This window comes from Tropicimonas sp. IMCC6043, from assembly GCF_004146235.1.
Classification (GTDB): Bacteria; Pseudomonadota; Alphaproteobacteria; order Rhodobacterales; family Rhodobacteraceae; genus Tropicimonas.
In genome coordinates this window covers 1-56,161 of the sequence record NZ_SELO01000006.1, presented here as the reverse complement: position 1 = coordinate 56,161, position 56,161 = coordinate 1, and the positions used below count along the sequence as shown (strand labels likewise).

Genomic DNA, 56,161 nt, shown 5'->3' with positions numbered 1-56,161 from the left:
ATTTCCACGTCGAGGGCGCTGCGGTCGTCGACCATCAGCCTGTCGGTCTTTGCAGTAAAATTGCGCTCGAGATCGTCGAGCAGCGCGACATAACTGTCCCGCGCCTCCGCGTCGCGTTTCCGGGCATAGAGATCAGCAAACTTGACCGTCGCCTCGGCGGCGCCCTTGAGATAGACGACGAGGTACTTGCGTGCCGCGGTGAGGTCGCGCGGGTCCTCCTCCACAGTGCGACACATGTGGCGCGCTGTAGCCTGGAACGCCTCGACACGGCGTTCGAGCTTCCGGTCGCCGGCCTTCGAGATGGCCGCGCCCATGCGGTCGAGCTGCGCCTCGGCCTCGCCGATGACCCGCGCCACACGGTCCTGTTGGAAGCTGTCGACACCTGCAAGATTCTTGTCGGCCAGCGGGTCGAGTCCGAAAGCGGCGAGATGAAGCGCCATGGCGATCGCGCCATAGATCAACGGCTGCACGAAGCCAGCGGCGGCCGGTGCGGCGGCGGCGAGAAAGACCCCTAGCCCGGCGAGTGCGGCGGCGATGATCTTGCGTGGAAGCGCCGGCTTGCGGGCAACCTTGCGGGCGTCGAAGGCGGCCTCGGCCTTCAACCCTTCCGAGAGTGTAAAGGCCCCGAGGACGAGCACGGCGGCGGCGGCAAGGTCCATCGCCATGCCGATCGCATCCTGGCCGAAGGCGGTGAAGAGCAGCGGAATGGGGGCGATGAAGAGCAGGTTCACCCGCGCCGCGCCATGCGCGCGGGGCCGCGGTGGAGGGGCGGCCCGCGCGGCCGTGTCGCCGCCGGTCTCGGGAGCGTCGGGCGAGTATTTGCCGCCGAATCTCTGGGCCATTACACGCCTCCGATGAAACCGAGCCCGGTGCCGACGATCAGCGCCAGCAGCAGGACGAAGGCGATCCGTGGTACGAAGCCGCTGCGCATCGGACCTTCCTCGAAGGCCTTCCCGGCCGAATTTGCCACCGCTGCGCCGGCGAGTGTGATGCCCACAACGAGCGCGGACAGAACCGCGACGGTAAGGATCACGGAAATCAGGATTCGCATGAGGGGGCCCCTCTCGCCTCGTTTCGCTGCGTTATACGACATGGAAACGAGCCGGGCCAGCATCAAGGCTTTTCCGTTGGGGCAGGTATCTGTTGCGCCGGCGCTCGCGGCTGGTATGACCATCCGGCCTCTCCGGGCGATCCGCCCGTTCTGGAGGCCCCCGGGGTGCCGCCCCGCGCCAGGATCAGAAGTCGTAGCCGACCCGGAAGCCGACCGAGATGGCGTCGTTGCCGGTAAAGCTGGCGCGGGCGACGTCGGGCGTGCCGGTCTCCGGGTCGGCATCGCCGAGCCAGGTATAGCGCGCGCCGCCGCTGACATTGATCGCGCCGATGTCGTAGGAGGCGCCGACCGCGAGCGCGATCAGGCCATTGGTCGGCGCGAGCGGCGAGACGAGCTTGCCGGTTTCGGCCTCGTAGGAGACCGCGACCGAGCCTGCCCATTTCTCGCTGAAGCGCCGGCCGAGACCGATCTCGTAGGTGGTCGTATCCTTCAGATCGACCAGGCCTTCGCCGGTGATGGCGGTGAAATACTCCGGGTCGATCTTGAACGCACTCCACTCGACCCAGCGGACCGCCCCGTAGAGTAGCGTGTCCTCGGCGACCCCGGTCTGGAATTCCAGGTTGACCGATTGCGGCGTCTTCACCTCGGTGGTCGAGGTCAGCCCGTCGGGCAGGCCGAAGGCGCCCAGGCCATTCTCTGTGGTCTTCATGTCGTGGGTGATCGCCGAGGAATAGGTCAGCGAGACGCGCAGCGCGATCTCGGGGATCTCGTAGGCGGCGCCGGCCACCCAGCCCCAGGCGGGGTCCCGATCGAGTTCGACATCATAGCCGTTGACCGAAGGAATGACGAAATCCGCGGGCAGGCCGGCCATGAGCTTGAAACCGGCGCTTTGCGCCGAGGTGATGCCGTAGGAGAGGCCGCTCAGCGCCATACTGCCCTCGGCCGTCTGGTAGCGCAGGCCGGCATGCACGCTCCAGCGCTCGTCGAACCGGTAGCGCAGCAGCGCCGTGATCTCGTTCGTTTCTGCCCAGGCGCTGGTGCCGCCGAGCTCGGTGGTCGCCGGATCGCCGCCATAGGAGATATCGGCGCCATAGGGCTGATCGAATATGAGTGCCGCCGACAGCCTCTCGCTGAACCGGACCTTTATCGCGGTGCCGACATTCGAGAAATCGGCGCCGACATCGGAATAGCGGGTGCCCGCGGGGATGCCGAAGACATTCATCGGCGGTTCGAAACTGCGCCCGACGCCGGTGCCCGACAGGGACGGCCACGTGCGGGCGAAAGAAAGTTCGAAATAGCCGCCGGTCTCGCCGCCTCCCTCGAAGAGCGCTGTTATCGGCTGACCGGTCCGGTCGAGACCGCCCGCAATCGCAGCGCCCGTGCTTGCCGCGAGGACTGACGCGGTGGCCAGAAATCGTGTCATTCGGTTATTGCCCCAGTTGCTGTCTCGTGCCGGCACGCATTTCCGAGCCGCTGTATCCCCGATATGTTGCGCGCACCCCATGGACATGTCGTAAATCGCCGAAATTAATTTCGAACGGGTTACTATTTTGCACCGCTTCGAGCGGTCTCGACGCCTTGGGGCAGGCGGGCGGGCCGCAGGTTCATCCAGTTGGCAGCAAAGATCACTGCCGCGCCGAGGATGACGAGCGTATCGAGCGGTTCGCCATAGACCAGCAGGCCGATCACAGCGAGGACCGGCAGGCGGAGGAAATCCATCGGCATGACGATTCCGGCCGGCGCCAGCGCGAGCGCCGAGGAGAGGCAGAAATGCGCCGAGAGTCCGGTGAGGCCGATCAGCGCCAGCCAGGGAAGGGCCGCCGCCGAAGGAATCGCAATGTCTCCGTCGATCCCGGCACAGATCAGCCCCATGACGGCCTGCATGAGCGTCAGCCAGAACATGATGCAGGTGATCGTGGCGTCGCGGGTGAGCTTGCGGGTAAAGAGCGCCGAGCCTGCGAAGCCGATGGCCGAGGCCGCCGCCGCCAGCATCGCCGGCGATAGCCCGCCGACCTGCGGCCGCACAACGATGAGCACGCCGGCAAAGCCGACAAGGGCCGCCAGCGCGCTCCGGCGCGTGAGCCGCTCGCCAAGCACCAGCGGCGCCAGCAGCGCCACCCAGATCGGCGAGGTGAATTCGAGCGCAATGACCTGAGCCAGCGGGATCAGGGCAAGGGCGAAGAACCAGAGATTCTGGCCGGTGAAATGGCAGAGGTTGCGCACCAGGTGCAGCCTGAGGTTGCGCGTGCTGACCTGGGAGATCGCGCCGGTGGCGCTGCCGACCGCGAGGACGATCAGGAAGCTGACGATGGAGCGGTAGAACAGGATCTCGAACGTGTCGTGATCGAGCGAAACCGCCCGCCCGGCCACCGCCATCAACGAGAAGGACGAAATGGCGCCTGCCATCCAGGCCGCGGCACGGAGCGGCTGGGCGTCGTTCATGGCCAGAGCGGGTGGCCGAGCAGCGCCTCGGTGGCGGCGCGCTCGGTCTGGAACTCGGCCCAGTAGCGCGCCCGGAGGCGGCGTTCGAGCGGCTTCGTCAGCAGGTGCAGGCGGAATGGCGGGCGTGGTGCCGACCATGGTTTTTCGAAGCCGGTATAATGGATTATCGCCGGATCCTCACGGCTTTCGCGAAACCGCGCACGCAGGTCTGGCGAGACGTAGCGTTTCGCCGTGCGCGGATTGCCCCAGCCGGAATTCCAGGTCGGATCGAGGACCTGAGTCTCGTTGCGGAAGACCATGTTGAGCCAGTCCTGGTCGCGCGAGGTGTAGGCGGCCGTCGCCTCGATATCCATCATCCGTTCGGCGAGACCCTTGGCGTGGATCGCGTCGAGATCCAGAACCATGACACCGGAATTGAAGTAGCGCTGCATGTCGATGCCATCCAGCCTCCTTCCGCGCTCGAGCGTCTTTTCTCCAGCTTTCCTGGCGGGTTGTGATCGAGAGTTCGCGTATCGCTCGAGGATCGCCTGCACACCAGGCGCCAGCGCCGCGCCGATGCATTTGTCCCCGAGGTCGACCCGCCAGAGCGGCGTCAGGTCGCGACGGGCGAGCGCGTCGCCGTCAAGGTAGAGCACCCGGCCGGAATGGATGTCCGGCAGAAGCAATCGCGCGCGCGCGGCGAGCGGGAGGCGGCCGCGTGGCAGATGCCGCCAGGGCGTAAGATCGACCTCGCGCAGCGCGATGTCGCTCTCGGGAAAGGCGTGGGCAAGGCTGGCAACGTCCTGCCGCAGGTTGTCACTCTCGAAGGTCGGATGCAGGCTGACCCGTGCGTCTCCGGCGAGGCGGCTCAACACAGAGCGCAGGGAGACGAGCGTGCAGGGTGCGAAGTCGTCGTCGAAAAAATACACGAAATGAGGAATTTGCGACGCGTCGCTCATCTATCGTCCGTGATTTCGAAATAGTGCCGGATCGCTTCAGCGGTCCGCACCTCCGGAGCGTCCAAAGGGCCGGCGAGGATCACTCCCATTCGATCGTTCCCGGCGGCTTCGAGGTGACGTCGTAGGTGACCCGGTTGATGCCGCGTACTTCGTTGATAATGCGCGTGGCGGTCTCGCCAAGGAAGTCGTGACTGAACGGATAGTAGTCGGCCGTCATGCCGTCCACGCTGGTCACCGCGCGCAGCGCGCAGGCATAGTCATAGGTCCGCCCGTCGCCCATCACGCCGACGGTCCGGACCGGCAGGATGGCGACGAAGGCCTGCCAGATCTCGTCATAGAGGCCGTGCTTGCGGATCTGGTCGATATAGACCGCGTCGGCTTCGCGCAGGATGGCAAGCTTCTCGGCGGTGATCTCGCCGGGGCAGCGGATCGCGAGGCCGGGGCCCGGGAAGGGATGGCGGCCGATGAAACTCTGGGGCAGGCCGAGTTCGCGTCCGAGCGCGCGCACCTCGTCCTTGAAGAGCTCGCGCAGCGGTTCGACCAGCTTGAGGCCCATCTTCTCGGGCAGGCCGCCGACATTGTGGTGCGACTTGATGGTGACCGAGGGACCGCCGGAGAAAGAGACGGATTCGATCACGTCCGGGTAAAGCGTGCCCTGGGCGAGGAACTCGGCGCCCTCGATGGAGTCAGCATGCTTCTGGAAGACGTCGATGAAGAGCCGGCCGATGGTCTTGCGCTTCTGCTCGGGGTCGCTCACGCCCTCGAGCTCGCCGAGGAAGAGGGCGCTTTCGTCGGCGTGGATGAGCTGGATGTTGTAATTGTCGCGGAACATCGAGACGACTTCCTGCGCCTCGTTCTTCCTGAGCAACCCGTGGTCGACGAAGACGCAGGTGAGCTGGTCGCCGATCGCCTCGTGCAGCAGGATCGCGGTCACCGAGCTGTCGACGCCGCCGGAGAGGCCGCAGATCACGCGCCTGTCACCGACCTGTTCGCGGATCCTCTCGATCGCCTCCTCGCGATAGGCGCCCATGGTCCAGTCGCCCTTGAAACCGGCGAGCTTGACGAAATTCTCATAGAGCAGGGCGCCATTCGGCGTGTGGTGCACCTCGGGGTGGAACTGCACCGCGTAGAAATGGCGTTTCGGATCGGCGGTGATGGCGAAGGGGGCGCCGGGGGAGGTGCCGAAGACCTCGAATCCCGGCGCGATCTCGGCGACGTGGTCTCCGTGGGACATCCAGACCTGCTCGCGCCCCTCGGCGAACCAGCCCTCGAGGATGTCGAGCTTCGCTTCCGAAGGCGTGACATAGGCGCGGCCGAACTCGGCGGTGCCGTGGCCCGATTCGACCCGGCCGCCGAGCTGGGTCATCATCGTCTGCTGTCCGTAGCAGATACCGAGCACCGGCAGGCCCATCTCGAAGAGCTCCTGCGGCGCGCGAGGAGAGCCCTCGCGCGTCACGCTGTCCGGGCCGCCGGAGAGGATCACCGCCTTCGGCGCCATCGCGCGCAGGAAAGCGGCGTCGACGTTCTGGTAGGGGTGGATCTCGCAATAGACGTTCAGCTCCCGCAAGCGGCGGGCGATGAGCTGGGTCACCTGGGAGCCGAAATCGACGATCAGGAGGCGGTCATGGGTCTGGCTGGTCATGGCGCCTGAGTAGATAGCTCCGGGGCGCGGCGCAAGTGGGCTGAGAGAGGGAGGCAGGTCCTCGTCTTCCATTGGCTCTCATTGAGGAAATCTTCGGCAGGGGACGCAGAGGGCCTGCAAGATGTCGCTTTCGCCCCGTGCGTGCCGCAAAAGGCTGCGGGCCGTACGTCCCGGCAGGATATTCCTTCGGAACGAAGACGATGCGAGGTGCAAGACATGGCGGAAGCGGGATCGCGACGGCGCGGTGGCGGCGGGGCGGCGCGGCGCGCCGAACGGACGGCGCTCAGGATCGAATGCGCGAAATACATCGAGCGGCGGATTCCCAATCTCGATCTGCTCGATTCCGAGGCGCTGGAGATCATCGAGGCCAATGCCGAGACTGTGCTGGAAGAGATCGGCGTGGCCTTTGTCGAGAACCCGGACGCGCTCGTGCGATGGAAGGAGGCCGGTGCGGATGTCGAAGGCGAGCGGGTGCGGATCCCGCGCGGGCTGGCGCGCAAGCTCTGCGCCACGGCGCCGGCCGAGTTCACCCAGCACGCCCGAAACCCGGAGCGCTCGGTCAGCATCGGCGGCCGCAACCTCGTCTTCGCGCCGGTCTACGGTCCCCCCTTCGTGCAGGATTCCCTGGGCGGACGGCGCTATGCGACGATCGAGGATTTCCGCAAGTTCGTGAAGCTCGGGCAGATGTCGAAATGGCTGCACCATTCCGGCGGAACGGTCTGCGAACCAACGGACGTGCCGGTCAACAAGCGCCATCTGGACATGCTGCACGCCCATATGACGCTCTCGGACAAGCCCTATATGGGCTCGGTGACGGAGCCGTCGCGGGCGCGCGATTCGGTGGCGATGTCGGAGATCCTGTTCGGTGGTCTTGACGGACGCACGGTGATGACCTCGCTCATCAACATCAACTCGCCGCTCACTTTCGACTCGACGATGATGGGCGCGCTCGAGGTCTATGCGGCGGCGAACCAGGCCTGCATCATCTCGCCCTTCATCGTCGGTGGCGCGATGGCGCCGGTCTCCGTCGCCGGCACGCTGACCCAGGTGCTGGCCGAGGTGCTGGCGGGCGTCGCCTATAGCCAGCTCGTGCGGCCGGGCGCGCCGGTGATCTTCGGCGCATTCGTCACCTCGATCGACATGAATTCCGGCGCTCCCACCTTCGGCACACCGGAGGCGGCGCAGATCACCTATGGGGCGGGTCAGCTCGCCCGCCGCCTCGGGCTGCCCTACCGCTCGGCGGGGGCCTTCACCGGCTCGAAGCTGCCGGATGCCCAGGCCGCCTACGAGGCAGCGAATTCGCTGAACATGGGGCTGATGGCGGGGGTGAATTTCATGCTCCACGCCTGCGGCTGGCTCGAGGGCGGGCTGGTCGCCTCCTTCGAGAAATACGTCATGGATGCCGATCAGCTCGGGACGCTGCACAAGCTCGCGGGCGGCGTGGCGGTCGATGCGGAGGCGCAGGCGATGGATGCGATCCGCGAGGTCGGGCCGGGCGGGCATTACCTTGGCTGCGGCCACACTCAGCGGAATTTCAAGGACGCGTTCTGGCGATCCGAGTTGTTCGACTACAAGCCCTTCGAGACCTGGGAAGAGGAGGGCGCGCGGGACACCGTGGCGCTGGCCGCGGTGCGTGTCGACAAGCTTCTCGGCGACTATCAGGCGCCCCAGATGGATCCCGCGTTGCGCGAGGCGCTCGACGCCTTCGTCGCGGAACGCAAGGCAGCCGAGCTGGACGCTTTCATGTGACCGGTCGCCCCTGCGCGGGCCGAGCGGCAACCCGAACTTCGGATTCGGAGGTCGTGTGCTACACTCGAACCGGTTGCGCGAACATGGGAGGGCGGCATGACCGGCGAGAGGACCACGTTTCCCCGCGAAGAGGGGCTGCTTTATCTGGCGGAGGGGGGCGTCGAGACGGAGATCATGTATCGCCATGGTCACGCGCTTCGCGAATTCGCCATGTTCGAACTGATGGACAAGCCGGAGGCCGTCGCCGACCTGAAAGACATGTATCGCCGCTATCTCGATGTCGCCGCGCGCCACGGGTTCGCGGCGCTGCTGTCCGGTTTCGACTATCGCGCAAGTCCGGACTGGGGCGAGAAGCTCGGCTATTCCGCCGCCGGCCTGCGCGAAATGCAGGCCAAGTGCATCGATTTCCTCCGCGACGTCGCGCGCCCTTATGTGGACAGACTGCCCCGAGTGGCATTCGCCGGCTGCGTCGGTCCGCGCGGCGACGCCTATGCGCTTAACCGGGACATAACGGCAGAGGCGGCCGAGGAATACCACGCGACCCAGATGGAGGCGCTGAAGGAATGCGGCGTCGATCTCGTCTGGGCCGCGACGATCAACAACGTCCCCGAGGCCGTCGGCATCAGCCGCGCGGCAGCGGCAGTGGGCCTGCCGGTGAACCTCTCCTTCACGCTCGACAGCACGCACCGCCTAAAGTCAGGGCCAAGCCTCCGGGAGGCGGTGGAGGCCACGGATTCCGAGGCCGGTCCGGCGCGCCCCGATTCCTACGGCATCAACTGCTCGCATCCGGTCGAGTTCGAGCCGGCGCTTGAGCGGGGCGACTGGACCTCCCGCATCCGGTCGCTGCGCCCGAACGCCGCCAAGATGGACAAGGTCTCGCTCTGCCAGCTCGGCCATATCGAAGAGGGCGACCCCGAAGAACTCGGCAGGATGATGGGGGATCTCGCCCGGCGGTATCCACGGATCGACATCTGGGGCGGGTGCTGCGGCACATGGGACAAGCATTTCGACAGCATCGCCCATCATGTCCGTGCGGCGCGGCGCGAGGCCCTGCCGGCCTGAAACGACCGTTCGAGCTCGGAACCATGGCGCGGAGTTATGGCCGTCAGGGCGCCGCTCCGCGGCCGGACACGGGTGCGCCTTCTTCCCCGGCCTCGGTGGTCTGCCGTCCAAGGCAACCATTTTCCGGACCGATCGGCCGAAATCTGCGCCAAGCGGCCACAAATAGGGACAGGCTCAGAAACTCCAGCGGAGTCCAGCCAGCAGCGAGCTTGCGTCCTTATAGCGCGCGACGTCGTCCTCGAAGGAATAGGCGGCATAGCCAACATAGGCTTCCAGGTTCCAGTCGTCGAAATACTGCTCCGCCTGCACGCCCCACTGCGTCGATGTCGATCCGTCGGTGACGAAGTCATTGCCGCCGTAATAGTCGACCGAGAAGGCGGAGGCGCCGCCGGACCAGAGATCGGCGATCCAGCCGGCCTTGCCGTAGACATAGCTGCCGCCGTCGATCTGCGCGCCGGTGGCGAGCGTGCCGTTCAGACCCGTGGGACGGTGCAGCGCGGAGAAGGAGCCGGCCCAGCGTTCCGATGTGTCGCCGCCCCCGCTCGGCTGCGACCATCCATAGCCGAGGCCGGCGGCGTATTCCATGTCGCCGATCTCGGCGCTGTAATACATCGCGACGTCCCAGTAGTCGGTGTCGCCGTAATCCTGCAGGATGTCGGTGCCATAGGATGCGGCAAAGACCAGACCGTTCCAATCCGGCGTGTCGTAGCGGATGCGGCCCTTCCGGCTGCCGTCGAAATTGCTGTAGACGTTTTTGAGCGCGATATCTGACAGCGTGCCATCGCTCAGCCGCCAGAAGTAGGATCCGGCCGTGTCATTGGTGGTGACGCTGCTGGCCATCGTCGTCCCGGACAGGTCGTGCTTGCCGACACCATCGGTGGCCATGCTGCCCTGACCGATATAGATCGTGCCGAAGTTGCCGGAATAGATCATTTCGGCCTTCCGGATGTCGGTCTTGTCCCATTCCCAGATCGGTTCGACATCCTGGCTGAAATTGCTCGACTGCGGCGCGCCGAGAGCAGCTTCGAACTTGAACCGAAGCCGGGAGCCGTTGTTGAACACCTGGTCGAGGTTGAATCCGACCCGACTGTTGGAATGCGCGTTGTCGACGAGGTTGTCGTAGGTCTTCACGCCATCGTCAAAGCTGAGATAGGCCGGGCTGAGCTGGCCGTGGAAGGTAACGGATCCGCCGGTGTCGTTGGCGTATTTCAGTTCTTCCCCCACAGCCGGGACGGCGAGTGCGGCGAGGAGGGAAGAGGCAAGGAGTGTGGTCGAACGCGTCATCGTGGGTCTCCATCGGGGGCCGCGGGATCGCTCCGATAGACCCACCGGAAAGACCCAGGTCTCTCCTTGCCGCCTACCGAACTCGGTCTATCGTAGGTCGCAAGCGGGACATGCGAAAGGTGACCTCCGGGCGCAGGATCGCGCCGGCGCGTCGTCTTGGGGCGTGCTTGGTCCTTGCACATGGGACAACCCGACCATGCATTGCACCCGGCGGCCGTTTCTGGTGTTAGGATGGAGAAACGGCGCCAGAGCATCCGCCGAACAGGAGATTGTCCGATGCGTGACCTGAAGATCCCCGGCGAACGCCACCCCGAGAAGGCCCACCGGCCGGACAACGCCCAGCCGAAGAAGCCCGAGTGGATTCGGGTCCGCGCGCCGGGCGGCGAGGGCTATAACACCACGCACCGGATCATGCGCGAGCATGGGCTGCCGACGGTCTGCGAAGAGGCGGGCTGCCCGAATGTCGGCGAATGCTGGTCGCGCGGGCACGCCACGATGATGATCATGGGCGAGATCTGCACCCGGGGCTGCACCTTCTGCAATGTCGCGACGGGCCGTCCGGACGCGCTCGATGTCTTCGAGCCGGGCCGCGTCGCCGATGCGGTGAACAAACTCGGGCTCAAGCATGTCGTCATCACCTCGGTCGACCGGGACGACCTTGCCGATGGCGGGGCGGAGCATTTCGCCCAGACGATCCGCGCCATCCGCCACCGCGCGCCCGACTCAACCATCGAGATCCTGACCCCCGACTTCCTCAAATGCGCCCCCGAGGTGCTGGAGACCGTGGTTGCGGCAAAACCGGATGTCTTCAACCACAACCTGGAGACCGTCCCCGGCCTCTACCCCACGGTCCGCCCCGGCGCGCGCTATTTCCACTCGCTTAGGTTGCTGCAGCGGGTGAAGGAGATCGACCCGGCGATGTTCACCAAGTCGGGCATCATGGTCGGGCTCGGCGAGGACCGTCAGGGCGTCTTGCAGGTGATGGACGACATGCGCTCGGCCGGCGTCGATTTCCTGACAATCGGCCAGTATCTCCAGCCGACGCCGAAGCATCACGCGGTGGAACGCTTCGTCACGCCGGAGGAGTTCAAGTCCTACGAGAAGGCGGCCTATGGCAAGGGCTTCCTGATGGTCTCGGCCACGCCGCTGACGCGCTCGAGCTACCACGCCGGAGACGATTTCGAACGGCTCCGGGCGGCACGGCTGAAAAAGCTCGGCCGGGCGTGACGCCGGGGCGGGGCGGATCGCGCTCGTTTCGCGAGAACAGACGGACCGGCGACGCCTTTTCTGCTTTAAGAAATCTCAGGAGGAGCGCTCTCAAGAGCGCGGGTGACAGCCCCCCTCTTTTGTCCCGTTCCGAAGGCCCGAAGCACCCGCCGCCGGGCCTCATTCGATCGGCGCCAGCCCCTTGAGATAGGTCGCGATTGCTTCGAGATCCTCGCGCGGAAGCTGGCCGATGCCGGCGACGACCTCCTCCATCTCGCGGCTCGCGGTCTCGCCGCGCGGGCTATGGCCGCTTTCGAGATACCAGACGATCTGGTCGATCTCCCAGTCGAGCGCGGCCGGCGTGATGTTCGGCGCGATCACCTGTCCTGCGGCGTGGGTGCCCGCCATCCAGCGCGTCCGGTCCAGACCGCCGAACCGGTCGCGCGGCGTGTGGCATTCGGCGCAGTGGCCGAGCGCCTCGACGAGGTAGCGGCCGCGCTCGACCATGTCGCTTGGCGCGGCGCCAACGAAACGGTCGTCGAGATAGCGAAGCTTCCAGAGCCCGATGCTGCGGCGGAGCGAATAGGCAAGTGGCAATTCGTGCGGCGCGGTGTCGGCATCCGAGGCCGGCAGCGTGTCGAGGAAGGCGCCGAGGTCGGCGATGTCCTGCAGCTCCATCCGTGCATAGCTCGCATAGGGCATCGCGGGGTAGAGGTGCCGCCCGTCGGGCGTGACCCCGCGGGTCAGCACCGAGGCCAGGCCGGCAAGGTCGTAGGCGCCGATGCCATGCACCGGATCGGTCGAGATATTGGGGGTCACGAAGGTACCGAAAGATGTCTCGATGCGCCGTCCGCCGGCAAGCAGCGGGTGTTCCTGCGCCTCGGCGCCGCCATCGCCGTGGCAGGAAGCACAGCCGGCGGCGAGGAAGATCCGTCGCCCGGCCTCGGCATCGCCGGTGATCTGCGGCAACTCCGAAGGGGACAGCGGTACGGGCCGCGTCAGCCAGAGCGCCAGCCCGACGAGCCCGGCCAGCAGAATGACGAAGAGGGTCAGCACACGCCCCATGGCGGCTCTTCCTTCCAGATCGTGAGCGTCTGTCGGCGCAGACCCTAGACCTTTCCGCGGCGCAGCGCAAAGCGGCAGGGGCCCCCGCCTCGGCAGGCTTCCGCGCGGCTGCCGGCAGGACCCCGCCGGCGCGGCAGCGCGTCCGGACCGGCCGGGTGCCGCTCTCGGAATTGCTGCAATCGCGCGCCGCTGCGGCCAAGCCGCTCGACGGCCATCCAGTTCGGCAGCAGCTCCGCTCGTTCGAGCCCACAGAGCGCCACACAGGCGGCGGTGACGGCGAGCAGAAGTGCCGTGCTCCGCGGCGAGGGTGGGGACTCGACTCAGCGTTTCATGCGCAAGAACCCGTGCGGGCCGCGCGTCCTTCCGGGCTCAGATCGGACCGGTGGTGACGGCGGGTTCGTCGATGAACCGCACCGCACCGATATAGCCGAGGTTGCGGTTGCGCTGTGCAAAATCGATGCCGTAGCCGACGACGAACTTGTCAGGGATCTCGAATCCGGTCCAGTCCGCCCGATAGGCGACCTCGCGGCGCGACGGCTTGTCGAGCAGGCAGATCGTGCGCATACGGGCCGGGTTGCGCGCGGCGAGAAAGGCAGTGACGCGGGTCATCGTGTGGCCGGTGTCGACGATATCCTCGACCACGAGCACGTCGCGACCCTCAATCTGGCTGCGCAGATCCTTCAGGATGCGCACCTCCCGGCTCGATTCCATCGTGTCGCCATAGGACGAGGCCTCGAGGAAATCGACTTCCACCGGCAGGTCGAGCTCGCGCACGAGGTCGGCGATGAAGATGAAGGAGCCGCGCAGCAGGCCAACGACGATGAGCTTGTCCGTGCCGGCAAACTCCGCCTCGATCTCCCGGGCAAGGTCCTCGATGCGGGCCGCGATCGCCTTGGCGGAAATCAACTGGTCGATGACATACGGTCGCAAATGTGGGCCTTCGCTTGAAACTTCGGGCCGAGTCTACGACAAGTTTCGCCGATCCGTCAGACCAAGCCGGGGGCCAATCGCCGCATATGCACAGCTTTTCCGACAAACGCGTGATGCCCTACACGGCGCAGCAGATGTTTGACCTGGTGGCGGACATCGAATCCTATCCCAAGTTCCTGCCCTGGACGGCGGCGGCCCGCATGCGCGACCGGCGCCGGGTCGGCGATGCGGAACTGGCACTCGCGGACATGGTCATCTCGTTCAAAGTGTTTCGGGAGACCTTCCGCACGAAGGTGACGATGAAGGGCGACGGGACGGAAAAGACCATCGTTTCAGAGAATGTGGAGGGGCTGTTCCGGCATCTGGTCTCGACATGGACTTTCCGGGAAATCGAGACCGGCTGCGAGGTGGACTACCACATCGATTTCGAGTTTCGGAACCGCATCCTGCAGAAGACCGCGGGCGTCTTCTTCACGGAGGCGCAGCGGCAGATCATGGGCGCATTCCAGAAGCGCGCCGAAACACTCTACGGCTGATCTTTCCATCATTGCGATGCGACGGAACGCGGGCGATATTGCGTATCAGGGATATCGCAATTCGACTGTTGGAGAATCAGCCATGACCCGTCTTTCACGCATCGCACGTCCCGCACTCGTCCTTCTCCTTCTGGGCGGCACGGCCGCCTCGGCCCAGCAATTTGTCCAGGGTGCCTATGCGCTCGACCGCTGGGACATCAACAGAGACGGCCGGGTGACCCTGACCGAGCTTCGCAGCGGCCGCGACACAGCCTTTGCAGGTTACGATTCAAATGGCGACGGCGTCCTGTCGAACCTTGAGCTCGGAGCTGTGACGCCGCGCGGCGCGGCGCGGAATACCAACCAGGGCGTGCTGCGCTATGGCCTCGACGCGAATGGCGACGGGGTCGTCTCGAAGACTGAATACGTGGCTGGCTCCGCGGCCTGGTTGCAGCGAATGGACAGCGACGGGGACGGCGTGCTGACGAGCGCCGATTTCGGTCGCAATGCCCGTGGCCGGGGGCAGGGGCAGGGCCGCGGCAACGGCCTGCGCTGGAACAACGGCTGAGCCGGTTACGGGCCCGGGGCCATCCCTAGAGAGCGGTGATCAGCCGGTCCAGGGCATGGGCGACCGTCGCCCTTCGCACTTCGCTGCGGCCGAGCGGGCCGAACTCCACCGTCTCGGTCGCCACGGCGCGGCCCAGCAGGGCGAGGCCGAAACAGACCCGCCCCTCGGGCTTCGCGTCGCTGCCGCCTGGCCCGGCGATCCCGGTGACCGCGATGGCCAGCGTTGCCTCCGAGCGGGCCAGTGCGCCCGCGGCCATCTCGCCCGCGACCGCCTCGGAAACCGCGCCATGCGCGGCGAGCGTAGCTTCGGACACGCCCAGCATCGCGACCTTTGCCGCGTTCGAATAGGTGACGAACCCGCGGTCGAAGACATTGGAGGAGCCCGGGATCTCGGTGATCGCCCCGGCAATCAGCCCGCCGGTGCAGCTCTCGGCGGTGGCGATGCGCTCACCGCCTGCGCGGGCGCGGTCGAGCAGGATGCGGGCGCGGCCTTCGATCGTCTCGGTCATGCCGGAATGCCTCCGGGCAATTGCAAGAGAATCAAGAGAATTGCGGCCAGCGTGCCGGCGGTCAGGTCGTCGCCCCAGCCAGTCAGCTCTGGTTTGAGGGAGTGGGCAAAGCGGTAGTGCGCGAGCGCGACGACGAGGCCGGTCAGCGCAGCGAGGAAGGCGCAGATAAGGGGCAGGGTCCCGATACCGAAGAGGGTGGCGACGCCGCGCAGCATGGCTCAGCCCATCAGGTAGGTATGGGACACGAAAGCCGCGGCGGACACCACGACAGCGGCCATCAGCCCGGCGATCACGTCGTCCAGCATGACGCCGAGCGGCGTGTGCAGCCGGTCCGCCCAGGAGACCGGCCAGGGCTTCCAGATGTCGAAGAGCCGGAACATCAGGAAGCCGCCGATCCAGCCGGGATAGGGGAAGATGTCGGTCGGCAGGCCGGCATGCCAGAGGCCGAAGGAGAGCGGCCAGAGCGCGATCCACATGCCGACGACCTCGTCGATGACGACGCGGGACGGGTCGGGATCCTCCAGTCCCTCGGTGTAGAGCGCGGTGGCGCCGAGCCCGCAGATGAAGGCGATCAATGTGCCCACGGCGAGCGCGGGAAAACCCCCGTTGAGATGGAGAAAATAGGCCACGGGGATTGCCGCGGCCGATCCCCAGGTCCCCGGGGCCGGGCGCAGCAGGCCCACGCCGAGGAAGGTCGCGACGATGCCTGCCGGTCTCATGCCGCCACCAGCGTCGCGGTGGCGAGCGCCGCGATCCCCTCTTCGCGCCCGGTGAAGCCGAGCCGTTCCGATGTCGTGGCCTTGACGGAGATGCGGCCGACCTCCAGCCCCATGATCGCCGCCAGCGCTGCGCGCATCGCCACCGCATGCGGGCCGATCTTCGGGCGCTCGCAAACCAGCGTGCAATCGACATTGGCGATACCGAATCCATTGCTGGCGGCAAGCTCCACCGCGTGGCGCAGGAAGATCTCGCTGGCAGCCCCCTTCCAGCGCGGATCGGTGGGCGGGAAGTGTTGTCCGATATCGCCCATCGCGAGCGCGCCATAGATCGCATCGGTGATCGCGTGCATTCCGACATCGGCGTCCGAATGCCCCTGCAGCCCGCGCCCGTGCGGCACCCTCACGCCGCAGAGCACGACATGGTCGCCCGGTCCGAAGCGGTGCACGTCATAGCCGTTTCCAACGCGCAGATCCATTCGCGCCTCCTTCGACAGGATCGCCTCGGCCCGGGCGAAATCGCCGAGCAGGGTGACCTTGATATTGTCTTCGTGTCCTTCGGTGATCGCCACGTCGAGCCCGGCGGCCAGCGCCACCTCGACATCGTCATGCGCCGCGCCGGGATGGGCGGCGTGGGCAGCGAGGATGGCGGCGAGGTCGAACCCCTGCGGGGTCTGGGCGCGAAAAAGGCCGTCGCGCGGGGTCGGCGCGCCAACGAGTCCGTCGGCACCGCGCCAGAGCGCGTCGGTCACCGGAAGCGCCGGCGCTGCGCCGGCATGGTTCTCGAGCGCCGCGAGCACGCCGTCGATCACGGCGTCCGGGGTGAGCGGGCGGGCGCCGTCCTGGATCAGGACATGCGTGATGTCGGGGCCGAGCGCGGCGAGCCCGGCGGCGACGGAGGCATCCCGGCTGGCGCCGCCGGCAGCACGCACCACGTCTTCGGGCAGGAAGGCGGCGGCGAGATCTTCGTCGGCCGGGTTGAGCACCACGACGAGCTCGGCGACTCGGCGATGGGAACGGAACCGTTCGACCGTGTGGGCCAGCATAGGGCGACCGGCAAGCGGCTGAAATTGCTTTGGAACGGAGCCGCCGGCCCGCAAGCCCCGGCCGGCCGCCACGATCACCACGCCAACGCGATCGACGGCGCGGTTTCGGGTCTCTGTTGCGTGCTCGCTCTCCATTCTGACCGTCTAGTCGGTGACGAAAGGCAGGGCAACGGGCAAGCCGTTCGAAGGCATGATTGCCTAAAAGTTGTGCGAAACCGGTTTTTCGGGCAGGTATCGCACAACTCTGACTGGTAGTCGGAGAAGAATTCGCGATAGCACCTGAATCGTGTGCACAAGGATTGAGCAATTGACGGTTTGCGTTGCAGACATGGCGCTTGCACCGCCGGTTTTGCTGGCGCCGCTCGCCGGTATCACCGACCTGCCGTTCCGCCAGTTGGTGGCGGGGTTCGGCGCCGGGCTGGTGGTGTCGGAAATGGTGGCGAGCCAGGAGATGGTCCAGGCCAAACCCGGGGCCCGGGAGAAGGCTGAGCTGGGCTATGGCTGCGCGCGCACGGCCGTCCAGCTCGCCGGGCGCGAGGCCTACTGGATGGCCGAGGCGGCGCGGCTGGCGGAGGCGAACGGGGCGCGGATCATAGACATCAACATGGGCTGCCCGGCCAAGCGGGTGACTTCCTCGAGCGGTTCAGGCGCGTCCGGCTCGGCGCTGATGCGCGAGCCAGACCACGCCCTGCGGCTTATCGAGGCGGTCGTGGGTGCGGTCTCGGTGCCGGTCACGCTGAAATGCAGGCTTGGCTGGGACGACGCGACGCGCAACGCCGCGAATCTCGCGCGCATCGCCGAGGCGGCGGGCGTGCGGATGGTCACGGTGCACGGCCGCACGCGGCAGCAATTCTACAAGGGGCATGCCGATTGGGCGGCGATCGCGGAGGTGAAGGCGGCCGTGAAGATCCCGGTGATCGCCAATGGCGACATTACCGACACCGCGTCCGCCCGCACCGCTCTCGCCCGGTCGAACGCCGACGGGGTGATGATCGGCCGCGGCGCGAAGGGAGCGCCCTGGCGTCTCGCCGAGATTGCGGCCGATCTCTTTGGCACGCCGGCGCCGGACGTGCCGAAAGGCCGTGCGCTGGCAGAGCTGGTGGCCGTCCATTTCGAGGCTATGCTCTCCTTCTACGGGCCGGTCCTCGGCAACCGGATGGCGCGAAAGCATGTCGGCTGGTATCTCGACTGCGCCGGAGACCCGGCCGGCCTGCGCCGGCGGCTCCAGACCGAGACGGACAATGCCGAGGTCCGGCGGCTGATTGCGCGGGCGTTCGAAGCCCCGGAACGGGAGGCGGCCTGATGATCGGAACCGGACGGATCTGGGCTTCGCTGCCCATCCCCGCCTTGCTGCTCGACCCCTCCGACCGGATCACCGAGCTGAACCCGGCGGCCGAGCTGTTCCTCAACCGGACGATCAAGTCGCTCGAGGGCGAGCTGGTCTATGACCGGCTTGCCATTGACGCTTCCGTGGAGGAGGCGCTGGCGCGGGTTCGCAAGAACCGCTCGCCGCTCTTCATCAACGATGTCGACGTGGGAACTGGCGACAAGGCGCCGGTGCAATGCAACATTCAGGTCGCGCCGATCTCCAACGACACCGACCGCCTGCTGTTCCTGATCTCGCCGCGCGAGATCGCCGGCCGCCTCGGCCGCTCGATCTCGGCCGACAAGGCGGCGAAATCCGCGATCGGCATGGCCGAGATGCTGGCGCACGAGATCAAGAACCCGCTCGCCGGAATCACCGGTGCCGCGCAGCTCCTGTCGATGAATCTCGACAAGCAGGATCTCGAACTTACCGACCTGATCGTCGCCGAGAGCCGGCGCATCGTGAAGCTTCTCGACCAGGTCGAGCAGTTCGGCAACCTTCGCCCGCCGCTGCTGAAGCCGGTGAATATCCACGACATGCTGGACCGCGCGCGCAAGTCGGCGGTGCTCAGCTTCGCGGCGCATATGCGGATCATCGAGGACTACGACCCATCCCTGCCGCCGACCTATGCCGATGCCGACCAGTTGCTCCAGGTGTTCCAGAACCTCCTGAAGAACGCCGCCCAGGCCTCGGACGGGAAGGGTGGTGAGATCCGGCTGCACACGTTCTACGAAGCTTCGCTCCGGGTCCGGCGCAAAGGGCAGAAAAGCAGCCACGTGCCGCTTCAGATCGAGATCATCGACGACGGGCCGGGGCTGGCGCCCGAGATCGCGGACGAGATCTTCGAACCCTTCGTGTCCGGCCGCGAAAACGGCACCGGGCTGGGGCTGGCGCTGGTCAGCAAGATCATCGCCGAACACAGGGGCTGGATCTCGGTCGAGTCCGCCCCCGGACGCACTGTCTTCCGCATTTCGTTGCCTGTGGCCCCCGAGCAGACGGCCGATAAAAACCTGGAGGAGATCTGAGAATGGACGGAACTGTTCTTGTCGCCGATGACGATCGCACCATTCGCACCGTGCTCACCCAGGCGCTGACGCGGGCCGGGTGCAAGGTGCACGCCACCTCGTCGCTGGTCACGCTGATGCGGTGGGTCGAGGAAGGCAAAGGGGATCTCGTCATCTCCGACGTTATCATGCCGGACGGCAATGGGCTGGAGACCTTGCCGAAGATCTCCGAGGCGCGCCCCGGGCTGCCGGTGATCGTGATCTCGGCGCAGAACACGATCATGACCGCGATCCAGGCCGCGGAGGCCGATGCCTACGACTACCTGCCCAAGCCCTTCGACCTTCCCGACCTGATGAAGCGCGCCTCGAAGGCGCTGGAGACCAAGCGCCGCGCGACGCCCGTGCGGAACCAGCCGCCTTCCGAGTCCGGCCCGGCCGACGACCTGCCGCTGGTCGGGCGGACGCCGGTGATGCAGGCGCTCTACCGGCTCGTCGCCCGCGTCATGAACACCGATCTCGCGGTGCTCATCACCGGCGAGTCCGGCACCGGAAAATCGCTCATCGCCCGTGCAATCCACGATTTCTCCGACCGGCGCACGCTTCCCTTCGTGGTCGCCGGCGCCGAGGAGCTTGCGGCGTCCGATGGCCCGGCGACGATTCTCGCCCGGGCCCGCGGCGGATCGGTTCTGTTCGACGAGGTGGCCGATCTCGACTTCGAGACCCAGGGCCGGATCACCCGCATGCTCGATGCGCTCTCCGACACCGCGCCTCGGGTGATGGCCACCTGCCAGGGGGACCTGACGCAGAAGATGGAGGCCGGAAGCTTCCGGCAGGATCTCTATTACCGGCTCGGCGGGGTGACGCTGAACGTGCCGTCGCTGCGCGAGCGGGTCGACGACATTCCGCTCCTGGCGGAGCATTTCCTCGCCCGCTCGGAGCGCGACGGCGCCAGCACGCGACGCTTTTCGCAGGCAGCGATGGACCTTGTGCGCGCCTATTCCTGGCCCGGCAATGTGCGCCAACTCGAGAACACGGTGCGCCGGCTCGTCGTCACTTCGCCGGAGGAGGAAATCGGGCGGACCGAGGTCGAGGCGGTGCTCGGCAACCAGCCCGAGATCGAACCTCTGGTGGGCGGCGGCGACGGCGAGAAGCTGTCGGCCTCGGTGGCCAAACACCTGCGGCGATATTTCGACCTGCATGGTGGCGTGCTGCCGCCGCCGGGGCTCTACCAGCGAATCCTCAAGGAAGTGGAAATTCCGCTGATCGAGATCGCGCTCGACGCCACGGGTGGGAACCAGGCGAAATGCGCCGATCTTCTGGGCATCAACCGAAATACCCTGCGCAAGAAGATCACCGACCTCGATATTCGCGTGACACGACGCCGCAAGTTGATGTAAAACCGCAACAGAGCCGTGGCATCGAGGGCACGTCCCTCGGAAAGACCACGGGATATGGCGGTGGGCGGCCCGGATGCCCCGATATCTGGGTGGCCAAATCATCACGAGGATCAGGGCGTGGCAGGCGCATCCGTTGGGATGAATTGGGACGGAATCAACCGGCTGCGCCGTGGGCGGCGGGTTCAGACCGTCGCGACCTTCGCGCTCGTCGTGCTCGCGCCGGTTCTTGTCGTCGCCACCTTCCTGCTGATGGGGCCGCTGGGACAGGGGGCGGGCTCGCCGGCGCTCCGGCTCCTGCTGCTCGTCGACCTCGTCTATGTGCTTGTCGTGGCGGCGCTGGTGCTGCGCCGCATCATGGCGATGTTCGCCGCCCGTCGCGCCGAATCCGCTGGCGCCAAGCTGCACCTGCGTCTCACGGCCGCCTTCGCGGTCATCGCCCTGATCCCGGCGGTGCTGGTGGCGATCTTTGCGGGGCTGACGATCAATATCGGCCTCGAAGGCTGGTTCTCCGACCGGGTGCGCAATGTGGTGGGCGCCTCGCTCGCTGCCGCCCAGGCCTATGAACAGGAACATGTCCGCGACCTCGAGGCAGACGCATCCGTGCTCGCCGCCTATATCAACGTGGCCCGCTCGACCCGGCTCGCGCTTTCCGACGGCGAGGTGCGCCAGATCCTCGCCCAGGGGCAGAGCCAGGTGCAGCGGGGGCTGCGGGAAGCCTTTGTGATCGATTCCTCGGGGGCGATCCGGGCCCGAGGCGAGCGTTCCTACCTTTTCGATTTCGAGCAGCCGACCCAGGAGGACATCGACCGCGCCGAGGCCGGCGAGACGGTCATCATCCAGGACTGGGAGAACGACGAGTTCCGCGCCCTGCGCAAGCTCTCGGCCTTCGCGGACCGCTATCTCTATGTCAGCCGGGTCGTCGACGGCGACATCCTCGCGCTGCTCGACGATACCCAGGAATCGGTTCGCCTCTACAACCAGCTCGAGAGCGAGCGGGGCCGCATCCTGTTCGAATTCTCGCTGCTCTATATCGGGTTTGCGGTGATCCTGATTCTCGCCGCGATCTGGATCGGCCTGTGGTATGCCGAGCGTCTCTCCCGGCCAATCGGCCAACTTGCGGCCGCGGCGACGGCGGTCGGCCAGGGCGATCTCACAGTGCAGGTCCGCGAAGCCGAGGGCGACGACGAGATCGCCACGCTGGGGCAGGTCTTCAACCAGATGACGCGCCAGCTCAACGCGCAGCGGGAGACGCTTCTGGAAACCAACGCGCAGATTGAAGCGCGGCGGCGGCTCTTCGAAACGGTGCTGACCTCGATCACCGCGGGGGTAATCGGGCTCGATCCCGAAGGCCGGGTCGATTTCATGAACCCCGCTGCGGTGAGCCTTCTGAAGCTCGATTTCGACGCCGGCGATCATCACGACGCGCTGGCCAAGGCGGTGCCGGAATTCGCCGGCCTCTTGGCGCGGCTGCGGGATGACGAGCGCAGCGTGACCCAGCAGGAGATCCGCATCACCCGCAATGGGCGGATGGAGAGCCTGCTGGTGCGGCTGGCCGAAAGGCGCACCGCGGACGGTGGGCTCGAGGGCTATGTCGTGGCGTTCGACGACGTGACCGAGCTGGTAACGGCGCAGCGGATGGCGGCCTGGGGCGACGTGGCCCGCCGCATCGCGCACGAGATCAAGAACCCCCTGACGCCGATCCAACTCTCGGCGGAGCGGGTGAAGCGGAAATTTGGCCGCAAGCTCGAAGCGGAAGATTCGGAGGCGCTCTCATCGATGACCGACGTCATTGTGCGCCAGACCAACGATCTCCGGCGGATCGTTGATGAGTTCTCGAAATTCGCCCGCATGCCGGAACCGGACCGGCGTGAATCCGATCTGACTCGGCTGGTGCGGGACGCCGTGACGCTGCAGCGGCAACAGCTCGGAAAGGCGTTGAGCTGGGATCTGCCGGAGAGCGTGACACCGGTTTTGGTCGACGAGACCATGATCGGCCAGGCGCTCACGAACATCATCAAGAACGGCGGTGAGGCTATTGAAAGCCTTGAGGAAAAGGGCGCTCCGGACGGATATGTTCCGGAGATTCGAGTGAGTCTCTGCTGCGAAGGAGACCAGGCCGTGGTCCGGGTGGCGGACAATGGCATCGGCCTGCCGGAGGATCGCGGCCGGCTCTTCGAGCCATATGTGACCACGCGGGCCAAGGGCACGGGTCTCGGCCTGCCGATCGTCAAGAAGATCATCGAGGAACATGGCGGAACGCTGGAACTGAACGATGCCCCTCGCTTCGAGGGAAACGAACACCACGGGGCGCTGGCGGAGATCCGCCTGCCGCTCAGGTCCGTGGCCAAACAGGCCGCTGAGTAAATAAAGTTGAGGGAGATCAAGAGTATGGGCGACATTCTTATCACCGACGACGAGAGGGATATTCGCGAACTCGTGGGCGATATCCTGCGCGACGAGGGCTTTTCGGTTCGGCTTGCGGCCAGTTCGGAGGAATGCATGGCCGCAATCGAGTCCGAGCCCCCGGCGCTCATGATCCTCGATATCTGGCTGAAGGACAGCAAGATGGACGGGATCGACATTCTGAAGGCGGTCAAGCGCGACAGGCCGGAGATCCCGATCGTGATCATTTCCGGCCATGGCAATATCGAGATCGCGGTGGCGGCGATCAAGCAGGGCGCCTACGATTTCATCGAGAAGCCCTTCAATATTGACCAGTTGCTGGTGGTGATCCGGCGCGCGATGGAGACGTCGCGGCTCCGGCGCGAGAATACGGAGCTTCGGCGCAAGGACGTGACCTCGGCCGAGATGATCGGCTCGAGCGCCGCGTTCAAGGCGTTGAAGAGCCAGCTCGACAAGGTGACCAAATCGAACGGGCGGGTGATGCTGACCGGACCGGCGGGCGCCGGTAAGGAACTGGCCGCGCGTTACATCCACGCCGCCTCGAACCGGGCCGACGGGCCCTTTGTTTCGGTCAATTCCGCGTCGATCGAGCCGGAACGGATGGAGGAGGTCCTTTTCGGCCGCGAGAGCGCCGAGCGCGGTGTCGAGCCTGGCCTTCTGGAAGAGGCGCATGGCGGGGTGCTCTATTTCGACGAGATCGCCGACATGCCGCTCGGCACCCAGTCGAAGATCCTGCGGGTGCTCGTCGATCAGCAGTTTCAACGGGTTGGCGGAACCGACAAGGTCCGCGTCGATATCCGCGTCGTTTCCTCGAGCAATCGGGACCTCGAAGCGGAGATCGCCGCCGGGAAGTTCCGCCAGGAACTCTATCACCGCCTGAACGTAGTGCCGATCCGGGTTCCGGGGCTCGACGAACGGCGCGAGGACATCCCGCAGCTGGCAGAATTCTTCATTGCCGGCTTCAACGAGAGCCAGGGCCTGCCGCTGCGCCGGCTCGGCGCGGATGCCGTGGCGCTGTTGCAGACGATGCACCTACCGGGCAATGTCCGGCAGTTGAAGAACGTCATCGAACGCGTTCTGATTCTTGGAGATTCCTCGGGTGACATCGGTCCGAAAGAACTCGAGGGCGCGGAGCCGGGCGAGACAGAGGAAGGCCGGATCGTGCTCTCCGGCGCGCTGGCGACGCTGCCGCTCCGCGAGGCGCGCGAGCTCTTCGAACGCGAATACCTGCTGACCCAGATCAACCGCTTCGGCGGCAATATCAGCCGGACGGCGACCTTTGTCGGCATGGAGCGGTCGGCGCTGCACAGAAAGCTCAAGTCGCTCGGCGTGGTGACCTCGTCCAAGGCGGGCACCCGGGTGGCGCATGTCGAGGAGAATTCGCAGGCGGCCGAGTAGGGCGGTACGGGCTGGGCAAGATGAAATGAAGACCTCCGCCAAAAGCCGTGCAAGGCTTTTGGGTTCGCAGGTCCGGGGCGTTGACCCGGCCTGCTTGCTCTGCCATGGCTTGCCCATCCAGTTGAACCCCGGGCGCTTCCCCGGGAGCGAGGCGCGATGAAAGTCATCATCTGTGGCGCGGGCCAGGTCGGCTGGCAGATCGCCCGACATCTCTCCGGCGAGCAGAACGACGTAACGGTCGTCGACAACAATCCCGACCTGGTGCGCCGGGCCACCGATACGCTCGACGTGCAGGGCATCGCCGGCCATGCGAGCTACCCGGACGTGCTCGATCGCGCCGGAGCGCGCGACGCCGACATGGTGATCGCCGCGACCCATTCCGACGAGGTCAACATGGTCACCTGCCAGGTGGCCCATTCGGTCTTTGGCGTCACGCGGAAGATCGCCCGGCTCAGGGCCCAGAGCTATCTCGAGGCGATCTACCGGGACCTCTACAAGCGCGACCACATGCCGATCGATGTGGTCATCAGCCCGGAGCGCGAGGTTGCCGAAGCCGCGCTGCAACGGATCGCTGCGCCCTCGACTTTCGATTCCGAACGGTTCCTCGACGGACAGGTGCAACTCCTCGGCATCGTACTCGACGAGGATTGTCCCGTTCTCAACACGCCGCTTCGGCAGCTCACGGACCTGTTTTCTACCCTGCGCGCGGTGGTCGTCGGGGTGCGCCGCGAAGGCAAGCTCTTTGCGCCCGACCCGGGCGACCAGCTCTTCGCCCGGGACCAGGTCTACATCGCCTCCTTCCGCGACGACGTGGAGCGCACGCTCGGCATCTTCGGTAAGCCCGCTCTCAAGCAGGAGCGGGTGGTGATCATCGGCGCCGGCAATGTCGGCCTGTCGGTCGCCCAGGCACTGGAGCGGAGCGAGCGGCGGATCAGGGCGCGGGTGATCGAGAACAGCCGGGCGAGGGCGGAACGGGCGGCAGACGCGCTCGAGCGGACGATCGTTCTGCATGGCGACGGGATGGATGCCGACGTGCTGGCCGAGGCCAGCGTCGACCGGGCCGACGCGGTGATCTGCGTGACCGACGACGACAAGGTCAACCTGCTCGCCGCGGTCCGCGCCAAGACGCTCGGCTGCAAGATGACCATCGCGCTGGTCAACGATCCCACCATGGCGTCGCTGATGGAGCCGCTCGATATCGACGCCTATATCAACCCGCGCGCCACCACAGTCTCCTCGATCCTGCGCCATATCCGCCATGGGCGGGTGCGTGGCGTCTATTCGATCGGCGATGCGGAGGCCGAGGTGATCGAGGCGCAGGTGCTCTCGACTTCACCGATTTCCGGCAAGGTGATCCGCGAGATCGACTTCCCGGAGGGGGCGCTGGTCGGCGCCATCCTGCGCGATGGCGTAGCGATCAAGCCGACCGCGACCACCCGCATCACCGAGGGCGACATCGTGATGATCTTCTCGCTCACCGCTGACGTGCCGGAAGTGGAGCGCCTGCTGCAGGTCTCCATCGACTTCTTCTGACGGGCCGGTCCGCGCCATGTCCCGCCTGCTCGCCCTGCCGCTCGTTGTCCTGATGATGGGAATCGGCGCGGCTGCAATGCTGGTGCCGGCCGGCTACGCGATGGCGCGGGAGGAGTGGCGGTTGGCGCATGTCTTCGGCATCTCGGCTGTGCTCTTCATGGTGCTGACAGCACTTCTCGGCATCGCGCTCGCGGGCTATCGCATCCGCAGCGTCGCCCGCAGCCAGCTCGCGGCGCTGGTCGCCGCCTACACGCTTCTGCCGCTAATGCTGGCGGTGCCCTTCCAGCAGGGCGTGCAGTCGACGACCTTCATCAATGCCTGGGTCGAGATGGTCTCCTCGATCACGACAACCGGCGCCACGCTCTTCGATCACGAGCGGCTCTCGCCGGTGCTGCACCTGTGGCGCGCGCTCGTGGGCTGGATGGGCGGTTTCCTCGCCTGGGTCGCGGCCTTCGCGATGCTGGCACCGATGAACCTCGGCGGTTTCGAGGTGATCTCCTCCGACCGGGTCGGTGCGGGCGTGCGTCCGGGGCGCCGGTTGGGCCATCTCGCGGCCGGTGACCCGCGCGAGCGGCTGCTGCGGGTGTCGGTTCAGCTTCTGCCGATTTACCTGTCTCTGACGCTTCTCCTCACAGTGCTGCTGGTGTTGGTCGACGAGCCGGCCATCGTCGCGGTCTGCCACGCGATGTCGACGCTGGCCACCAGCGGGATCAGCCCGATCGGCGGGCTGACCAACGCCGAATCGGGCATCCCCGGCGAGATGATGATCTTTCTCTTCCTGCCCTTCGCCGTCAGCCGCCAGACCTTTGCCGGCACCTTCACGCCGCGCGGCGCGCGCAACCTCGCGGGCGATCCGGAGGCGCGGATCGCCCTCGTGCTAGTGCTGCTCGTGCCCAGCCTGCTGTTCCTGCGCCACTGGATTGGCGCCTACGAGGTCGAGACGATCAACCAGGTTTCCCGGGCGCTCGACGCGCTTTGGGGCGACGTGTTCAACGTGCTCTCCTTCCTGACGACGACCGGCTTCGTCAGTTCGCAATGGCAGATCGCCAGCAACTGGTCGGGGCTGCAGACGCCGGGGCTTGTCCTGCTCGGACTGGCGCTGATCGGTGGCGGCGTGGCGACCACCGCCGGCGGGGTGAAGCTCCTGCGCGTCTTCGCGCTCTACCAGCATTCGGCGCGCGAGATGGAGCGCCTCGTCTATCCCTCTTCGGTCGGCGGGATGGGCGAATCGGCCCGGCGAATGCGGCGGCAGGGTGCCTATGTGGCCTGGATCTTCTTCATGCTCTTTGCGCTCTCGATGGCCGCCGTCGCCTCGGCCTTCGCGCTCACCGGGCTCCAATTCGAGGAATCGCTCGTCATGACGATCGCTGCGCTCTCGACCACCGGCCCGGCGGCGCAGATCGTTCTCGATCACCCGCTAAGCTATCAAATCCTTGATGATCCCGGAAAATTTGTCCTCGTCATCGCCATGGCGCTCGGCCGGCTGGAGACATTGGCGCTGCTCGCCCTGTTCAACCCGCAGTTCTGGCGCCGCTGAGTCGCGGCGGGTGCGCCGCACCTCCGTTTTGCAAAACTCTTCGGGCTGGAAACTCCGCCCGACACATACCATAGTGGCCACGACGGGCGGGGCGGCCGCCCGGGAACGAGAGACCGAGACCGACCAACGATAACAAAACAAGGCAAGAAAATGGCTGCAGATAAGCAGAACTTGCAGGACGCATTCCTTAATCACGTTCGTAAGACCAAGGTCCCGGTGACGATCTTCCTGATCAACGGGGTCAAGCTGCAGGGCGTCATCACCTGGTTCGACAATTTCTGTGTCCTGCTGCGGCGCGACGGACAGTCGCAGCTCGTCTACAAGCATGCGATTTCCACCATCATGCCATCCCAACCGATCAGCCTCTACGAGGGCGAAGACTGACCCGCAACGCGCAAGAAGACAAAGCAACTGCCGGCCCGGCCGAACGCGCCTTTGTCCTTCATCCGGACATCCAGACTGATCGTGACCGCCGCGATGCAGCGACGGGCCTGGCCGAGGCCGTCGCTCTGGCGGAGGCTTTGCCCGGGCTGGAGATCGTCGGCAGCGAAATCGTCTCGGTGCGCACGCCGCAGCCGGGAACGCTTTTCGGCTCGGGCAAGCTCGAGGAACTCGGTGCAAGGTTCAAGGCGGCGGAGGTCGGGCTGGTGCTGGTCGACGGGCCGGTCACGCCGGTGCAGCAGCGCAACCTGGAGAAGGAATGGGGCGTCAAGCTCCTCGATCGGACCGGGCTCATCCTCGAGATCTTTGCCGACCGGGCGGCGACGCGCGAGGGCGTGCTTCAGGTCGAACTTGCCGCGCTCTCCTATCAGCGCACCCGGCTGGTGCGCGCCTGGACCCACCTCGAGCGTCAGCGGGGCGGACTCGGCTTCGTTGGCGGCCCCGGCGAGACCCAGATCGAGGCGGACCGCCGCGCCATCGACGAGGCCATCACCCGCATCCGCCGCCAGCTCGACAAGGTGGTGAAGACGCGCGCGCTGCACCGCGCCTCTCGCGCCAAGGTGCCGTTTCCGGTGGTGGCGCTGGTGGGCTACACCAATGCCGGCAAGTCGACGCTGTTCAACCGGCTGACCGGCGCCGAGGTGCTGGTCAAGGACATGCTCTTTGCCACGCTCGATCCGACGATGCGCGGTGTCACGTTGACCACCGGGCAGAAGATCATCCTGTCAGACACGGTGGGCTTCATCTCCGACCTGCCGACCCAGCTCGTCGCCGCCTTCCGCGCGACGCTCGAGGAGGTGCTTTCGGCTGATCTCATCCTGCATGTCCGCGACATAAGCCATCCCGGAAGCGAGGAGCAGGCCGAGGATGTCGAGGCGATCCTGCACGATCTCGGCGTCGCGGACGAGACACCGCGGCTGGAGGTCTGGAACAAGATGGACCTGGTGCCCGAGGACCGTCGCCCGGCGCTCGAGGTGCTGGCCGAGCGCCGCCCCGAAGTGCTGACTCTCTCGGCCGTGACCGGTGCCGGGCTGGACCAGCTCGTCGCGCGCGTGACCGAAGCGCTCGACGGCGTGCGGACCGACGAGACCCTGCATCTCGCGTTTTCCGAAGGCCGGCGCCATGCCTGGCTTCACGAGGCGCATGTGGTGACAGCGGAGCGTCAGGGCGAAGACGGCTGGGAGATTGACCTCCGCTGGACGGCGCGACAGCGGGCGGCGTTCGAGCGGCTCTGAGCGCAGGCGCCCGGCTTTTTGTTGACCGGCCGCCCGTCCGCCCGCAGTATTTTCGGGTATTCCATTACCAGATAGGTTTGCCATGGCCAGTGTTCCGGAGAATTACGGTGTTCTGTCTTCTCATCGTAGGGCCTTCTTCTCGGCCGCGCAGCGCGGGAAAGTGGCCATCGCGGTGCGCGTCACCAAGGGAATGTCGCTGAGGCATGTCGGCAAGGCCTACGCCGCGGCCAAGCGGATCGACTGCAAGGCCAAGACCACCGATTTCGACTTCAAGCGCCCCGATGGCGTGGTCGTTCCCGGCGGCCTGGTGGCAAACCCGCATCTTGCGGGCCAGAACGCCTATGAGGCGGGCAAGTTCGAGGGCGCCAGGAAGAATTGGGCGAAATTCAGCAACGAGATGCTGGCGCCGGAACTCGCTTCCGCAGAGGCGCTATCCGAGATGACCTATGTGCCGGGCGGACGGCAGTATTTCCTCGAGCTGCGGGAAGGCGACCCCTACTGGGCCTGCGTGAAATTCACCTCCTCCGGGCTGATCGCCGCCGGAAAGCCCATCCACGGCGACTATGACCTCTACGACATCGTCCCGATGGACACCCCGTCCGAGAACGTCCGGACGTGGGGAAAACTGGCGGGGCAGGACCACGCGCGCGGCCGGCATTTCATCGACGTGCAGAACTGGGTGAACATGGCGATCGGCTACCCGATGATTCTGCACGGCTCGCAGGCAAAATACCTGCCGGTACACGAGGCCGACGACGGGATCGTCGTCTTCTTTCCGGACGGAAAACTCGAGGCCTACCAGGGCAGCGCCGCGGTCGGGGAGCTCTACCGGAGCCAGTTTGGAGGGCGGTCGCTGCCGCGGGAGAGCCTGAGCGGCCAGGACTTCGTTCCCTTCCACGCGGTCTGACGCTGCGCCGCTATCGCGGCTCCAGTCGCGTGACCCCGACCGCGCCCGCACGCGCCAGTTCCGGGTCGAGCGTCATCGGGATGTATTCGCCGCGCCGCCAGAGTTCGCCGAGATCGTCATAGTGCCGGCTCAGCGGGTGGCCTGACTGGCCGGTGGCGATGATGAAGACCGAGGAATCGGGATCGGCGAAATCATAGACACCGCGATAGCCCGCGGCGTGGACATTGGCGAAGGGCTCCTGGCCGGTGCCGGCGGTGAGCGCGCGTTGCAGCGTGTTGTCGCCGCCGGAGGTCGACTGCCGGATGTTCACGAACCATTTCAGAACCGGCATCTCTCCCAGCACCTGGTGGTCATGGTGCGCCTCGTGGGCATCGCCCCAGCGGAGGCTCTCGAGCGCGCTGCCATAGGTCTCGCCGATCCAGAGAAGCGCCTCGTCGAGCGCGATGCGGGCGGTGTCGGAACAGGTTTCGACCATGGTGGACTGGCGGATGTCGCACCAGGCCGAGGCACCGTCGATGTCGCGGAAGACCCGCTCGATAAACAGCGGTTCGGGATGGGTGAAGGCATCGGCCAGCGGGCCGAGGTCATCGACGATCAGCTTGCGCTGCAACTGCCGGAGCCAGGCGGCGTAGATCAGCGGCTCCGGCAGGTGCTCGTTCATCTCGCCGTTCCAGTTTGCCAGCATCTCGAGCGCCTTCTGCCGCTGACGCTCCGGCGTGCCCTCGGGGGCGGCTTCGCCGGTATACCAGAGGTCGCGGGCGATCAGCGGCAGCAGCGAGCGCGCGGTGAAGGAGACCGTGTCGAGCTGAGCGGCGATGAAGCTCTCGCGAGTGTGGACCTCGCGCTCGGCCATGAGTTTCTGCCAGCGCTGGATGCGTTGCGTGTCGCCCCAGAGATAGCTCACATGCTCCGGAAACGGCCGGTCGATCGTCTTGTTGTTGGTATTGCCGACGATTCCGCCGGCCGGATCGCGCAGCCGCGGATTGGTCTCGTAGGGCAGGATGCCTTGCCAGCGATTCTGCTCCTGCCAGCCAAGCGACGGAATGCGGCCGAGGCCGACATGGCCCGGGTCGCGCGCCGGCAGGGCGCCCATGAGTTGTAGTGCGACGCCGTCGCGGTCGGCCAGCACCATGTTGACCGCGGGCGCGACGTGACGGCCCCCCGCCGCGATTGCCTCGTCTATGCTGCCGGCCTGCATCAGCTCCAGCATTGCCTGGAATGAGGTGTCGGTCTCGGAAAGCCCGGTCCAGGCGAGCGCGGCCACATGCCCGGGAGGCGTCACGCCTTCGAGTCCGAAATGGCTTCCGGGCAGGACTGGGCCGTTCTCGGACCAGCGCAAGGTGATGGTGACCGGCTCGGCATCCTTCACCTGGATGATCGAGCGCTCGGTGCGGAAGTCCTTCCAGCCCTCCGGCGTACGGTAGCTCTGCGCATCGGCTGGGTTCAGCTCTTCCATGAACAGGTCCTGATCGTCGGCATAGGAATAGGTGAGGCTCCAGCCGAGCCGCTCGGAGCGACCGGCGATGACCGCGGGCACGCCGGGGATAGTGGCGCCGATCACCCCGCCGCTGGCGAGTTCCAGTCGGGCGAGATACCAGATCGAGGGCGCGGAGAGGCCCAGATGCGGGTCGTTGGCCATCAGCGCCGCACCCGCGGCGGAGCGGGCCGGGGCGGCGGCCCAGGCGTTGGAGGCGCCCGACAGGCGAGGGGCGCTGATTGGCGTGAGCGGATCTGCGGGCCAGGGGGGCAGGGAGGCGACGTGATGGCCTTCGGGGAAGAGCGCCCCGTATTCGGCCGTGCCCATGCTGGCCGTGCCCGGCACGTCGGGCAGAAGGTCGATCAGTCGCTCGGGCGGCAGGACCAGGGACGCCGAGGCGCGAAGGATCTCGTTCTGCATGTGTGGCGTGAGGTCGAGCGCCATGAGTTTTAGGATGGCGATCGAATCCGCTGGCTGCCACGGCGCGATCTCGGGCGAGAACAGGAAGAACTCCGGGGCGCCGCGGCCAAGCGCCTCGGCGTTGACGATCTCGATCCAGGCGTTGACACCGGCGGCATAGGCGCGCAGCGCCTCCCGCGCTTCGGCGCTGAGCGCTGCCAACGAGGCATCGGCGGCGCGGTAGAGGTCGAGCCGGCGGAGGAGTTCGTCGGTCTTCACGGTGCGGGCGCCAAAGAGTTCGGAGAGCCGGCCCTGCGCGGTGCGGCGCAGCATCGTCATCTGCCAGAGCCGGTCCTGCGCGTGGGCAAGGCCAAGTCCAAAAAGCACGTCCCCGTCGGTTTCCCCGAAAATATGGGGCACGTCGGCGGTGTCGCGCACGATCTCGACCGGGGCTGTGAGCCCGTCGACCGTCCAGGACGCATCGTAGTCGGGCAGGGAGCGGCTGGCGAAGAAATAGACGAGCACGGCGCCGACCCCGACGAGTCCGAGCACGAGCATCACGATCCGCAAAGTCCAGCGGAAGACCCGTTCCATCCTGCTCCTTTCAATTGACCTGCGCGCTGAGCCGGGTAGGTCTGAACGGAACCTAGAGCAAGGACGAATGAGGGGAAAGACATGGCGAAAGTAGCGTTTCTGGGCTTGGGCGTTATGGGATATCCGATGGCCGGACATCTGGCGCGCGCGGGACATTCGGTAACGGTCTACAACCGGACCGCGGCGAAGGCGGAGGCGTGGGTGGCCGAGCATGGCGGCGCAATGGAGGCGACGCCGGCGGCGGCGGCGGCGGGGGCGGATTTCGTGATGTCCTGCGTCGGCAATGACGATGATCTGCGGCAGGTCTGCACCGGCGAGGACGGGGCCCTGGCGGGGATGGCGCCGGGGTCGGTTTTCGTGGACCACACCACCGTCTCGGCGGCGGTAACGCGAGAGATGTATGCGGCTGCTCGTGCTCGGCAGGTCTCCTTCATCGACGCGCCGATTTCCGGCGGGCAGGCGGGGGCCGAGAACGGCGCGCTTTCCGTCATGTGCGGTGGCGACGAGAGCGCGTATCAGCGCGCCGAAGCGGTGATCGCCGCCTATGCCAACATCTGCCGGCGGCTCGGCGAGAGCGGCGCCGGCCAGATGACCAAGATGTGTAACCAGATCGCGATTGCCGGGCTGGTGCAGGGGCTCAGCGAGGCACTGCATTTCGCCGAGGCCGCGGGGCTCGACGGTCAGGCGGTGGTCGAGGTGATCAGCCAGGGCGCGGCGGGCTCCTGGCAGATGTCCAACCGCTACAAGACGATGCTGGACGACCATTTCGACCACGGCTTTGCCGTGGACTGGATGCGCAAGGACTTGAAGATCTGCCTCTCGACCGCCGACGAGGTGGGGGCGAGCCTGCCGGTGACGGCGCTGGTCGACCAGTTCTACAAGGACGTTCAGAAGATGGGCGGCGGGCGGTGGGACACCTCCTCGCTCTTCAAGCGGCTCCGGGAAATCGGCTAGGCCGGCCGCCAAAGTCCGCCCTGCTGCGGCACCCCGCAGCGGCGCCGGGAGCTCTACCGCAAGGAAGCCGGCGCGCAGGCCGCGATGTCGCGCTGTTCGTCCATGTCGAAGCCAGCGCGCGCGACGGCGCCTATGCCTGGCAGGTTCCGGGCGAGATGGAGTGCGGGCTCCTGCAGACCTATTTGCAAGCCTTGCGCGCGCTCTGGGTATATGGCCGGTCCGGGGCGCTGCGAGGCGTGATGCGGCCCGCGAAAGGGCCGGCAATCGCGGCGCTCTATCCGGCGACGCTACTGCCGCTGCAAAGGGGCCGCCCTTATGATCACCTGGGCGATCGGCTGGGCCATTGCCGGTGTCGCGGCCTGGTGGGCGGAGATTGTGGGGTTTCTTGCTGTGCCGCCGCTCCTCAGCTGGTTCGCCCGCTACGCCCCCCTGATCCTCGCCCGCTGCCTGCTCCAGCCGCGCCGGGTCAGGGCGTCCGCTCTGCCAGCTTCATCTGAAGCTCGCGGAGCACGAAGAGCCGGATCGCCGAGGCCAGCCCCATCTCGAGGCCGCGCGCGCGGTCGATCTCGGCGGCCAGTGCGTTGACCGCCTGGCCACGATCGCGGGCGATCTCGCGGAACGCCAGCCAGAACTCGTCTTCGAGCGAGACGCTGGTCCGGTGGCCCGAGAGTGTCAACGAGTGCTTGACCGGCCGGCTCATCGCTTCCGCCCTGCGCGCAGCCGGACCTCGGGACCATAGCGATCGAGCCCGTGTTCCAGTTCCGGGAAACGGGCAAGCACCTCGGCCCGCTGTCGCCGGTTCTCCGGCACTGGGGTCAGCGCCGCGGGGTGAAAACTCTCGACGGGCAGGCCGTCGACAACCACTATGGCGTGGCGCTCTGGCAGGAGTTGGACGTAGGTGACGGCCCGCGCCGGGGCCGGGCGGATACCGCAGAGTCCAACCATCTCGTGCGCCTCGATGAGCACGCCGACCTTCGGCCCCCCCGGCAGCACCAGATGTATCCCCGCGCGGGGCGAGAGGCGCAGCGGCACCCGCGGGCTGCCGCCGCCAAAGGCGTTGCGTGGGATCTCCACCGGTCCGAGTTCCGGCCGCTCCGCCATCTGCCGCGCCGTTACCGCCCGTCGTCCGACCCATGCCAGCGGCAGCGCACCGTCGTCGATCGTCAGGACCTCGTCGCCCGGCTCCAGCAACCCGGCGGCGCGCGGCCCTGCGGGTGTCATGATGCGGGCCTCGGCCGGCACGGCGGCTTGCAACCAGGCGCCGGGCTGAAGCGGCGCCTCTTGGAGGTCGGTGCGCATTCCGGGCGCAAGCACGAAAGGCCGCGGTACCTGCCGCGGCGTCGCCACGGGCCGGGCCCGTGCGAATGCTTTTCCGGGGACGCGTTCCATGCCCCTGCCTTGCCGATCCTGCCTCGATCCGCCCTTTGGGCGGCGGCGCCTTGCGCCATTCTGTTCTTGCCGTCGAGATTTGCCCGCAATCCTGCGGCGGACAATCCGGATCTTCTGCAAGGGTCTGATTTGTGGCGGAAATGCCCTAGTCTTCGGAGGGCTCGCCGGGGGCCAGCCGGCCGGCCTCATGCGCGAGGGAGGCGCGGTCCTCCTCTGCGCGGGCGCGTTTCTTCTCGGCCTTGGTCAATCCGTGGATTGCAGCGTTCCGGTCTGCCCGCTCGCGAGCCGCCGTGCGGGCGCGATCCTTGCGGGCCTTGTTGAGATTGACGAGCTTTGCCATGTCGATGCTAGTGCTTTCCCGGTCGCACTACCCTAACCCGGTGCTGCCGCCGGAAGAAGCGGATCTGTGAAATTTTTGCGACATTTCGGGGCGGGGCTTTGACCGAAAACCGTGGTTTGGCTACCGCTCCAGCATCTTTCGTTAACCCAATGGATTCCGCATGCTCCGTCTTCTTCTTTCTTCCGCTGCCATCCTTTCGCTGCCGCTGATTCCGGTCCAGGCCGGCGCGACGCCCTGCGCGGTCGCCGGAACTGTCTACACCTGCACCGGAACAGGTCTCGATCCGATATCGGACGATGCCGACAATATCGACATCACGGTGACCACCGGGTCCTCCGTCACCGCAACAAGTTCCGATGCCATGACCGGCTCCGGCGCCAATGTCAGCATCCTCAACGAAGGCGACATTGCCAGCACAGGCAATCGTGCCATCGAGTTCGATGATGCCGACGGACTGACGGTCAACAACACCGGGACCATTTCGGGCGACGGAGACGCGATCAAGGCCGCCGGCGGATTCTCGATCACCAATACCGGCACGATCACGGCCGGGGATGACGCCATCCAGACCGAGGATGCCGCCGATTCCTCGGTCGTGTCGATAACGAACGAGGGGCTGATCGACGCCGCCGACAAAGCGATCACCGTTGGCGACAATGTCTGGCTCGAAAACACCGCAACCGGGACAATTCTCGCCGGCAATGAAGGTTTCGAGGCCGGCGATTTCGCGACGCTGACCAATATGGGCGCCATCTCCGCCTTTGAGGACGCGGTGCAGGTCGGCACCGACGCCTTCCTCGAGAATTTCGGCACCATCGCCAGCAGCGGGCCGGGCGGGGACGGCATCGATATCGACGATGGAATGATCATCAACCATGCAGCCGCCTCGATCACCGCCGCGGGCGAGGCGGCGATCGATTTCGATGCCGGCGGCGACAGCGAAATTACCAATGCCGGTCTGATCGAGGGGGTCGAAGGCATCATTGTCGAAACCGGCTTCGATACGGAAGGCAACCCGAACGGGGAAGCGGCAAATACCGGCGCGCAAGCTATCTACAACAGTGGCCGGATCGCCGGCACCGGCGGCATCGCGTTGCTGCTGGGCGAGGGCGCGGACCGGTTGCACCTCTTCGACGGCGCCGAGATCGTCGGTTTGTCCGATTTCGGCGCTGACACCGACACGCTCGCCTTCGAAAGTGCCTTCTACGGCAGCGACGGATTTGCAGATCTGTTCGACGGCGGCGACGATGTCGACACCGCCATTTTCAACTTCGACATCGCCGACATCGCCGGCGCAACTTTCCTTTCAAACGTTCTGACGCTGAACTTTTCCGCCACAGTCGGCGGTTTCGACGTCGATTTGACGAATTTCGAGCGCTTCGTCTTCAACGATGGGACACTGGAGCTCTCGGACTTCGTGCCGGCCGTTCCGCTGCCGGCGAGCGTGCTGCTGCTCGGGGGCGCGCTCGTGGGCCTCGGCCTGCGCCGCCGCCGCGGCTGAGCCGGAACCGGCCATCCAGAAAGCAGACAGGCGCCCGCGGGCGCCTGTTTGAGTTTCACATGTGGTCGGCGAGCTTATTTCGGTTTCGGCCCGACCATGTTCTCCGGTCGCACCACGGCGTCGAAGGTCGCCGCATCCACGAAGCCGAGGGCGATCGCCTCCTCCTTCAGCGTGGTGCGGTTCTTGTGCGCGGTCTTGGCGACCTTGGTGGCGTTGTCGTAGCCGATGGTCGGCGCCAGCGCGGTGACCAGCATCAGCGATTCGTCGCGCAGCTTCTCGATCCGCTCGCGGTCGGCCTTGAGCCCGACGACGAGGTTGTCGGTGAAGGCCGAGCAGACATCGCCCAGAAGCTGCATGGATTGCAGCACGTTATAGGCCATCATCGGCTTGTAGACGTTGAGCTCGAAATTGCCCTGCGTGCCGGCGACGCCCACGGCGGCGTCGTTGCCGATGACATGGCAGCAGACCTGGGTCATCGCCTCGCACTGGGTCGGGTTGACCTTGCCGGGCATGATCGAAGAGCCGGGCTCGTTTTCGGGCAGCAGCAGCTCGCCGAGGCCGCAGCGCGGGCCCGAGCCGAGGAAGCGGATGTCCTGGGCGATCTTGAAGAGCGAGGCGGCGACCGTTTTCAGCGTGCCGGACATCTGCACCATCGCGTCATGCGCGGCCAGCGCCTCCATCTTGTTGGGCGCCGGCACGAAGGGCAGGCCGGTGATCTCGGCCATGTTGCCGGCGACCTCTACATCCCAGCCCTCGACCGTATTGAGCCCGGTTCCGACCGCGGTGCCGCCCTGAGCCAGTTCGTAGATGTCGCCAAGCGCGGTCTCGACCCGCTCGATCGACTTCGCCACCTGGTGGACATAGCCGGAGAATTCCTGGCTGAGCTTGATCGGGGTCGCGTCCTGGGTGTGGGTGCGGCCGATCTTGATGATGCCTTCGAACTCGGCGACCTTCTTCTCTAGCGCCGCGTGCAGCTTCTTCAGCCCGGGCAACAGCACGTCGCGCGCCTGCATCGCGGTGGCGATGTGCATCGCGGTCGGGAAGGTGTCGTTGGAGCTCTGGCCCATGTTGCAGTGATCGTTCGGGTGCACCGGGTCCTTGGAGCCGATGACGCCGCCCAGAAGCTCGATAGCGCGGTTGGCGATCACCTCGTTGGCGTTCATGTTCGATTGCGTGCCCGAGCCGGTCTGCCAGACGACAAGCGGGAAATTGTCGTCGAGCTTGCCGTCGATGACCTCCTGCGCGGCCTGCTGGATCGCCTCGCCGAGCTTCGCGTCGAGCTTGCCGCTGGCGACATTGGCCATCGCACAGGCCTTCTTGATGACACCGAGCGCGCGGACAATCTTCACCGGCTGTTTCTCCCAGCCGATCGGGAAATTCATGATCGAGCGCTGCGTCTGTGCTCCCCAATACTTGTCGGCGGGAACTTCGAGCGGGCCGAAGCTGTCTGTTTCGGTACGTGTCGCGGACATGGGCAAATCCTCCGGGTGACTGTCGAGTGCGCTTTAGCGCCCGGGCGGGCCGGGAGCAACGTCACGCGCCGCCGCAGGGAGCAGTGTCTATTTGCGGAAACTGTCGAGGCTGACGATCTCGGCGTCCTGCGCCGAATCCTCCGGTTCGTCGTCCGCGTCAGGATGTGCCGACGCGTTCTCGTGCTCGCCTGCTGCGGGCATATCCTCGTCCTCGTCCTGCGACGTCTCGAAGCGCAGGCCAAACTCGACCGAGGGGTCCACAAAGGTGTGGATCGCGTCATACGGGATGTAGAGCGGCTCGGGCGACTCGCCGAAATTGAGCGTGACCGAAAAGCCCTGATCGCTCACCTCCAGGTTGTCGAACCAGTGTTGCAGCACCACCGTCATCTCGACCGGGTAACGGTCGCGGAGCCAGTCGGCGATGGCGACATCCTCATGGGTCGTGTCGAAGGTGATGAAGAAATGGTGCTGCCCCGGCAGACCGTTCTTCGCGACATCGCCGAGCACCTCCTGGATCAGGCTCCGCATCGCCCTGTGCATGAGCTTTCCGTAGTCGATCCCGTCCGACATGTTCCGTCGTTTCCTTCTTCCAAAGTCAGGCTCAGCATAGGGGATTTGAATCGGAATCATAGCCCTCCCTGTGCTGGTCTCGGCGGCTCTCCGCGGCCGGCTTTAGCCGGACATCGAGAGATTTGCCGACACCTTCGCGACCTCCCAAATAGGGCGTTCGGGACTATCGCGCGCTTCTGGACGGTTGATCCGGTGGGATTCGTTCCGGACGGCGGAAATTCCGGGATTCGAACGGGACCTGGAAGGCAAGGGCCATCGGCATCCGAGTCCGACAGAACAGAATTCGTGCGCGCTCCGGTTGTCTGCGGACGTCCTTCCGATGGTTCAGCGGAGCCGGTGACCGGCCATGCAGAGCGCGGCGGAGTTCTCTGGCAAGAGCCCCATCTTCTCGAACATCCCGATCGTATCGAGGCAGTTATAGGCCTCCAGGAACCGGTTGTTCCGGATCCGGGCCAGCAGCATGGCGCTGCCGTCGACTTCCCGGCCGCTGGCCAGCACGCTCGCCTCGAAATGCACCAGAACCGAGATCCACTCGCCCTGTTCCACCGGTTGCACAAGCGTCACGCGGCGCACCTCGATCAGGGCGAGCAGGGCATCGACGAAGGCGTGGAAATCAGGCCCGCCAAAGGCAAGGTCGGCAACGAGGCCGTTGGCCGTCACCTCCGGGTCGAAGAATGCGTCGGCTGCCTCGGGCGATCCCTCGACCCAGACGCGGTCGTAGAAGGATTGGATGAGATCGAGCTTGTCGGACATGTTCCCTCCGGCTGGGCGCTGTGGCACGGAACAGTCATAGGCGCGAAAGCTGAACAATCGCTGAACGTCGGTGCCCGGCCCACGTGGCTCGGTTCCGCAGGGTGACCGGCAGATTCTGTGCAGAGGGCTGGAGGAAAGCTCGGATCACTCCGGAACTACCCCGAAAACCGGTGAGATCATTGCCATGTCTTGGGGGGAAGTGCAGGCTTCTGTTGCCAGGTGCCTGCGAACCCCGCCAGACCTTGCTAGAGGGCTGGACTTCAGATTTCGGCTTTGGTCACTGCATTACGCAGCGACGGCCACCGGAGCATGATTGTTGTTGGCAATTATGCTTAGCGGACCGATAACGGTGGTACCTCACCGAGCGAAAGCTAACCCCTTTAGACGTCCGTCGATCCTATTTCGGCCCCATGATCCCCCAACAAGGGATATTTGGTGGAGCCGCCGGGTACCGCCCCCGGGTCCGAGCCGTTTATTACGAGCGCGTTTATCGCCATAGTTCCCGAGGGAACGATCTTAAAATAGGTGCAAGCGTGGTGCTGTTCAAGCGGCAAGACGCCCGGTTTTCTTTGCCGGCGCGAGGCGCTAGATCCGGGGAAGGACTTGCCGAGACGGACCGTTGCCATGAAATTCTCCTTCTCCAACAAATTGCATTTCCGCGACCTCGACGAGCGGGCAATCCTGGCGCTGGCGATCTCGTCGGAGGAGGATGACGGGCGGATCTACCGCAACTTCGCCTCCAGGTTGCAGGCAGACTATCCCGCGACTGCGGCAATGTTCACGGAGATGGCGGCCGAGGAGGACCAGCACCGGCAGAGCCTGATCACGCTATTCCAGGACCGCTTTGGACCGACGATCCCGCTCATTCGTCGCGCCAATGTCACCGGGTTCTACGAGCGCAAGCCGGAATGGCTTCTGGAGCAGCTTCCGATCGAACGGACGCGCGAGATCGCCGGCGAGATGGAGCAGGAATCGCGGCGGTTCTACGAACGCGCCGCCGAGCGGGTTGGGGACGCCGACCTGCGCCGGCTGCTGGGCGATCTCGCGGCGGCCGAAGCTGGCCACGAGCGCCGCGCGGGCGAGCTCGAGGAGGCGCATCTGACCGACGCGGCCCGCGCGGAGGAGGACCACAACGCGCATCGGCAATTTGTCCTGACCTGGGTGCAGCCCGGCCTCGCGGGGCTGATGGACGGCTCGGTCTCGACGCTCGCGCCGATTTTCGCCGCGGCGTTTGCCACCGGAGACACCTGGAACACTTTCCTCGTCGGACTTGCCGCCTCGGTCGGTGCCGGAATCTCGATGGGGTTCACCGAGGCGGCCTCCGATGACGGCGAGCTTTCGGGCCGGGGAAGCCCCCTGAAGCGCGGCATCGCGTCGGGCGTGATGACCACGGTCGGCGGGCTTGGCCACGCGCTGCCCTATCTCATCCCGCATTTCTGGACGGCGACGACCATCGCCGCGATCATCGTCTTCATCGAGCTCTGGTCCATCGCCTGGATCCAGAACCGCTTCATGGAGACGCCGTTCTGGCGCGCCGCCCTTCAGGTTGTTCTCGGTGGCGGGCTGGTGCTGGCCGCGGGCGTGCTCATCGGCAGCAGCTAGGCGCGCCGCGGTGCCACCCTTCCGCTTGACAGGGTCGGGTTCGGCTGCATCCTGACGCATGACAGGACAGGGGAGCGCTGGCGATGATCTCGGTCGACTACGTCCGGCTGATGGCGCGATACAACAAGTGGCAGAACGAAGCGGTGATCGCTGCGGCGGAAACGCTGGACGACGCTGCGCTGCGGCTCGACCGCGGCGCCTTCTTCGGGTCGATTCTCGGCACGCTAAACCATCTGCTCTGGGCCGACCGGATTTGGATGGCGCGCCTCGGCCCGTATGACAGGCCGGAGATCACGCTCGCCGAGAGCCCGACCTATTGTCCGACCTTCGCCGCCTGGAAGGCCGACAGGCTGCGGACCGATGGCGGGATCGATCTCTGGGCGAAGCGGCTCAGGCCGATCAACCTGCGCGGTGACCTTCGCTATCATTCCGGCGCCGCCGGGCGCGAATTCACGCGGCCGGTTGCAACCTGCGTTGCGCACATGTTCAATCATCAGGCACATCACCGCGGCCAGGTCCACGCGATGCTGACTGCGGCGGGAGCGACACCGGCGGCAACCGACCTGACGTTCATGCCGGGCAATATCTGACCGGAGGCGACCGCGCCGCGGCCCTCCCGCAAAGGAGGAGACAGGATGCGCGCAGTGATTGTCGAGAAGGCCGAGGACGGGAGCACGAGCGCCGCGGTCAAGGAAATCGACGAAAGCCGCCTGCCGGAAGGCGACGTCTCGGTGGCGGTAGAGTATTCCACGGTGAACTACAAGGACGGGCTCTGCATCGGGCCGGGCGGCGGGCTGGTACGGACCTATCCGCATGTGCCGGGGATCGATTTCGCCGGCACCGTGGCGGCTAGTGACGACAGCCGCTATGCGCCGGGCCAAAAGGTCGTTTTGACGGGCTGGCGCGTCGGCGAGGCCCATTGGGGCGGCTATGCCGAGAAGGCGCGGGTCAAGGCGGACTGGCTGGTGCCGCTGCCAGAGGGGCTCTCGACGCGGCAGGCGATGGCTGTCGGCACGGCCGGCTTTACCGCGATGCTGGCTGTGATCGCACTTGAGGCGCATGGGCTCACGCCGGACAAGGGCGAGGTGCTGGTGACCGGGGCGACGGGCGGCGTCGGCTCGGTGGCGACCGCGATTCTCGCCAATCTTGGCTACGAGGTGGTGGGCGTGACCGGCCGGCCGGAACAGTCGCAATACCTTGCCGCTCTTGGCGCCAGCCGCCTCATCACCCGCGACGAGATCGCCGAAACGGTGAAGCGGCCGCTGGAAAAGGAAACCTGGGCAGCTTGTATCGATGCGGTGGGCGGCACGATGCTGGCCCGCGTGCTGGGGCAGATGAAATACGGTTGCTCCGTGGCGTCGGTCGGGCTCGCGGGTGGGACGCAGCTTCCGGCGACGGTGATCCCCTTTCTGTTGCGGGGCGTGAACCTGCTTGGCATCGACTCGGTGATGCAGCCCTACGAGAACCGTGTCGCCGCCTGGAACCGGGTCGTGACGGACCTGCCGATGGAAAAACTCGAGGGGATGATCGTCGAGGCGGGGCTCGAGGACCTGCCGCGGCTGGGCGCGGAGATCCTGAAAGGTCAGGTGCGGGGCCGCGTCGTGGTGGACGTCAACGCCTGAGCCGGGCCGGTGCTTCGGTCCGCCCCCGGAACCGGGAGCGGACCCGCGCTGTCAATTGCCAGGGTCCGGCAGCGGCGGCAACTGCCGCAGGTAAAGGATGATCGCCTGGAGATCCTGCTCCGTCAGGGAAGCGAAATTGCCATAGGGCATCGGCGGCAGCATCGGGCTGCCGTCCGTGCGTGTCCCCGTCGTGATCATCGTCGCGATCTCGGCATCGGTGTGGTCTGCCAGACCGTCCTCGCTGGAGGTGATGTTGGGTGCGACCGAGACACCCCACGGCCCGTGAAACTCATACCCTCCGGCGCCGAGATGCGTCTCGAACATCGGCCCGTTCGGCCCGAATGTTGTGTGGCATTCGATGCAATGTGCCACAGGTCCGGCGAGATACGCGCCATACTCGACCGTCGCTCCGGTCGGTATCGCCGGCATGCTATCGATCGGCGGACCATAGGCGGGAGGCAGCGGGATGTTGTAGGATGACGCCGGCGTGACGATGTCGCTCGCCGGCACGTTGCGCAGATACATCACGATCGACATGAGGTCGTCGTCGTTGAGCCCGCGGTAGAGCCCGATCGGCATCGGCGGGCCTATGACGCTGCCATCGGGACGGATGCCCTCGCGGATCGCACGGGCAAGCTCCGCGTCGCTCCAGGTCGCCACCCGCCCGCCGGGCGTGATGTTCGGGGCCCAGGCCTCGAAAGCGTCGTTCTTCTCGACCAGGAAACCTCCCAGTTCGTTGGACATGTCCGGTCCGTCCGGCCCCTTGGGCGTGTGGCAATTGCCGCAAGCGGCCGGGCCGGTGACGAGATAGGTGCCGCGTTCAAGGCTCGGCTCGGCCTTCGCGACGACGGAAAACATGGCAATCGGGACAACAAGAACGTATCGAAACATTGCGGTTCCTCCATTCGCCCCAGGCAAACCCGAGGCAGGCTCTCGTCGGATTGGGGATCAATCCGACGACGGCGTAATGCATGTTACCGCAAACGAAAACATGTTGGCGAAGAATCGACGAGTAAGCTCTTCCGAGGCTGCGCCTACGCAAGCGGCGTCACTCATCCTGCCGAGAGCGAAAAACGACATCTGCATGTCGCTGTTTGTTTATCCTGCGTGATTGCATTAGCGTCGGTCACGGTGACGCCTGACAGAAAAGGGAGACGATGATGTTCACCCAGATCATGGTTCCGGTCGATCTCGGCCATGTCGATCGCCTCGGCAAGGCCCTCAAATGCGCGGCTGATCTCGCGCGGCTCTACAAGATTCCGGTGGTCTATGCCGCGGTGAGTACCGCGCTGCCCGGCAAGATCGCGCACACGCCGGTGGAGTTTTCTGACCGGCTTGCGAGCTTCGCGGCCGGGCAGGCGGACGCGGAGGGGATCGAAACCGGCGCGCACGCCATCTTCTCCCACGATCCGGCGGTGGATCTCGACCCGGCTCTGATCAAGGCCGCCGGGGAGATCGGCGCCGATCTGATCGTCATGGCGAGCCACATCCCGAATCTGATGGACTATGTTTGGCCCTCCAATGGCGGCACCATCGCCGGCCATTCGAAGGCGTCGGTCTTCGTCGTCCGGATGTGAGGCAGAAATACAAGAATCGCGAAAGGGACTGAAATGACAGATGAAACAGCCGGCATTCCGGAGCCGGAAGGCCCCGCCGACCTGATCGAGACGGATTACGAGATCGGCCAGGACAATCTCGAGGGCTCGGTCGGACCGCTCGGCTTCGACATCCACAACCCGGTCTTCATGGTCTCGGCGCTGACCATCGTGGTCTTCGTCTTTTACGCGCTGGTGTTCCAGGAGCAGGCAACTGCCGCCTTCGGAGCGCTGCGCCCCTGGCTTACCAGCACCTTCAACTGGTTCTTTCTCGGGGCCGCCAACATCTTTGTCCTGTTCTGTCTCGTGCTGATCGTCTCACCCTGGGGCGCGGTGCGTCTGGGTGGGCGCGACGCGACGCCGGACTACACATACGCCGGCTGGTTTGCGATGCTCTTCGCCGCCGGCATGGGGATCGGCCTGATGTTCTTCGGCGTTCTGGAGCCGGTCTACCACATGGCGGTCTCCGAACCGCTCGGTGTGCCGTCGCCCTTCGCCGAGGACGGTTCGATCATCGCGGCCAATGTCGATGCGGCCAAGCGTATGGGTCTGGCGGCGACGATCTTCCACTGGGGCCTGCACCCTTGGGCGATCTATGCCATCGTAGCGCTGGCGCTGGCGCTCTTCTCCTTCAACAAGGGGCTGCCGCTGACCATCCGCTCGGCCTTCTACCCGATCTTCGGCGAAAAGGTGTGGGGCTGGACCGGTCACGTCATCGACACGCTCGCCGTTTTCGCCACGCTCTTCGGGCTCGCCACTTCGCTCGGTTTCGGCGCGCAGCAGGCGAATGCCGGCCTCGAGCATGTCTTCGGCGTGCCGAACAATGTCGAGGTTCAGGTGCTCCTGATCACCCTCATTACCGCGATTGCTCTGATCTCGGTGCTGCGAGGCCTCGACGGCGGTGTGAAGGTGCTCTCAGAGATCAACATGGGCCTTGCGGCGCTCCTGTTGCTCTTCGTCCTGCTCGTTGGCCCGACGCTCACGATCCTGAGCGACTTCGGCGCCGGGCTGGTCACCTATGTCGCGGATCTCGCCGCCTTCTCCAACCCGATCGGCCGTGAGGACACCAGCTACATGAACGGCTGGACCGCCTTCTACTGGGCCTGGTGGATCTCCTGGTCACCCTTCGTCGGCATGTTCATCGCCCGCGTCAGCCGAGGCCGCACGGTGCGCGAGTTCGTCATCTGCGTGCTGATCATCCCGAGCCTCGTCTGTGTGCTCTGGATGGCGGTCTTCGGCGGCACCGCCATCGACCAGGTGTTGACCGATCCGGCGGGCAGCGCCGTGAAGGCCAATGTGATCGACAGCTACTCGCCCGAGATGTCGCTCTTCGCGATGCTCGAGGGCCTGCCGATGTCCGGCCTCACCTCGACGCTCGGCATCGTCCTGGTGATCGTCTTCTTTGTCACCTCGTCGGACTCCGGCAGCCTCGTTATCGACACGATCACCGCCGGCGGCAAGGTCGACGCGCCCGTCCCGCAACGGGTCTTCTGGTGCACCTTCGAGGGCGCGGTGGCGATCGTGCTGCTTCTGGGCGGCGGGCTCGCGGCGTTGCAGGCAATGGTGATCTCGACAGGACTGCCCTTCACCATCGTGCTCCTGATGATGTGCGTGGCAATTGCCAAGGGGCTGGCAAGCGAACCCCGCTGAGCGCCGGGCCAAACTGACGCGGGGGGCGGCGCTTGCGGAGCGCCGCCCTTTGTCGTTTCCCTTCTTCCATGAGACTCGACACCGATTTCGTCCGGGCGCAGTTCCCGGCCTTTTCCGAGCCCTCGCTGGAGGGCATGGCCTTCTTCGAGAATGCCGGCGGTTCCTATACCTGTGGCCCGGTCATCGACCGGCTCACCCGGTTCTACCACCAGCGCAAGGTGCAGCCCTACGCGCCCTATGCCGCCGCGGAGGCGGCGGGTGCGGAGATGGACGAGGCCCGCGCTCGGCTCGCCGCGCTGCTGGGCGTCGAGACCGACGAGCTTTCCTTCGGTCCCTCGACCACCGCGAACACAAATGTACTGGCAAATGCGGTGCGCCTCTGGCTGACGCCCGGCGAGGCAATCGTGGTGACGAACCAGGACCACGAGGCCAATTCCGGCCCCTGGCGGCGGCTCGCAGACGAGGGGATCGAGGTCCGCGAATGGCGGATCGACCGCGAGACGGGCTCGCTCGATCCGACCGATCTCGACGTGTTGCTCGAGGACGGCAATGTCCGCCTGGTCTGTTTCCCGCATTGCTCGAACGTGGTGGGCGAGATCAACGATGTCACCGCCATCACCGCGCTGGCGCATGCGGCAGGTGCCTTTACCTGCGTCGACGGCGTCTCCTACGCGCCGCATGGGCTGCCGGATGTCGGCAATCTCGGCCCCGACATCTACCTCTTCTCAAGCTACAAGACCTACGGGCCGCATCAGGGGATCATGGTGATCCGCCGCCAGATCGGCTTCGAACTGCCGAACCAGGCGCATTTCTTCAACGGCGAGGTGCTCTACAAGCGCTTTACTCCGGCCGGTCCCGACCACGCGCAGGTCGCCGCCTGTGCCGGAATCGCGGATTACTTCGACGCACTCGCCGCCCATCACGGGCTCGCCGGCAGTCCGGTCGAGCGCAATGCGGCGCTGAACGCGCTGATCCGCGCCCACGAGACCGCGCTGGCCCAGCCGCTCCTCGACTACTTGTCCGCCCGCAACGACCTGCGGCTGCTTGGGCCCCGCGAGGCCGCACGCCGCGCGCCGACGATTGCGGTCGATCTCGGCCGCGACGCCGAAGCCGCGGCCCGGGCGCTGGCCGAGCACGGCATCATGGCCGGTGGAGGCGACTTCTATGCCGTCCGCCCGCTCGAGGCGCTCGGTGTGGACCTCGACCGAGGCGTACTGCGGCTCAGCTTCGTTCACTACACGACCGCGGAGGAGGTGGACCGGCTTATCGCGGCGCTCGACGCAACGCTCTAGGGCGCGCGCTCCGCTCTTACCTCCGACGGATCGGTCTTGCCGCCGTCCGCGGTCGACCTACTTGACCCCGATGTCGAACTCTTCCCCGATCCTGCTCTGGTTGCGCCGCGGCGACCTCCGCCTTGCCGACAACCCCGCTCTCGCTTCGGCCTGCGAAACCGGCTGCCCTGTGATCCCGGTCTTCCTGAAGGACGAGATGGCCGACCGGCTTGGTGCGGCGGCGCGCTGGCGACTCGAGGCGTCGCTCCGGGCTCTGGCCAAAGATCTCGAGCGCCGTGAGTCGCGGCTGATCCTGCGCAGCGGCGCGGCCGGCAAGGCACTGGAACAGCTCGCTGGCGAAACCGGCGCAGCAGCAGTCTACTGGATGCGCCGCTACGATCCGGCGGCGATCGAGTGCGACAAGGGTGTGAAATCCCGCCTGAAGGCAAAGGGCCTCTCGGCCAAGAGCTTCGCGGGCAACATGCTCTTCGAGCCCTGGACGGTGGAAAGCTCGACCGGCGCGCCTTATCGCGTCTTCACCCCGATGTGGAAGGCGCTCCGCGACAGGGAGGTGCCTGCGCCCGTCGACGTGCCGGCCCGGATCTCCGCGCCCGAGACTTGGCCCAGCTCAGAGGCGCTTGGGGACTGGCAGCTCGGCGCTGCGATGAACCGGGGCGCCAATGTGCTCGCCCGGCATGCCGTGGCCGGGGAGGCCGCCGCCACGGAAAGGCTTGCGGACTTTCTAGACAGCCGGCTGGCAGGCTACGCGGCCGGCCGTGACCGGCTCGATCGGGACGGGACCTCGGGCCTTAGCCCCTTCCTCGCCGCGGGCGAGATCTCGGCGCGCCAGGTCTGGCACGCAATCAGTCGCGCCCGCGCGGAGGGCCTCGGCGGCGCCGAGGCCTTCCTTCGCCAGCTTATGTGGCGCGATTTCGCCGGCCACATCCTGTTTCACTGCCCGGAGATGACCGATCGTTGCTGGCGTCCGGACTGGGAGGCCTTCCCCTGGAACCCGGAGGAGGACCGCCCCGAAGTCGATGCCTGGAAACGCGGCTGCACCGGGGTGGACCTCGTCGACGCGGCGATGCGGGAGATGCAGGTCACCGGCGTCATGCACAATCGCGCCCGCATGCTGGTGGCGAGCTACCTCACCAAGCACTTGCTCGCGGACTGGCGCATCGGAATGCGATGGTTCGAGGACCACCTGATCGACTGGGATGCGGGCAACAACGCGCTCGGCTGGCAATGGGTGGCCGGCTGCGGGCCCGACGCCGCCCCCTTCTTCCGCATCTTCAACCCCGACCTGCAGGCGGAGAAGTTCGACCCGAAGGGCCACTATCGCCGCCGATGGCTCGCCGAGGGGCAGTCGCAGCCGCCGGTAACCGCGCTCGACTTCTTCGACGCCGCGCCGCGCGCCTGGGGCCTCGCGCCCGGGGACGCGCGCCCCGACCCGGTTGTCGCCCTGGACCGCGGCCGCAGCGCGGCGCAGGCGGCCTGGGCGCGTTTCCGCGACGAGAGGGGCTGCGGGTCTTGACGCACCCCCCGCGGAGGCCGGATCCTGAGGGGCGTCTGATCTTGCGTGAAGGGGGCACGTATCATGGTCCTGGCGGAAACCACCGGTGAACGGGATCTTCCACGCTATTTCACCCATGTCTTCGCCCGTGCGAAGCAAGTGCCGCGCGGCCGGCTCGAGATCGCGCTTCCCGACGGGAGATGTTTCGTGGCCGAAGGCGGCGCGCCGGGCCCGCAGGCGCGACTTGAGGTGGTAAACCCCGACGTCTTTGCGCGCCTGCTGCGCGAGGGCGATCTCGGCTTTTGCGAGGCCTATATGGACGGCTGGTGGCGCACGCCGGACCTGTTTGCGTTCCTCGACTATGTCCATGCCGCCGAGGCGGAGATGCTCGACGGCTTTCCGACGATCGGGCTGGTCCGGCTGTTCGAGCGGCTGCGGCACCGGCTCAGGGACAATTCGCGCGGCCAGGCAAAGCGCAACATCGCCGCCCATTACGATCTCGGCAACGAGTTCTACGCGCTCTGGCTCGACCGCACGATGACCTATTCCTCGGCCCGCTTCGACGGCCCCGGCGAGAGCCTCGAGGCGGCGCAGCAGCGCAAATACGCCACCCTGCTCGAGGCGATGCAGGTCCGCCCCGGCGAGCATGTGCTCGAGATCGGCTGCGGTTGGGGCGGCTTTGCCGAGTTCGCGGCGCGGCAGGGGCTTCGCGTCACTGGCCTTACCATCAGCCGGGAGCAGCATGACTTTGCCCGTGCACGCATCGCAAAGGCCGGGTTCGCGGATCAGGTAGATATCCGGCTGGAGGATTATCGCGACGCAAGGGGTGACTATGACGGTATCGCCTCGATCGAGATGTTCGAAGCGGTGGGCGAGAAATATTGGCCGGTCTTTTTCGACGCGCTCCGTGCACGGCTCCGGCCGGGTCGGATCGCGGCGCTCCAGGTGATCTGCGTTCAGGACGCGCGCTTCGAGATCTATCGCCGGGGGGTCGATTTCATCCAGAAACACATCTTTCCGGGCGGCATGCTGCCGAGCCAGTCCGCGCTCGCCCGGGAGATCGAGCGCGCGGGTCTCCAACTGCGCGGCTCGGAGGGGTTCGGCGAGTCCTATTCGGCCACTCTCCGGCGCTGGCACGCGGCCTTCACGCGCAACTGGGACGCGGTGGCCGCGCTCGGCTTCGACGAACGGTTCAGGCGGATGTGGGAATTCTATCTATGTGCCTGTGCCGCCACTTTTTCGTCAGGAAATTGTGATGTAAGGCAGGTTGCGGTGCAAAGAACCGCCTGAGAGACCGCCTGAAAGGCCACGCCATGCCTACCGCCGCCAAGCTCCTTGCCGCACTCGGCTTTGCCCTGGTGGCGTTCTTTGCCTCCGAGCTTTACAAGCCGCTGCTGCCCGAAGGCACTCAGGTCGGCATGATGAGCCCTCTCAACACCCTGATCGGCGCATTCTGCGGCTGGTTCGTCATGGGCCGGCTGGCCGGACGCGGCAACGTCGCCGCTGTCGGCTCGGGGATACGGACCGTGGTGGTGATCCTCTTCTACGTGCTCGTCCTCTGGTCCGGAGTCGAGATGCTCGACCGCTCTGTTTCGCTGCATTACGAGGGGCCGGTCGAGGCGCTCACAGCAATGATGGACCTCATTGCGGAATACATCCTGCTGATGATAAGCACCCCCGACGTTCCGATCGTGCTTCTGGTCGGGGGCGTGCTTGCCGCCCTGCTGGCCGAATGGGGCTCCGAACGCTGGTCCTGACGCACCATTCGGGGGGCGACACTGACATGGATCCGATCTTCCTCTATGGCACGCTCTGCCATGAGCCGCTGCTTCGCGTGGTTCTGGGTCGCCCGATGTCCGTGCGCCCGGCGCGGTTGCCGGGTCACGCGGTCCGCTGGGTGGCGGGCGAGAGTTTTCCGATGATCCTCGAAGCGCCGGATGCCACCGCCGAGGGCCTTTTGGTGGTGCCGTCGGACGCTACGGCGCGGGCACGGATGGACTACTACGAGCAGGCCTTCGGCTACCGGCCGGAGCCGGTCGAGGTGGCGACGGAAGAGGGGCCGGTGCGGGCGACGCTCTACCGTCCGCCTGCGACCGGGCTGACGCCGGGGGCGCCATGGGATCTCACCGCCTGGGCCGAGAGATGGGGCGCGGTAACCTGCGTTGCCGCAGAGGAGGTCCTCCAAGACATGGACACGCGCCCGGCGGCCGAGGTCGCGCGCCGCTTCGGCCCGCTGCGGGCACGGGCGCAGGCGCGGGTCAACGCACAGGTCGCTGTGCCGACGACGCTGCGCCGTCCTGCCGCGCCGGAGGACGTGCAGGTCCGCCGGCGTCAGCTCTGCTATGCCAATTTCTTTTCGGTGGAGGAATACGAGCTCACCCATCGCCGTTTCTCCGGCGGGTTCAGCGAACAGATGAACCGAGCGGCTTTCGTCTCTGGCGATGCGGTCACGGTGCTGCCCTACGACCCGGTCCGCGACCGGGTGCTTCTCGTCGAACAGTTCCGCGCCGGCCCCCTTGCGCGCGGCGATGTGCAGCCCTGGCTACTTGAGCCGATCGCGGGGCGGATCGACGGCGGCGAGACGGCGGAGGAGGCGGCATTCCGCGAGGCGCAGGAGGAGGCTAGGCTGGCGCTTCGGGAACTGCGTCGCGTTGGTCAGTATTACCCCACGCCCGGGGCGAACACGGAGTATCTCTACGCCTTCCTCGCGACGGCCGATCTGCCCGACGCGGCGGCCGGACTCGGCGGGCTCGAGACCGAGGCCGAGGATATCCGCTCGCATGTCATCACCTTTTCGAAAGCGATGGAGCTGCTCGACAGTGGAGAAATCAATGTCGGCCCGCTGATCCTGCTGCTTCTTCAGCTTGCGCGGCTTCGCACGGACTGGCGCGCGGCCGCGTCCGCGACTGGTTGACTCGGGCCACCGCTTGGCTAGCAAGGAGCGTGTCGGAGCAGGGGAGCATCAGGATGGACATCACCAGAGATCTCGCGGCGGCAGTCGGCAACACACCACTGATCCGGCTGCGTGCGGCGAGCCAGGTCACCGGCTGCGAAATTCTCGGCAAGGCCGAGTTCCTCAACCCGGGCCAGTCGGTGAAAGACCGCGCTGCACTCTCGATCATCCGCGACGCCGTGGCGAAGGGCAGGTTGCGGCCGGGCGGAACGATCGTCGAGGGCACGGCCGGAAATACTGGTATCGGCCTGGCGCTGATCGGTGCCTCGATGGGTTTCCGAGTGGTCATCGTGATTCCCGACACCCAGAGTCAGGAAAAGAAGGACGCGATCCGGATCGCCGGCGCGCAACTGGTCGAGGTTCCCGCTGTTCCCTACAAGGACCCGAACAATTACGTGAAGTATTCCGGCCGTTTGGCCGAGGCGCTGGACCGGACCGACCCCAACGGCGCGATCTGGGCCAACCAGTTCGACAACACCGCCAACCGGGCGGCGCATGAACAGGGCACCGGGCCGGAGATCTGGGCGCAGACCGACGGCAAGGTCGACGGCTTCATCTGTGCGGTTGGCACCGGCGGCACGCTGGCCGGCGTCGCGGCGGCGCTCAAGCCGAAAGGCGTGAAGGTCGGGCTCGCCGACCCCATGGGCTCTGGCATGTTCTCGCTGATGACCACCGGCACCGCCGCGCCGCAGGGCAATTCGATCACCGAGGGGATCGGGCAGGGGCGGATCACCGCCAATCTCGAGGGCTTTGCGCCCGACATGGCCTTCCAGATCCCCGACGGCGAAGCGCTCGGACTGCTCTACGAACTGGTCGAGGAGGAGGGGCTCTGCCTCGGGGGATCCTCCGGGATCAACCTTGCCGGCGCCATCCGCATGGCGCGCGAGATGGGGCGCGGCCACCGCATCGTGACGGTCCTGTGCGATCCCGGCTCCCGCTACCAGTCGAAGCTCTACAACCCGGACTTCCTGCGGGCCAAGAATCTGCCGGTGCCGCCCTGGATGACCGGGCAGCAGCTTCCGCTGCCGGATGTCTTCGAGGAAACCACCTGACATGCGCCGTCTCCTTGGAGCACTGCTTGCGCTGATCTTCGCGCTGGCGGTCTGGCCGGACGGAAGCGGCGTTCCAGGATGGAGCGGCGCATGGATCAGCCCGACGGCCGCCCATGCCCAGACTGTCGAGGCCGCGCCTCTGACCGACGAGGACTATGCCGACTGGGAGAGAACCGCGCAGCGCGCCGAGGAGGCTCTTGAAAATCAGGAAGCCTCTGATTCCGCCTTTGAGGAGCTACGTGCAGACATCGCCGACTGGCGCAACCGGTTCCAGGCAGGGCGGTCGCAGAATGCCGACCGGATCAAGACGCTGCAATCGCAGATCGACTCGCTCGGCCCGGCACCGGACCCGGAAACGAACGAGAGCGAAAGCGCCGAACTCGCCACGCGGCGCGCACAGCTCCAGGTTGCGCTCCGGGAATTGACGACGCCGGTCCGCAAGGCCGAGGAGGCCTATGCGCAGGCAGACGGGCTGGTCACGCGGATCGACTCGATGCTTCGCGCCCGGCAGAAGGACAAGCTCCTGCAACGTGGCCCCTCGCCGCTGGCGCCGGGAAACCTCACAGGGACGCCGGAAGACCTGGAGATGGTGGTCCGAACACTCGTCGGCGAGGTCTGGAACTCCATGTCGCAGAAGACCGATCGGGTCGGGTTTCAGAACAACCTGATCGAGATCCTGGTCCTGGCAGCTCTCGCGGCCCTGCTGCTGCTGCGCGGGCAGGCCTGGTTCCGCAACCTCGTCGAATGGACGTTGCGGCGCGGCTCGGGAAGCCGGCGCGCGATGGCAGGAGCCATGGTGGTTTCGCTGGGGCAGGTGATCCTGCCGGCGCTTGGCCTGATCTTGCTCACCGCGGCGCTGCTGACAACGTCCATGTTCGGGCCCTCCGGACAGGGACTTGTCGCCGCGATCCCGTCCATAGGACTTGCCTTCTTCGCAACGCGGTGGCTGGGCGGGCAGACCTTCCCGCGGCGCGACGACTGGCCGGTCACGCTGCGCCTCGATCCCCGGCAACGGCGCCGCGGCCGGTTCTACACGTCCTCGCTCGGCCTGCTCTTCGCCGCCGCGCTGCTGGTGGAAACGGTGATCCGCTTCTTCTCGCTGAAGCCGGGAACCGAGGTCGTTCTGGCCTTCCCGATCATCGTGCTCGCCTCGATCTGCCTGGCCGGCATCGCGCGGCTGCTGGTCGCCCACGGCATGTCGACGGAGAGCGGCGAGGCGGAGCGATCGGCAGAAGGGACGGCTCGCGACGACGAGCGCGGCTTCATCGACCACTCGATCCAGTTCATCGGCCGCGCCTGTCTCGTGCTTGCCGTCCTGGCGCCGATCCTGGCCGCGATCGGCTACACCCGCGCCGCGATCTTCCTGTCGCTTTCCCCCTCGCTGACGCTGGCGATCCTGTCGACGGTGACCTTCCTGCAAAGGCTTTCGATGGCGCTTTTCGCGCTGGTCCTGCGCGGACGTGGCGACGTCTCCGACGGGCTGCTGCCCGTGTTGGTCAACTTCGCGCTGATGGTGGCGGCCATCCCGTTCATCGCGCGGGTCTGGGGCACCCGGAAGGCCGATCTGGACGAGCTCTGGATGTCTCTGATGAACGGCGTCACCATTGGCGACGTGCAGGTTTCGCCCGCCGTGGTGCTGGTCTTCGGGATCGCTTTCGGCGCCGGCCTGCTGGTGACCCGGGTGGTGCAGACGGCGATGCGCGCCTCGGTGTTGCCGCGCACGCGGCTCGACCCGGGCGCGCAGAAGGCGGCAGTCTCCGGGCTCGGCTATATCGGTGTCTTCCTGTCGATCATGATCGCGGTCTCGGCGGCCGGTCTGGACCTCTCGAACTTGGCCATTGTCGCCGGGGCGCTCTCGGTCGGCCTTGGTTTCGGCCTGCAGACCATCGTCTCGAACTTCGTCTCCGGCCTGATCCTGCTGGTCGAGCGTCCGGTGACCGAGGGCGACTGGATCGAGGTCGGCGGGGTCATGGGAACGGTGCGCAAGATCTCGGTGCGCGCGACCACGGTCGAGACCTTTGACCGTACCGACGTCATCGTGCCGAACTCCGAGTTCGTCTCGGGCCAGGTCACCAACTGGACCCGCGGCAATCTCAGCGGCCGACTGATCGTGCCGGTAGGAGTGGCCTACGGGACCGACACGCGCCGGGTCGCAGCGATCCTGCAGGAGATCGCCGAGGCGCACCCGCTGGTTATCGTCAACCCGCCTCCGATGATCGTCTTCGCCGGTTTCGGCGCCAGCTCGCTCGATTTCGAGATGCGGGTGATCTTGCGCGACGTGAATTTCATCCTGAACGCGAAGACGGAAATCAATCACCGGATCGCCGAGCGCTTTGCCGAAGAAGGGATCGAGATTCCCTTCGCACAGCAGGACATCTGGCTGCGCAATCCCGAGGCCTTGCGCCGCGCGCCCGCTGACCCGCCTTCGCCCGTCGGCCCGCCGCCGTCCGCGAGCATCCCCGACACGCCCGGCGGCGCCCATCTCACGGAGGACGATACATGACCGAGATGCTGTTTCGCGACGATGCCTATACGCGTGAAGCGCCTGGCCGGGTGGTTGCGCATACGCCGGAAGGCGGCATCGTGCTCGACGTGACGATCTTCTATCCGCAGGGCGGTGGCCAGCCGGGAGACAGCGGCGCGCTGCACTGGGACGGCCACATGCTGGAGATCGCCACCGCCGTGAAGGGCGAGGGCGGCGCGATCGTGCTGGTGCCGGCGGAGCCCGCGCCGCTGCCGTCGGTCGGCACCGAATTGCGCCAGTCGCTGGACTGGGAGCGGCGCTATCGCCACATGCGGGTTCACACGGCGCTGCACTTGCTGTCGGTGGTGATTCCGCTGCCGGTGAGCGGCGGGTCGATCGGCACCGAGAAGGGACGGCTGGATTTCGACATGCCCGATGCGCTGGAGGACCGCGAGGCGCTCGAGGCGGACCTCAACGATCTGGTCGCCCGCAACCTGCCGGTTACCGAGGACTGGATCAGCGATGCCGAGCTCGCGGCCAACCCGGGACTGGTCAAGACGATGTCGGTCATGCCTCCGACGGGGCAGGGGCGGGTGCGCCTCATCCGGATCGGCGCCGGCGAGACACAGGTGGACCTGCAGCCCTGCGGCGGCACGCATGTCGCCGCGACCGGCGAGATTGGCCGACTGCGGATCGGAAAGGTCGAGAAGAAGGGCGCGCGGAACCGTCGGGTGAACCTGCATCTCGAAGAGTAGGCAAAGCCGCGCACGGAGTCACATATCCGCCGTTTCGCCCCTTGCATCTTCCCCACCCTTGCGGCTAAACCCTCCCGCACCGGAGAGGTGGCCGAGTGGTCGAAGGCGCACGCCTGGAAAGTGTGTAGGCGGGAAACCGTCTCCAGGGTTCGAATCCCTGTCTCTCCGCCACCCAGTCAAGCTATTGATATTAAATAGAAAAACCACGAATTTCGTGCCGCGAAATCCGTGGTTTGTCGTGCTATCGCACCTGCAGAGACGGTATCCGGAGACGCCGTGGGTGGCGTTTGCG

General features: G+C 66.3%; 51 protein-coding genes, 1 tRNA gene and 1 other RNA gene (1 of these 53 cut by a window edge). 31 read left to right on the top strand and 22 right to left on the bottom strand.

Annotated features, from left to right (window positions below):
• The 6 genes from EU800_RS08470 to guaA form a co-directional block, all read right to left on the bottom strand.
• A protein-coding gene (locus EU800_RS08470; protein WP_129630558.1) for a 5-bromo-4-chloroindolyl phosphate hydrolysis family protein crosses the window boundary here: on the bottom strand, window positions 1-842 show its 5' portion. 49 nt of this gene lie to the left of the window's left edge; only the first 842 of its 891 coding nucleotides appear in the window; its start codon is at window positions 840-842; its stop codon lies off the left edge, out of view.
• On the bottom strand, window positions 842-1,051 hold the full coding sequence (locus tag EU800_RS08465; RefSeq protein WP_129630556.1) for a hypothetical protein: 210 nt from the start codon (window positions 1,049-1,051) through the stop codon (window positions 842-844). Before EU800_RS08465 ends, EU800_RS08470 begins: the two co-directional genes overlap by 1 nt.
• A 184-nt stretch (window positions 1,052-1,235) precedes the next feature.
• Entirely contained in the window at window positions 1,236-2,474 is a 1,239-nt protein-coding gene (locus EU800_RS08460; protein ID WP_129630554.1) for an OmpP1/FadL family transporter, read from the bottom strand.
• Between the two features lie 122 nt (window positions 2,475-2,596).
• Window positions 2,597-3,493 carry a DMT family transporter gene (locus EU800_RS08455; RefSeq protein WP_129630552.1) on the bottom strand — a complete coding sequence of 299 codons (897 nt, stop codon included), beginning with the start codon at window positions 3,491-3,493 and terminating at the stop codon, window positions 2,597-2,599.
• On the bottom strand, window positions 3,490-4,431 hold the full coding sequence (locus EU800_RS08450; protein WP_129630550.1) for a glycosyltransferase family 8 protein: 942 nt from the start codon (window positions 4,429-4,431) through the stop codon (window positions 3,490-3,492). Before EU800_RS08450 ends, EU800_RS08455 begins: the two co-directional genes overlap by 4 nt.
• Before the next feature lie 79 nt (window positions 4,432-4,510).
• Complete coding sequence (gene guaA / locus EU800_RS08445) at window positions 4,511-6,073, bottom strand: glutamine-hydrolyzing GMP synthase (protein WP_129630808.1); 1,563 nt, start codon at window positions 6,071-6,073, stop codon at window positions 4,511-4,513.
• 216 nt (window positions 6,074-6,289) lie between these two features.
• Here guaA and EU800_RS08440 point away from each other — a divergent pair, with 216 nt between their 5' ends.
• On the top strand, window positions 6,290-7,822 hold the full coding sequence (locus tag EU800_RS08440) for a trimethylamine methyltransferase family protein (RefSeq protein ID WP_129630548.1): 1,533 nt from the start codon (window positions 6,290-6,292) through the stop codon (window positions 7,820-7,822).
• A gap of 96 nt (window positions 7,823-7,918) precedes the next feature.
• Window positions 7,919-8,884: a homocysteine S-methyltransferase family protein gene (locus EU800_RS08435; RefSeq protein ID WP_129630546.1), complete on the top strand. Its 966-nt coding sequence runs from the start codon at window positions 7,919-7,921 to the stop codon at window positions 8,882-8,884.
• A gap of 174 nt (window positions 8,885-9,058) precedes the next feature.
• On the opposite strand, the gene EU800_RS08430 is transcribed toward EU800_RS08435, so the two are convergent.
• Window positions 9,059-10,168: a porin gene (locus tag EU800_RS08430; protein ID WP_129630544.1), complete on the bottom strand. Its 1,110-nt coding sequence runs from the start codon at window positions 10,166-10,168 to the stop codon at window positions 9,059-9,061.
• A 276-nt stretch (window positions 10,169-10,444) separates the two neighbouring features.
• On the opposite strand from EU800_RS08430, the gene lipA reads away from it, so the two are divergent.
• Window positions 10,445-11,395 (top strand): lipoyl synthase, encoded by a 951-nt coding sequence (gene lipA / locus EU800_RS08425; RefSeq protein ID WP_129630543.1) that lies wholly within the window; start codon window positions 10,445-10,447, stop codon window positions 11,393-11,395.
• Window positions 11,396-11,554: 159 nt separating this feature from the next.
• On the opposite strand, the gene EU800_RS08420 is transcribed toward lipA, so the two are convergent.
• On the bottom strand, window positions 11,555-12,439 hold the full coding sequence (locus tag EU800_RS08420; protein ID WP_129630541.1) for a cytochrome c: 885 nt from the start codon (window positions 12,437-12,439) through the stop codon (window positions 11,555-11,557).
• Window positions 12,440-12,808: 369 nt separating this feature from the next.
• Complete coding sequence (gene hpt / locus EU800_RS08415) at window positions 12,809-13,369, bottom strand: hypoxanthine phosphoribosyltransferase (protein ID WP_129630539.1); 561 nt, start codon at window positions 13,367-13,369, stop codon at window positions 12,809-12,811.
• An 86-nt stretch (window positions 13,370-13,455) separates the two neighbouring features.
• On the opposite strand from hpt, the gene EU800_RS08410 reads away from it, so the two are divergent.
• Window positions 13,456-13,905 carry a type II toxin-antitoxin system RatA family toxin gene (locus tag EU800_RS08410; protein ID WP_129630537.1) on the top strand — a complete coding sequence of 150 codons (450 nt, stop codon included), beginning with the start codon at window positions 13,456-13,458 and terminating at the stop codon, window positions 13,903-13,905.
• An 82-nt stretch (window positions 13,906-13,987) separates the two neighbouring features.
• Window positions 13,988-14,452: an EF-hand domain-containing protein gene (locus EU800_RS08405; protein WP_165354596.1), complete on the top strand. Its 465-nt coding sequence runs from the start codon at window positions 13,988-13,990 to the stop codon at window positions 14,450-14,452.
• A 25-nt stretch (window positions 14,453-14,477) separates the two neighbouring features.
• On the opposite strand, the gene EU800_RS08400 is transcribed toward EU800_RS08405, so the two are convergent.
• From EU800_RS08400 to EU800_RS08385, 4 genes are read right to left on the bottom strand one after another with little or no spacing between them, the layout of a single operon-like run.
• Complete coding sequence (locus EU800_RS08400) at window positions 14,478-14,960, bottom strand: CinA family protein (RefSeq protein ID WP_129630533.1); 483 nt, start codon at window positions 14,958-14,960, stop codon at window positions 14,478-14,480.
• Window positions 14,957-15,175: a hypothetical protein gene (locus EU800_RS08395; protein WP_129630531.1), complete on the bottom strand. Its 219-nt coding sequence runs from the start codon at window positions 15,173-15,175 to the stop codon at window positions 14,957-14,959. Before EU800_RS08395 ends, EU800_RS08400 begins: the two co-directional genes overlap by 4 nt.
• Before the next feature lie 3 nt (window positions 15,176-15,178).
• Entirely contained in the window at window positions 15,179-15,679 is a 501-nt protein-coding gene (locus tag EU800_RS08390) for a phosphatidylglycerophosphatase A (protein WP_129630529.1), read from the bottom strand.
• Window positions 15,676-16,857 (bottom strand): bifunctional 2-C-methyl-D-erythritol 4-phosphate cytidylyltransferase/2-C-methyl-D-erythritol 2,4-cyclodiphosphate synthase, encoded by a 1,182-nt coding sequence (locus tag EU800_RS08385; protein ID WP_129630527.1) that lies wholly within the window; start codon window positions 16,855-16,857, stop codon window positions 15,676-15,678. Before EU800_RS08385 ends, EU800_RS08390 begins: the two co-directional genes overlap by 4 nt.
• Before the next feature lie 193 nt (window positions 16,858-17,050).
• Here EU800_RS08385 and dusB point away from each other — a divergent pair, with 193 nt between their 5' ends.
• The 10 genes from dusB to EU800_RS08335 all read left to right on the top strand — a co-directional run bounded on the left by dusB (window position 17,051) and on the right by EU800_RS08335 (window position 29,943).
• Window positions 17,051-18,025, top strand: a complete 975-nt coding sequence (dusB, locus tag EU800_RS08380) for a tRNA dihydrouridine synthase DusB (RefSeq protein WP_129630806.1) — start codon at window positions 17,051-17,053, stop codon at window positions 18,023-18,025.
• Window positions 18,025-19,113 carry a nitrogen regulation protein NR(II) gene (locus EU800_RS08375; RefSeq protein ID WP_129630525.1) on the top strand — a complete coding sequence of 363 codons (1,089 nt, stop codon included), beginning with the start codon at window positions 18,025-18,027 and terminating at the stop codon, window positions 19,111-19,113. Before dusB ends, EU800_RS08375 begins: the two co-directional genes overlap by 1 nt.
• A 2-nt stretch (window positions 19,114-19,115) precedes the next feature.
• Window positions 19,116-20,489 (top strand): response regulator, encoded by a 1,374-nt coding sequence (locus tag EU800_RS08370; RefSeq protein ID WP_129630523.1) that lies wholly within the window; start codon window positions 19,116-19,118, stop codon window positions 20,487-20,489.
• Window positions 20,490-20,627: 138 nt separating this feature from the next.
• Window positions 20,628-22,853 (top strand): PAS domain-containing sensor histidine kinase, encoded by a 2,226-nt coding sequence (locus EU800_RS08365; RefSeq protein ID WP_129630804.1) that lies wholly within the window; start codon window positions 20,628-20,630, stop codon window positions 22,851-22,853.
• 24 nt (window positions 22,854-22,877) lie between these two features.
• Window positions 22,878-24,290, top strand: a complete 1,413-nt coding sequence (locus tag EU800_RS08360) for a sigma-54 dependent transcriptional regulator (RefSeq protein WP_129630521.1) — start codon at window positions 22,878-22,880, stop codon at window positions 24,288-24,290.
• Window positions 24,291-24,446: 156 nt separating this feature from the next.
• Window positions 24,447-25,823 (top strand): Trk system potassium transporter TrkA, encoded by a 1,377-nt coding sequence (trkA, locus tag EU800_RS08355; RefSeq protein WP_129630519.1) that lies wholly within the window; start codon window positions 24,447-24,449, stop codon window positions 25,821-25,823.
• 16 nt (window positions 25,824-25,839) lie between these two features.
• Entirely contained in the window at window positions 25,840-27,360 is a 1,521-nt protein-coding gene (locus EU800_RS08350; RefSeq protein WP_129630517.1) for a potassium transporter TrkG, read from the top strand.
• Window positions 27,361-27,510: 150 nt separating this feature from the next.
• The gene (gene hfq, locus EU800_RS08345) at window positions 27,511-27,744 is read left to right on the top strand and encodes an RNA chaperone Hfq (protein ID WP_080616433.1); all 234 of its coding nucleotides are present in this window, start codon (window positions 27,511-27,513) and stop codon (window positions 27,742-27,744) included.
• The gene (gene hflX / locus EU800_RS08340; protein ID WP_129630515.1) at window positions 27,741-29,036 is read left to right on the top strand and encodes a GTPase HflX; all 1,296 of its coding nucleotides are present in this window, start codon (window positions 27,741-27,743) and stop codon (window positions 29,034-29,036) included. The genes hfq and hflX overlap by 4 nt, the downstream gene beginning before the upstream one ends.
• Before the next feature lie 82 nt (window positions 29,037-29,118).
• Window positions 29,119-29,943, top strand: a complete 825-nt coding sequence (locus tag EU800_RS08335) for a hypothetical protein (RefSeq protein WP_129630513.1) — start codon at window positions 29,119-29,121, stop codon at window positions 29,941-29,943.
• Between the two features lie 10 nt (window positions 29,944-29,953).
• Here EU800_RS08335 and EU800_RS08330 read toward each other — a convergent pair whose 3' ends face one another.
• On the bottom strand, window positions 29,954-32,413 hold the full coding sequence (locus EU800_RS08330) for a penicillin acylase family protein (RefSeq protein ID WP_129630511.1): 2,460 nt from the start codon (window positions 32,411-32,413) through the stop codon (window positions 29,954-29,956).
• An 81-nt stretch (window positions 32,414-32,494) separates the two neighbouring features.
• Between EU800_RS08330 and EU800_RS08325 the strand changes: the two genes are divergently transcribed.
• On the top strand, window positions 32,495-33,367 hold the full coding sequence (locus EU800_RS08325; RefSeq protein WP_129630509.1) for an NAD(P)-dependent oxidoreductase: 873 nt from the start codon (window positions 32,495-32,497) through the stop codon (window positions 33,365-33,367).
• 466 nt (window positions 33,368-33,833) lie between these two features.
• On the opposite strand, the gene EU800_RS08320 is transcribed toward EU800_RS08325, so the two are convergent.
• The 3 genes from EU800_RS08320 to EU800_RS08310 all read right to left on the bottom strand — a co-directional run bounded on the left by EU800_RS08320 (window position 33,834) and on the right by EU800_RS08310 (window position 35,096).
• Window positions 33,834-34,067: a ribbon-helix-helix domain-containing protein gene (locus tag EU800_RS08320; protein ID WP_129630507.1), complete on the bottom strand. Its 234-nt coding sequence runs from the start codon at window positions 34,065-34,067 to the stop codon at window positions 33,834-33,836.
• Complete coding sequence (locus tag EU800_RS08315; protein ID WP_165354595.1) at window positions 34,064-34,666, bottom strand: Hint domain-containing protein; 603 nt, start codon at window positions 34,664-34,666, stop codon at window positions 34,064-34,066. Before EU800_RS08315 ends, EU800_RS08320 begins: the two co-directional genes overlap by 4 nt.
• Window positions 34,667-34,901: 235 nt before the next feature.
• Entirely contained in the window at window positions 34,902-35,096 is a 195-nt protein-coding gene (locus tag EU800_RS08310; protein WP_129630503.1) for a DUF4169 family protein, read from the bottom strand.
• A gap of 160 nt (window positions 35,097-35,256) precedes the next feature.
• Here EU800_RS08310 and EU800_RS08305 point away from each other — a divergent pair, with 160 nt between their 5' ends.
• A complete protein-coding gene (locus tag EU800_RS08305; RefSeq protein WP_129630500.1) occupies window positions 35,257-36,597 on the top strand; it encodes a hypothetical protein in 1,341 nt (446 codons plus the stop codon).
• Window positions 36,598-36,671: 74 nt separating this feature from the next.
• On the opposite strand, the gene fumC is transcribed toward EU800_RS08305, so the two are convergent.
• The 4 genes from fumC to ssrA all read right to left on the bottom strand — a co-directional run bounded on the left by fumC (window position 36,672) and on the right by ssrA (window position 39,943).
• Window positions 36,672-38,069 (bottom strand): class II fumarate hydratase, encoded by a 1,398-nt coding sequence (fumC, locus tag EU800_RS08300; protein WP_129630498.1) that lies wholly within the window; start codon window positions 38,067-38,069, stop codon window positions 36,672-36,674.
• Between the two features lie 87 nt (window positions 38,070-38,156).
• Window positions 38,157-38,639 carry an SspB family protein gene (locus EU800_RS08295; protein WP_129630496.1) on the bottom strand — a complete coding sequence of 161 codons (483 nt, stop codon included), beginning with the start codon at window positions 38,637-38,639 and terminating at the stop codon, window positions 38,157-38,159.
• Window positions 38,640-38,963: 324 nt separating this feature from the next.
• Complete coding sequence (locus tag EU800_RS08290) at window positions 38,964-39,392, bottom strand: nuclear transport factor 2 family protein (RefSeq protein WP_129630494.1); 429 nt, start codon at window positions 39,390-39,392, stop codon at window positions 38,964-38,966.
• Between the two features lie 198 nt (window positions 39,393-39,590).
• Window positions 39,591-39,943: a transfer-messenger RNA gene (ssrA, locus tag EU800_RS08285) on the bottom strand.
• Between the two features lie 73 nt (window positions 39,944-40,016).
• On the opposite strand from ssrA, the gene mbfA reads away from it, so the two are divergent.
• The 3 genes from mbfA (at window position 40,017) to EU800_RS08270 (ending at window position 42,616) form a co-directional block, all read left to right on the top strand.
• Entirely contained in the window at window positions 40,017-40,994 is a 978-nt protein-coding gene (mbfA, locus tag EU800_RS08280) for an iron exporter MbfA (RefSeq protein ID WP_129630492.1), read from the top strand.
• 83 nt (window positions 40,995-41,077) lie between these two features.
• Complete coding sequence (locus EU800_RS08275; RefSeq protein WP_129630490.1) at window positions 41,078-41,584, top strand: DinB family protein; 507 nt, start codon at window positions 41,078-41,080, stop codon at window positions 41,582-41,584.
• A 45-nt stretch (window positions 41,585-41,629) separates the two neighbouring features.
• On the top strand, window positions 41,630-42,616 hold the full coding sequence (locus EU800_RS08270) for an MDR family oxidoreductase (RefSeq protein ID WP_129630488.1): 987 nt from the start codon (window positions 41,630-41,632) through the stop codon (window positions 42,614-42,616).
• A 51-nt stretch (window positions 42,617-42,667) separates the two neighbouring features.
• Here EU800_RS08270 and EU800_RS08265 read toward each other — a convergent pair whose 3' ends face one another.
• The gene (locus EU800_RS08265; protein WP_129630486.1) at window positions 42,668-43,507 is read right to left on the bottom strand and encodes a c-type cytochrome; all 840 of its coding nucleotides are present in this window, start codon (window positions 43,505-43,507) and stop codon (window positions 42,668-42,670) included.
• A 269-nt stretch (window positions 43,508-43,776) separates the two neighbouring features.
• On the opposite strand from EU800_RS08265, the gene EU800_RS08260 reads away from it, so the two are divergent.
• The 11 genes from EU800_RS08260 to EU800_RS08210 all read left to right on the top strand — a co-directional run bounded on the left by EU800_RS08260 (window position 43,777) and on the right by EU800_RS08210 (window position 56,040).
• Complete coding sequence (locus EU800_RS08260; RefSeq protein WP_129630483.1) at window positions 43,777-44,193, top strand: universal stress protein; 417 nt, start codon at window positions 43,777-43,779, stop codon at window positions 44,191-44,193.
• A 33-nt stretch (window positions 44,194-44,226) separates the two neighbouring features.
• Window positions 44,227-45,861, top strand: coding sequence for a BCCT family transporter (locus tag EU800_RS08255; RefSeq protein ID WP_129630481.1), 1,635 nt, complete (start codon window positions 44,227-44,229; stop codon window positions 45,859-45,861).
• A 68-nt stretch (window positions 45,862-45,929) separates the two neighbouring features.
• Window positions 45,930-47,153 (top strand): aminotransferase class V-fold PLP-dependent enzyme, encoded by a 1,224-nt coding sequence (locus EU800_RS08250; RefSeq protein WP_129630479.1) that lies wholly within the window; start codon window positions 45,930-45,932, stop codon window positions 47,151-47,153.
• 70 nt (window positions 47,154-47,223) lie between these two features.
• A complete protein-coding gene (locus tag EU800_RS08245; protein ID WP_129630477.1) occupies window positions 47,224-48,666 on the top strand; it encodes a deoxyribodipyrimidine photo-lyase in 1,443 nt (480 codons plus the stop codon).
• A 63-nt stretch (window positions 48,667-48,729) separates the two neighbouring features.
• Entirely contained in the window at window positions 48,730-49,935 is a 1,206-nt protein-coding gene (locus tag EU800_RS08240; RefSeq protein ID WP_129630475.1) for a cyclopropane-fatty-acyl-phospholipid synthase family protein, read from the top strand.
• Between the two features lie 23 nt (window positions 49,936-49,958).
• A complete protein-coding gene (locus tag EU800_RS08235) occupies window positions 49,959-50,402 on the top strand; it encodes a TrgA family protein (protein WP_129630473.1) in 444 nt (147 codons plus the stop codon).
• 26 nt (window positions 50,403-50,428) lie between these two features.
• The gene (locus EU800_RS08230; protein WP_129630471.1) at window positions 50,429-51,559 is read left to right on the top strand and encodes a gamma-glutamylcyclotransferase; all 1,131 of its coding nucleotides are present in this window, start codon (window positions 50,429-50,431) and stop codon (window positions 51,557-51,559) included.
• A 53-nt stretch (window positions 51,560-51,612) separates the two neighbouring features.
• Entirely contained in the window at window positions 51,613-52,650 is a 1,038-nt protein-coding gene (locus tag EU800_RS08225; RefSeq protein WP_129630469.1) for a cysteine synthase A, read from the top strand.
• A gap of 1 nt (window position 52,651) precedes the next feature.
• Window positions 52,652-55,153, top strand: coding sequence for a DUF3772 domain-containing protein (locus EU800_RS08220; protein WP_165354594.1), 2,502 nt, complete (start codon window positions 52,652-52,654; stop codon window positions 55,151-55,153).
• On the top strand, window positions 55,150-55,869 hold the full coding sequence (locus tag EU800_RS08215) for an alanyl-tRNA editing protein (RefSeq protein WP_129630465.1): 720 nt from the start codon (window positions 55,150-55,152) through the stop codon (window positions 55,867-55,869). Before EU800_RS08220 ends, EU800_RS08215 begins: the two co-directional genes overlap by 4 nt.
• A gap of 81 nt (window positions 55,870-55,950) precedes the next feature.
• Window positions 55,951-56,040: transfer RNA gene (locus tag EU800_RS08210), tRNA-Ser, on the top strand.
• The last annotated feature ends 121 nt before the right edge of the window (window positions 56,041-56,161 follow it).

Bases quoted from the DNA above. Each gene is read 5' to 3' on its own strand.
- EU800_RS08465 (WP_129630556.1), bottom strand. From the start codon at position 1,051: ATGCGAATCCTGATTTCCGTGATCCTTACCGTCGCGGTTCTGTCCGCG.
- EU800_RS08460 (WP_129630554.1), bottom strand. From the start codon at position 2,474: ATGACACGATTTCTGGCCACCGCGTCAGTCCTCGCGGCAAGCACGGGC.
- EU800_RS08455 (WP_129630552.1), bottom strand. From the start codon at position 3,493: ATGAACGACGCCCAGCCGCTCCGTGCCGCGGCCTGGATGGCAGGCGCC.
- EU800_RS08450 (WP_129630550.1), bottom strand. From the start codon at position 4,431: ATGAGCGACGCGTCGCAAATTCCTCATTTCGTGTATTTTTTCGACGAC.
- guaA (WP_129630808.1), bottom strand. From the start codon at position 6,073: ATGACCAGCCAGACCCATGACCGCCTCCTGATCGTCGATTTCGGCTCC.
- EU800_RS08440 (WP_129630548.1), top strand. From the start codon at position 6,290: ATGGCGGAAGCGGGATCGCGACGGCGCGGTGGCGGCGGGGCGGCGCGG.
- EU800_RS08435 (WP_129630546.1), top strand. From the start codon at position 7,919: ATGACCGGCGAGAGGACCACGTTTCCCCGCGAAGAGGGGCTGCTTTAT.
- EU800_RS08430 (WP_129630544.1), bottom strand. From the start codon at position 10,168: ATGACGCGTTCGACCACACTCCTTGCCTCTTCCCTCCTCGCCGCACTC.
- lipA (WP_129630543.1), top strand. From the start codon at position 10,445: ATGCGTGACCTGAAGATCCCCGGCGAACGCCACCCCGAGAAGGCCCAC.
- EU800_RS08420 (WP_129630541.1), bottom strand. From the start codon at position 12,439: ATGGGGCGTGTGCTGACCCTCTTCGTCATTCTGCTGGCCGGGCTCGTC.
- EU800_RS08410 (WP_129630537.1), top strand. From the start codon at position 13,456: ATGCACAGCTTTTCCGACAAACGCGTGATGCCCTACACGGCGCAGCAG.
- EU800_RS08405 (WP_165354596.1), top strand. From the start codon at position 13,988: ATGACCCGTCTTTCACGCATCGCACGTCCCGCACTCGTCCTTCTCCTT.
- EU800_RS08400 (WP_129630533.1), bottom strand. From the start codon at position 14,960: ATGACCGAGACGATCGAAGGCCGCGCCCGCATCCTGCTCGACCGCGCC.
- EU800_RS08395 (WP_129630531.1), bottom strand. From the start codon at position 15,175: ATGCTGCGCGGCGTCGCCACCCTCTTCGGTATCGGGACCCTGCCCCTT.
- EU800_RS08390 (WP_129630529.1), bottom strand. From the start codon at position 15,679: ATGAGACCGGCAGGCATCGTCGCGACCTTCCTCGGCGTGGGCCTGCTG.
- EU800_RS08385 (WP_129630527.1), bottom strand. From the start codon at position 16,857: ATGGAGAGCGAGCACGCAACAGAGACCCGAAACCGCGCCGTCGATCGC.
- dusB (WP_129630806.1), top strand. From the start codon at position 17,051: ATGGCGCTTGCACCGCCGGTTTTGCTGGCGCCGCTCGCCGGTATCACC.
- EU800_RS08375 (WP_129630525.1), top strand. From the start codon at position 18,025: ATGATCGGAACCGGACGGATCTGGGCTTCGCTGCCCATCCCCGCCTTG.
- EU800_RS08370 (WP_129630523.1), top strand. From the start codon at position 19,116: ATGGACGGAACTGTTCTTGTCGCCGATGACGATCGCACCATTCGCACC.
- EU800_RS08365 (WP_129630804.1), top strand. From the start codon at position 20,628: ATGAATTGGGACGGAATCAACCGGCTGCGCCGTGGGCGGCGGGTTCAG.
- EU800_RS08360 (WP_129630521.1), top strand. From the start codon at position 22,878: ATGGGCGACATTCTTATCACCGACGACGAGAGGGATATTCGCGAACTC.
- trkA (WP_129630519.1), top strand. From the start codon at position 24,447: ATGAAAGTCATCATCTGTGGCGCGGGCCAGGTCGGCTGGCAGATCGCC.
- EU800_RS08350 (WP_129630517.1), top strand. From the start codon at position 25,840: ATGTCCCGCCTGCTCGCCCTGCCGCTCGTTGTCCTGATGATGGGAATC.
- hfq (WP_080616433.1), top strand. From the start codon at position 27,511: ATGGCTGCAGATAAGCAGAACTTGCAGGACGCATTCCTTAATCACGTT.
- EU800_RS08335 (WP_129630513.1), top strand. From the start codon at position 29,119: ATGGCCAGTGTTCCGGAGAATTACGGTGTTCTGTCTTCTCATCGTAGG.
- EU800_RS08330 (WP_129630511.1), bottom strand. From the start codon at position 32,413: ATGGAACGGGTCTTCCGCTGGACTTTGCGGATCGTGATGCTCGTGCTC.
- EU800_RS08325 (WP_129630509.1), top strand. From the start codon at position 32,495: ATGGCGAAAGTAGCGTTTCTGGGCTTGGGCGTTATGGGATATCCGATG.
- EU800_RS08320 (WP_129630507.1), bottom strand. From the start codon at position 34,067: ATGAGCCGGCCGGTCAAGCACTCGTTGACACTCTCGGGCCACCGGACC.
- EU800_RS08315 (WP_165354595.1), bottom strand. From the start codon at position 34,666: ATGCGCACCGACCTCCAAGAGGCGCCGCTTCAGCCCGGCGCCTGGTTG.
- EU800_RS08310 (WP_129630503.1), bottom strand. From the start codon at position 35,096: ATGGCAAAGCTCGTCAATCTCAACAAGGCCCGCAAGGATCGCGCCCGC.
- EU800_RS08305 (WP_129630500.1), top strand. From the start codon at position 35,257: ATGCTCCGTCTTCTTCTTTCTTCCGCTGCCATCCTTTCGCTGCCGCTG.
- fumC (WP_129630498.1), bottom strand. From the start codon at position 38,069: ATGTCCGCGACACGTACCGAAACAGACAGCTTCGGCCCGCTCGAAGTT.
- EU800_RS08295 (WP_129630496.1), bottom strand. From the start codon at position 38,639: ATGTCGGACGGGATCGACTACGGAAAGCTCATGCACAGGGCGATGCGG.
- EU800_RS08290 (WP_129630494.1), bottom strand. From the start codon at position 39,392: ATGTCCGACAAGCTCGATCTCATCCAATCCTTCTACGACCGCGTCTGG.
- mbfA (WP_129630492.1), top strand. From the start codon at position 40,017: ATGAAATTCTCCTTCTCCAACAAATTGCATTTCCGCGACCTCGACGAG.
- EU800_RS08275 (WP_129630490.1), top strand. From the start codon at position 41,078: ATGATCTCGGTCGACTACGTCCGGCTGATGGCGCGATACAACAAGTGG.
- EU800_RS08270 (WP_129630488.1), top strand. From the start codon at position 41,630: ATGCGCGCAGTGATTGTCGAGAAGGCCGAGGACGGGAGCACGAGCGCC.
- EU800_RS08265 (WP_129630486.1), bottom strand. From the start codon at position 43,507: ATGTTTCGATACGTTCTTGTTGTCCCGATTGCCATGTTTTCCGTCGTC.
- EU800_RS08260 (WP_129630483.1), top strand. From the start codon at position 43,777: ATGTTCACCCAGATCATGGTTCCGGTCGATCTCGGCCATGTCGATCGC.
- EU800_RS08255 (WP_129630481.1), top strand. From the start codon at position 44,227: ATGACAGATGAAACAGCCGGCATTCCGGAGCCGGAAGGCCCCGCCGAC.
- EU800_RS08250 (WP_129630479.1), top strand. From the start codon at position 45,930: ATGAGACTCGACACCGATTTCGTCCGGGCGCAGTTCCCGGCCTTTTCC.
- EU800_RS08245 (WP_129630477.1), top strand. From the start codon at position 47,224: ATGTCGAACTCTTCCCCGATCCTGCTCTGGTTGCGCCGCGGCGACCTC.
- EU800_RS08240 (WP_129630475.1), top strand. From the start codon at position 48,730: ATGGTCCTGGCGGAAACCACCGGTGAACGGGATCTTCCACGCTATTTC.
- EU800_RS08235 (WP_129630473.1), top strand. From the start codon at position 49,959: ATGCCTACCGCCGCCAAGCTCCTTGCCGCACTCGGCTTTGCCCTGGTG.
- EU800_RS08230 (WP_129630471.1), top strand. From the start codon at position 50,429: ATGGATCCGATCTTCCTCTATGGCACGCTCTGCCATGAGCCGCTGCTT.
- EU800_RS08225 (WP_129630469.1), top strand. From the start codon at position 51,613: ATGGACATCACCAGAGATCTCGCGGCGGCAGTCGGCAACACACCACTG.
- EU800_RS08220 (WP_165354594.1), top strand. From the start codon at position 52,652: ATGCGCCGTCTCCTTGGAGCACTGCTTGCGCTGATCTTCGCGCTGGCG.
- EU800_RS08215 (WP_129630465.1), top strand. From the start codon at position 55,150: ATGACCGAGATGCTGTTTCGCGACGATGCCTATACGCGTGAAGCGCCT.